Consider the following 50,584-nt stretch of genomic DNA (forward strand, 5'->3'; position numbering starts at 1 on the left):
AGAGACCCCATAGGGCCTGGATTCGGATAAAGCGGATGGTCTTGAAGTTGACTTGTCAAGAAAGCACCATGTGCTCGTTAAAACGTGGCGGGAATTTACATTCCCTATATTCACTCTAAACCGTCTTACGCTCCAAGATTCAGATCCGAAGATCAAAACCTTTCGCTAAGCGCGGTTCCTCGAATCACTTGGCCCGGCTGGGTTCCGTGATTCTCGTTACTCACTGTTCAGTTTTCAAAGAACAAACTCGTTAATCNGGTGTTACTCGGTCTTACTCGTGTGCCCCGCTCGCTTGTTTCGCTCGCAGCAGCAACTCTTATATATTAGCATGTCCGTTTTCGTTTTGCAAGTCTTTTTTTGAAATCTTTTTCCGGCTTCTTGCGAAGCGTTCGTCCGATCTCATTATGTACCTGCTCACTTTCGCGAACCGCACCGGCGCTCTCTCAAGGCGGTTCCTAGACTATAACATCCTCCCAAAAGCAAAACAACCCCCTTTTATCAAAAAAAACGCCGCCCGGATCGCCCTTTTTTCCGCCGCAAATTTCCTTACCACTAATAGACGCAAATCGGCTATCTCAAAAAAGTCTGGAATTCCACGCAAAAAAAAGCGGCCGTCGTCGATGGACGAACAGCCGCTTTATACAGGTTCCGTACTTTTCCCCTTTTGAACGTTTTCTCTCTGTTTTTTGTCTGTAAGTTTGGATTACTCGCCGCCGAGGAAGACGTAGCGCGCCAGGACGAGAACGGCCAACACCCACATCAACCAATGGATCTTCACTTTGCGAGCGGTGAACAAGCTGCTCAATCCGCCGAGAATGACGTAAGCGAGAATACCGATCGAGATGCCGTTGGCAATCCCGTTCGTGAAAGGCATGAAGATGATCGTCAGGAAAGCCGGGATTGCCTGCAGCATATCTTCCCAATCGATGCTGCGCACCTGGGCGATCATCAGCACGCCGACCATGATGAGCGCCGGAGCCGTTGCCGCCGAAGGCACGATCAGGGCGAGCGGAGCGATGAACATCGCCAGCAGGAACAGTACGCCTGTCGTAACCGAAGTCAGGCCCGTGCGTCCGCCTTCCGCGATGCCCGCCGTGCTCTCCACGTAGGAAGTGATGGTGCTCGTACCGAGAACCGCGCCGGTGCTGACACCGACCGCGTCGACCAGCATCGCTTTGCCGATCTTCTTCTCGCCTTCTTCCTTGTTCTTCATCAGGCCGGCGCGTTCCGCCGTACCGACGAGCGTGCCGAACGTATCAAACAGCTCGACGAAGGTGAAGACGAACACGATCTCGAACAACCCGAGCTGCAGCGCGCCCATAATGTCCAACTGGCCGACGGCCAGATCGCCGAACGAAGGAATCCAGGTGCCTGTGGACAGACCGCTCAGATCCGTCACGCCCATCGGAATGCCGATCAGCGTAATGAGCACGATGCCGATCAGCAGCGCCCCGCGAATGCGCATGACCATCAGGGCTCCGATAATGAAGATCCCGATCAGCGACAGCAGCGTGTCTTTTTGGTGCATGAAATCGCCGAGCGCCAACTGGAAGTTCGAGCCGAGGATCGTCACCGGAGCCTGAAGCTGCGCTACGTCCGTGATGCCCGTTACCGTGGCCGAAGCGGAGATGATGTTGCCCAGCTTCATCCCGATGATGGTGACGAACAAGCCGATACCGACCGTGATCGCCGCCTTGATCGAGGACGGCACCGCCACAATGAGCATTTGGCGCACCTTGGTCACGGTCAGGATGATGAAGATGAGACCGGAGATGAAGACCGCGCCGAGAGCCGCCTGCCACGTGATCGCTCCGTTGGAGCTGAGCACGACGGTCATGAAGTACGCGTTAAGCCCCATGCCCGGAGCCAGCGCCACCGGAATGTTCGCGAACAATCCCATCAGGATCGTCACGAGGCCCGCGCCTACCGCCGTTGCGAAGAATACGCCCGAAGCCGGGATGCCCGCGCCGTCGGGACCGAGGAACGAGAGGTTCACGACCAGGATGTAGGCCATCGTGATGAAAGTCGTCAGACCGGCGATGATTTCCGTTCTGAATGTGGTGCCGTGTTCTTTGAGTTTAAAGAACTTTTCCATGATACCAATTTTCCTCCTCGGGAATGTAAATGGGGGAACGACAAAAGAGTACCGGATACGACGCTGCCGCCTCCGGTACTCTTGGAACCGGGAGAACGCGCGGCTCGGCGGCGAGACGTGAACGTCTGAGCCGCAAAGGCGCTTCCTCCCGTTTCGTAGAGCGATCATTTACGGTGATCACGTAGAGACTCCCGGGCCCATTCCCGGAATTATACGAACGCTGTTGCTGTTGTCGATTACCTTATCCGCCGACGCCAAAGCATACGTTCCGGCTGGTCGGCTTCACAGGTTACATTCTAGGACAGGTCAATAAGCTTGTCAACCAAAAAACGAATGATTTTCGCAATATATTATTTCAATGTTCGTCAATTCCCATACACGTCCGCAAAAAGAAAAAAACGCCCCGCTTCTTCCCGCGCAAGCACACCCGGAGAAGGACTGCACCGCAGTCAGAAGCAAAACGTCGAATTTGAAAACCGGCTCTTTTATGAAAACGTTCGCTTTTTAGGACGTTTCCGGCAGCGGTGGAAGTTCGTCCCGCAGCTTCTTCGTCAGTCCGCCGCGCACCAATTCGTAGGAGTGACGGATCATTCCGCGCAGAAATTCGGGCTCCAGTCCTCCCTGTTCAAGCAGCACGCTGTTCCAGTGGGACTTGTTGGAGTAGTAGCCGGGCACGATCTGCGCATAGCGTTCGCGATACTCTTCGGCCAGCCGGAGATCGCATTTGAGCGTCAGAATCTGCCGGCCTTCGTTATCCGTTCCGCGCATCGCGAAGTATTTGCCGCCGATCCGATACAGCAGACTGCCCCATTCTTCTTTCAAAAAAGCTTCCGTCCCCGGCAGTTCCAGACACGTCTCGCGAATCCATTCGTCCGTCACTTCCACTTCGCTTCCTCCTTCAAAAAAGATTCCTTCATCCCTGCCGCGACTGCCGCGCGTTGTTCCTGTCGTCTTCGAGTATCCTCCACTCGTTACGCTTGCCTTCGACGTAACCGGTCTGCGCAAGCATACGGCTGACGGCTTCTCTCTGCGCGGCCCGAAGCATCGATACGCGAATCCGCGGCGGCCGGCATGCCGCGAGCAGCTTGGCGAAATCTCCGGCTTCCAGCGTCTTCACATCCAGCAAGGCCAGTTGGTCCAGGCCCGGCGCCGTCGATGCCCAGTCCAGACTCTCAAGCGCCACTTCGTAACATTCGATCGCGCTCAGGTGCGGCAGTTCCGACAGATCCGGCAGCGCCGCAAGCTTCGGCTGATTGCGCAGCTTCAGTTCCCGCAGCCGCGGCAGCGCGGCCAGCACGTCCAGGCGGTTCAAGCCGCGCACGCTCGTGAGCGACAGCCGTTCCAGCCGCTCCGCCGCGCGCAGGCCGTCCAGTTCTTCGGCGCCGCCGAAGCCGAGCGAGAGCTCCGCAAGCCCCGGATTGCCGCCGAGGAACGACAGGTCGCCAAGCGGCACGCCGTATACCGTTAGCTCGCGCAGCTTGCCGAGCCTATGCACCACGTCCAGATGTTTGCGCTGCCCGGCAAGGGACAGCCGCTCCAATCCCGCAAAGCGGCTCAGCACGGACAGATCGGGCTTTTTCGAGCGCGTCTTGCCGAGGGCAAGGCGTTCCAGCCCGCTTCGCACTTCGCCCAGCACGTCGAACGAGTCCAGCTCGAACACGTCGAGCGTGAGTTCGCGCAGCTTGGACAGCCCGCCGAGCGCGCCCAGGTTCTCTACCCGCGAGCAGCAGTCGACCGACAGCTTTTCCACGTCGGGCAGGCGCTTCAGCACGGACAAATCCGCCGGCCGAAGATGGAATCCGTATAGGCGCAGTTCCACATCGGGCCGCGCCGCGAACAGCCCATTGAGCGCGTCCAACATCTCCGCGTCCGGCACTTCCTGCTCGCTGTACTGCAGAATGCGCAGCGACGGTTCCTCCGCCAGCGCAGCGATATCGGCCGGCGTCCAATTAATGTTCCCCTGCAGGCGGCCGCCGAGACCGATCTCTTCCATTAGGACGAAGAATCCGCGGCGCGCTCGTGCTTGCGGATCTCGAATCGGTGGAACGACGTCTCGAAGCCGCCTTCCGTGCCCGGGCTTGCCGAATACAGGCCGACTTTCAACGCTGCTCCTTCCGGGCAGTCCAGATGGGCGATACGCAGCTGTTCCCATTCCCCGTCCGCTTCGCGCGCGTGGATCAGAAAATCTTCGCCTTCGCGCGTCACCTTGAACTGCAGCCGGCGTTCGAACAGGTCGGCGTCCGCGTTGCGCGTCGACCAGTCGGAGTAGCCGCCGCGCGTCACGACGGCACCCAGATGCGAAGGCGCGCCCGGAATATATTCCACCGACGTCTTGAGCCAGTTGTCGCGGTCGACTTCCACGAACAGACCGGATTGGTCGAACGTATAACGGGGGGCCATCGTCAGCTCGGTGACGGCGACGAAATCTCCTACGATCTCGTCGTACAGCACATGTCCGTTATAACGTTCGAAGCCGTAATGCGTTTTGAGCCAAAAATCGGTATCGGCGCGGGTATGCAGCTTGAGCACTCCCTCCGACGTCTCGAGGCGTTCCGGTTCGGTCATCGTTTTCAAACGGTCGATCTGGGCAGGTATGTATTCCATGTTGTTCTCCTCCTTTATTCAGATACGGATTTCTCCCTCATTTTAACGTAATGCACGGCCCGATGACAGCTCTTTCCATCTTTCCGCAAACGTTACACTTATTTTCCGTTGAAGTTTTTGGCAAAGCCGGACTATAATAACGCTTATTAAACCAATGAAATTAGTATGAATTAGAAAAGAGCTGCCGGAGAGGAGCGCGAACATGACTTTGAAGGAGATTGCGGAGCTTGCCGGAGTATCGACGTCGACCGTATCGCGCATCATCAATTCTTCCGATGACAGCTTCGCGCGCAAATCGGTTCGGGATCGGGTCTGGAAAATCATTCACGAAACCGGGTACGTGCCCAACCAGTCGGCGCGGGAGCTCAAACAGGGCCGACGCGAAGAGGCGGTCGCCCGATGTACGACGCTCGCCTGCATCCTCGGACGGACCCGGGACCTGGAAGACAATCCGTTTTTCGCGCAGACCGCCCGGGCGATCGAACAGCAGGCGCTGGAAAAAGGCTGTACCGTGTCGGCTTACCATTCCGTGTTCGATCTTCAGCAGGCGCCACAAGGCTTCAGCCCGAACATTCCCCGGGCGGACGGCGCCATCGTGCTCGGACGACTGGGGATGCCGACGCGTTCTCTCCTCGAACGGCATTATCGCAATCTCGTCTACGTCGGACGCAACGTGATCGACTCGCAATGGGACCAGGTCGTGTGCGACGGCTACGAAGCGGCCCGGACGGCGCTGCTGCACCTGATCGGGCTCGGGCACAAGCGCATCGCGTACATCGGCGACACCGAGGACGAGATTCGCTACCGCGCCTACACGGACACGCTTCTGGCGCACGGCCTCGAAGCCGATCCGGCGCTGACCGCCTCCGTCTCGCAGGACGGGCCGGGCGGATACGCGGGCGCGGACCTGCTGCTCCGCGCCGCAAGCCCGCTGCCGACCGCCGCGTTCTGCGCCACAGATATTACGGCGATCGCGGCGATCAAGCGGTTTGCCGAAGCCGGCATCCGGATTCCCGCGCAGCTCTCCGTAATCGGCATCGACGATATCGAAGTGGCCCAGTACGTCTCTCCCGTCCTGACGACGGTCAGCATTCCGAAGGTCGAGATGGGGCGGATGGCGGTTCGCACACTGCTCGACCGGATCAACCGGGAACATCGGCTGCCCATGCAAATCTTTCTTCCGCATAAGCTGCTGATTCGCGAAAGCACGGCTCCGCCGGAATCGACCGGCACGCACGCATCGACCATTTTGTTAAGGGGGAAACGATCATGAGAAAGCCATACCCGCACGGACTGCACGCGATGAAGAAAAAGGCTTTGCTGGGCTTGACGCTGCTGGTAGCGGTGTCCCCGCTCACAGCCTGCGGCTCGAACGGAGCGGCGACGGGTGCGGCGGCCGGCGCCGCGGCGGGTTCGGACCGACCGGCCTCGGTCGAGATCACAAACGTCTCCTACGACCCGACCCGCGAACTGTACGAAGCTTATAACAAGCTGTTCCAGAATCACTGGAAAGAAACGGAAGGCCAAGACGTCAGCGTCGTCCAGTCGCACGGCGGTTCCGGCAAGCAGGCGCGTTCGGTGCTGGAAGGCAACGAAGCCGACGTCGTGACGCTCGCGCTGGAACAGGACGTGGCCGAGCTGGAAAAAGGCGGGTTGATCGAGCCGGGCTGGGTCGACGAATTCGACAAACAAAGTTCGCCCTACACGTCCACCATCGTCTTCCTTGTCCGCAAAGGCAATCCGAAAGGGATCAAAGACTGGAACGATATCGTCAAAAGCGGCGTCGAGGTGATCACCCCGAACCCGAAAACGTCCGGCGGCGCGCGCTGGAACTTCCTGGCCGCCTGGGCTTATGCGCAGGCACAGGGCGGCGGCGACGAAGCGAAATCGACCGCATTCGTCAAAAGCCTCTACGACAACGTGACGGTGCTCGATACGGGCGCCCGCGGCGCCACGACGACGTTCGTCGAGAACAAGCAGGGCGACGTGCTGCTCGCCTGGGAGAACGAAGCGTTCCTGTCGATCAAGGAACATCCGGACGACTACGAGATCGTCACGCCGAGCATCAGCATCCTCGCGCAGCCTTCGGTTGCCGTCGTCGACGAGGTCGCGAAAAAGCGCGGCACCGAAGCGGTCGCGACCGAATATTTGCGGTATCTGTACTCCGACGAAGCGCAGAAGCTCGCCGGCGACAACTATTACCGCCCGTCGAATCCCGAGATCCTGTCGACATTCAAAGACATATTCGACCTCGATCTGAAGCTCGTGAACATCGACGACGAGTTCGGCGGCTGGCAGGCGGCGACCGAGAAGTTTTTCGCGGACGGCGCGATTTTCGACCAAATTTATCAAAAATAACGGCGCGGATGTCCGATGATCGGGCATCCTGTCGCTTGGCTCCCCGAGCGCGGGACGGTCAAGCGGTCGCGCCGCGGCCAAAGGGGCTACCGTCATGGGAAGTGTGAAGCTGTTCCGCCAAAAAAACAGGGTCATCCCCGGCTTCGGGCTGTCGATGGGCATCACGATCTCCATGCTCGGGCTGATCGTCATGATTCCGCTGCTCTCCATCTTCGTCGTCTTGTCGGGCGTCGGCCCCGCGGAACTGTGGCAGTCGATCCGCGATCCCCAGGCCGTCGCCGCCTATAAGGTGAGCCTGCTCTGCGCGCTGTCGGCCGCGCTGATCAACGCCGTGTTCGGCACGATCCTGGCGTGGATCCTCGTCCGCTACCGCTTTCCGGGCAGGCGGATTCTGGACGGCCTGATCGAGCTGCCGTTCGCCCTGCCGACCGCGGTGGCGGGCATCGCGCTGACGACGCTGTACGCGGACAGCGGCTGGATCGGCAGCCTGCTGCTGCCGCTGGGCATCAAGGTCGCGTATACGCCGATCGGCATTACGATCGCGCTGATCTTTATCGGCATCCCGTTCGTCGTGCGCTCGATCCAGCCGGTGCTGGAGAAGCTGGACGCTTCGTACGAAGAAGCGGCGGCGATCCTCGGCGCGAGCCCGGTTCGCATTTTCCGCAAAGTCGTGTTCCCGGAGATCCGCCCCGCGCTGCTGACCGGCTTCGGGCTTGCGTTCGCGCGGGGACTCGGCGAGTACGGCAGCGTCATCTTTATCGCCGGCAACATTCCGTACGAGACGCAGATCCTGCCGCTGATCGTTATGAGCAAGCTGGAACAGTTCAATTACGGGGCGGCCGCTTCGATCGCGCTCGTTATGATCGTCTTCTCTTTTCTGATCCTGTTCGCGATCAATCTCGTGCAGTCGAGGCTCGATTACGCGGCGAAAGGAGCGGAGTGACCGATGGAAAATTTGCTCACCGATCCCCGTCCCGACCGCGAAGCGCGGCCCAAGTCCGATCCGGTTCCGACGCGTCCGCCCGGCCGTGCGGCACGCTTGACCTTGATCACGCTCGGCGTGCTGTTCATTCTGGTCATGCTGATCCTGCCGCTCGTTACCGTATGCGTATATGCGCTCAAGCAGGGCTGGGACGTGTTCGCCAACGCCGTCACCGATCCGTACGCGATCAAGGCGCTTCAGCTCACGCTGCTGACTACCGTCGTCGCCGTGATCTGCAACACGATTTTCGGCGTCTTCGCTTCGTGGGCGATCAGCAAGTTCCATTTTCGCGGCAAGCAGTTCCTGACTACGCTGATCGATATTCCGTTCGCCATCTCGCCGGTCATCGCGGGCCTCGTGTTCATTCTCGTGTTCGGAAGGATCGGCTGGGCCTACGATTTCCTGCAGGCGCATGATCTCAAAGTCGTGTTCGCCGTGCCGGGCATCATTCTGGCGACGATTTTCGTCACGTTCCCGTTCGTCGCGCGCCAACTCATCCCGCTCATGCAGGCGCAGGGCACCGACGAAGAAGAAGCCGCGGCCCTGATGGGCGCCAAAGGCTGGACGATCTACCGCAAAGTGACGCTGCCGCATATCAAGTGGGCCCTGCTGTACGGGGTCATTCTCTGCACGGCGCGGGCGCTCGGGGAATTCGGCGCGGTGTCCGTCGTATCGGGGCATCTGCGCGGCAAGACGAACACGCTGCCGCTGCATATCGAGATTCTGTTCAACGAGTTCCAACTGACCGCGGCGTTTGCCGTCTCGGCCATTCTGGTCGTCGCGGCGGTGCTGATCCTGATTTTGCGCAATATCGTCGAATTCAAAGGCCGTAAGGAGGAACGCGACCATGTACGTTGAACTACGTGACGTAGACAAAAACTACCGGGGATTCAAAGCGCTGGACGGCGTCTCGTTCACGGTGGAAAAAGGACGGCTCGTCGGGCTGCTCGGCCCGTCCGGCAGCGGCAAAACGACCCTGCTGCGGACGCTTGCGGGACTGGTGCATCCGGATGCGGGAGACATTTTCATCGACGGCAGCCGGGTGAACGACGTGCCGGCCAGCCGGCGCGGCATCGGCTTCGTGTTCCAGAACTACGCGCTGTTTCGCTATATGACCGTGTTCGACAATATCGCGTTTGGCCTGACGGTCGAGAAGAAGGACAAACCGTTTATCCGGGAGCGGGTCAACGAGCTGATCGACCTGGTCGGACTGCACGGCCTGGAAAAGCGCTATCCGCACCAGCTGTCCGGCGGGCAGCGCCAGCGCGTGGCGTTCGCCCGGGCGCTCGCGCCCAATCCGCATCTGCTGCTGCTCGACGAACCGTTCGCGGCGATCGACGCCAAGATTCGCAAAGAGCTGCGCATCTGGCTGCGGGAGACGATCAACTCGCTTGGCATCACGAGCATGTTCGTGACCCACGACCAGGATGAAGCGGTCGAAGTGGCCGACGAGATCATCATCGTAAACAAAGGACGCATCGAGCAAAAAGGCACGCCGGCGCATATCTACAAACAGCCTGCTACGCCGTTTGCCGCCCGGTTCATCGGGGAATCGCTTGTGCTCGACCACTACGAGGCGCTGCACGGCTTCGAGCAGTACGCCGGCTACGACAAAGCGGTCATCCGGCCCGAACTGATCCGCATTACCAAGCACGGCAAACAGCAGCAGCTGCACGCGGCCGAAGACGGCATCGTCGAAGAAGTCTTTTTCCGGGGCAGCCTGATCGAAGTGCACGTCAACGTCAAAGGCATGCGGCTGGTCGGCTATCTCTCGCCCGAAGAAGACGAGCTGTCGCCCGGCGAACGGGTCAGCGTGCTCGTGTACCGGCTGTACGTGTACGACGAAGACCGGGTGCAGCTGGTGGAGAACCGGGCGCTCCAAAATGCCGACACCGTGTTTATTTAACGAGAAAAAGGACAGCCGCGCAAACGCGCAGCTGTCCTTTTTTGAAATCATTGTTCCGCCTGCTCCGCTTTTCTCACCAGCATAAAGTAAGCCAGAATCGCGGCAAGACTCGTGCCCATCAAAGTGAAACCGAGCGGAACGGCCGTGTCCTCGCCCGCAATGCCGACGATCGGCGCGACCAGCCCTCCGAGTACGAACGGAACAAGGCCGAGTAATGCCGCCGCGCTGCCCGCATTTTTGGACTGGCTCTCCATGGCGAGCGGGAAAGCGGCCGTGGACGTAATGCTGATCGAACATACGAAGAAAAACAAAGGAATAACCAAAGCAAACAGCGGTCCTTCCACAAGCGTCACCCCTGCCACGACGATACTGGACAGGAACGCCATCCATAAGCCGACTACGATCAGCTTCTGCTCCGGAACCCGGTGCGAGATCCGCCCGACGATTTGGGAACCGATCATCAAGCTGATTCCGTTGGAAGCAAACAATACGGAGAACATCGTCGGAGACACCCCGTAAATATTTTGATAGACGAACGGTGTGGCTGCCACGTAGGCGAACACCCCTCCCGTCAGGATGCCCTGCGCCAACATGTAGCCCACGAACTTCCGATCGCGCAGCATTACGCCGTAATTAAGCAGCTGGGATTTGAAATTCGGCGAGACGCGCCGTTCGGGCGGATGACTTTCCTTGAGACGAAACTGCGTCATCACGTACAGGAAAACGCCCAGAATCGACAAGGACACGAAGACGCCCGGCCATGTCGTAAAGTTGAGCACTCCGCTTCCGGCAATCGGAGCGACCAACGGTCCGAGGTTGCCTACAAGCAGCAGCAGAGAGAAAAATTTGGTCAGTTCATGACCGCTGTACAGATCGCGGGCAATCGCGCGCGATATGACGATTCCGGCGGAAGCCGCGAACCCTTGGGCAAACCGCAGCACGATCAACATGCCGATATTCGGAGAATACGCGCAGGCCAACGATATGATGACGTACGCGATAATGCCGATCAACAAAGGCCGGCGTCTGCCGTAAGCATCGCTCAAAGGCCCGACGACCAACTGTCCAATGCCGAGTCCGAGCAAACAAGCGGTCAAGCTGAATTGTACCAAGGAAGCGGTCGTACCAAAGTCTTTTGCGATTTCGGGAAACGCGGGCAAATACATGTCGATCGTAAACGGTCCCAACGTCGAAAATACACCCAGCAATAAAGCGAGCCCGATCACGCTCCATCGACTGCTGCTGTTCTTATTCATCATGTTCCGATTCTCCGTCCTTCTTCTTCCAGTCTGATTCCAGATTATACAGTACGCCGGTTACTAAGTGAACCTTATTTATTTTAAATTTCATGCTTTATTTTTTTCGAAAAAAATCCCCGCCAAGTAGGCCCTTGGCGGGGATTGCAAACCGAAACGTTATCCGTTCCCGTACTTCGTATGCCGGTTAACGCCTATTCCCACTCGATCGTGGAAGGCGGTTTGGACGTCACGTCGTACACGATGCGGTTGACGTTGTCCACTTCGTTGACGATGCGGACCGAAATTTTCTCCAGAATGTCCCACGGAATGCGCGCCCAGTCGGCGGTCATTCCGTCGATCGAAGTGACCGCGCGGATGCCGACGGTGTACGAATACGTGCGCGCGTCGCCCATGACGCCGACGCTCTTCATGTTCGGCAGCGCCGTGAAATACTGCCAGATCTCGCTTTCGAGACCCGCTTTGGCGATCTCTTCGCGCAGGATCAGGTCCGAATCGCGTACGATCGTCAGCTTCTCTTCCGTCACTTCGCCCAACACGCGGATCGCGAGACCCGGGCCCGGGAAAGGCTGGCGCCAGACGATCGCATGCGGCATGCCGAGCTCTTCGCCGACTTTGCGCACTTCGTCCTTGAACAGCGTGTTCAGCGGTTCGATCAGGCTGAACTTCATGTCCGCCGGCAGGCCGCCGACGTTATGGTGCGACTTGATCGTCTGCGCCGTCGCTGTTCCGCTCTCCACGATGTCCGTGTACAGCGTACCCTGCGCCAGGAAGTCGAAATCGCCGAGCTTGGCCGATTCTTCGTCGAAGCAGTAGATGAATTCGTTGCCGATAATTTTACGCTTCTGCTCTGGGTCTTCGACGCCTGCGAGCTTGCTCAGGAAACGTTCCTGCGCGTCGATCTTGACCACGTGGATATCGAACTTGCCGACGAACGTCTCCATGACGCTTTCCGCTTCGCCTTTGCGCAGCAGGCCGTGGTCGATAAACATGCACGTCAGCTGATCGCCGATCGCGCGGTGGATCAGCATCGCCACGACGGACGAATCGACGCCGCCGCTCAGCGCGCACAGCACTTTGCGGTCGCCGACTTTGTTGCGGATATCCTGAATCGCGTCTTCGATAAACGATTCCATCGTCCACTCGCCGCTGCATTTGCACACTTCGTACAGGAAGTTCTTGATCATCTCGTTGCCGTAGACGGAGTGGCGCACTTCCGGGTGGAACTGCACCGCGTGCAGGTTGCGCTCCTTGTGGCTCATCGCCGCGATCGGCGCCGATTCGGTGCCGGCTTCCAGCACGAAGCCTTCCGGCAGCGTCACGACATGGTCGCCGTGGCTCATCCAGACGGTCTGCTTGGCATCGAGGCCCTGGGTCAGGACGCTGTTATGCAAAAACTCGACGTCGGCTTTGCCGTATTCGCGCTTGCCCGCGCGTTCGACTTTGCCGCCGAGCTGCTGCGCCATGAGCTGCATGCCGTAGCAGATGCCGAAGATCGGCAGGCCGAGCTCGTAAATGGCCGGATCGACGTGAGGCGCTCCTTCTTCGTATACGCTGAGCGGCCCTCCGGAGAAGACGATCCCCGCCGGATTCAGTTCACGCAGGCGTTCAACCGGGGTATTGTACGGCATTAGCTCGCTGAATACGCCCAAATCACGAATTCTTCTGGCAATCAGTTGGTTATATTGTCCCCCAAAGTCCAATACGACAATGAGTTCGTTCGGTTTATTCATGTCACGCCTCCCTTAATTACTGTCGCTAATTATACCGATGCCCCTGAAATACCGCAAGAAAAAAAGGGCATCGCCCGGGCCGAATGTCCAACTTGGGAAGACAGGCGAAGCGAAGATGGATTTTCCGGGCCCATCTGGCGTAAAATCAAGGGAAACATCCGCCGCATTCATTGTCCAAAGGAGCCCGAAGACATATGGAAATATTCAAAATGGTCCAGCAGCTGTTCGAACATTACGGATACCTGGTCATGTTCCTGGGGTTGTTCCTGGAATTTATCGCCCTCCCGTTTCCCGGCGAAACGACGATGGCCTATGCCGGGTACTTGTCGTATACGGGAGCGCTGCGGTTCGACCTGCTGCTGCTCGTCGCTTTTCTCGGCACCACGATCGGCATGAGCATCACGTACGTAATCGGCAAAAAAGCCGGGCTGCCTGCCCTGCTGCGCTTCGGCGGCTGGTTTTTCAAAGAAAGCAAGCTGGTCAAAACGCAAAAGTTTTTCTCGAAATACGGTCCGGCGCTTATCTTTTTCGGTTATTTCATTCCCGGCGTGCGCCACTTTACGGGCTACTTTGCCGGCATCATGAATATTCCGTTCAAAAAGTTCGCCCTGTACGCTTACACCGGCGCGCTGTTCTGGACGCTGCTGTTTCTCGGCCTCGGCAAAATCTTCGGGCCGCAGTGGTCGGTCGCGTTCAAGCTGGCCGAACAGTATGTCGTCTGGATCGCGGCCGTCGCCGCCCTGCTGCTCGGCGTCTTCCTGATCTTCAAATACCGGGCGCTGGCCGCTTCGATCGCAGCCGCGCTGCCCCGGTACCTGTCGGGCAAGAAGCGGTCCGCCCGCTCCAAGCCCTCGCGGCCGCAGCCGGCTTCCGACGAGATCGCGCTTCTTCGCCGGCGCCTCAAGCGCGCCCATATCGTCAAGCTTGCGCCGGGACGCTTCCCGTCGAAGATCGTGCTGAAATCGCGCGTCAAGCCGTGAAGCCGGAACGCACCAAAAACCCCCCGGGCCCGCAGGCCCGGGGGGTTGTGTCATGCTGTGTCGGCGGCGCATAGAATCCGTGTTCGCCGCAGGCAGGCTGAGCTTAGATACCGGCTCGTGCCGTTCTGGGATCGGATTCCGGCGGTTCGGCCGAAGCGGATTCCGGCTCCGGCACTTCGATGCCCCGGATCTCCAAATCTTCGCGCAGATCCATGTAAAGACGCTTGGCTTGTTCGCAGGCTGCCGTGATGTCGTTATCTTTGACGGTTTTGTAGATCCCCCGAAGTTTTGCATTGTACGAATTGTGGTCCACTCTTACCCAAGACGGAATGATTTGCATAATCCACTTTCCTCTCCCCTGAAAATCATCAAGTACCCACCGCAGAACCGACCGACGGCCGGAACTGCCCAAGACACCCGTATCCGAAAGCACGAGACCCCTTGCCCCGCGATTCGGAATACGCCGGAAACTTGTTCGGTTCCCTGTTTGCGAACGGCTTTCCGCTTTTTGTATAAAATCGGTTCCCCCACCGTTCGACGCCTGTATGAATTCCCCCCTGTTCTGCGCCAAATCCCATTAGTCAATGAGACTTCATTTTCATTACCTCACATAAATCTAAACGTTTTCTCGTTTTTTCTCAAACAATTTTTGTCGTTTTTCACCAAATAGCCTTGAAACAAGGCGAATATCGTTAAACGGGTCAAATCTCGTCGATCGACCGCAGCACTTCGTCCACATGTCCTTCGACTTTGACTTTGCGCCACTCCCGAACGAGGCGTCCTTCTTCGTCGATCAGGAACGTCGAACGCACGATGCCTTCGTATTCTTTGCCGAAGTTTTTCTTGAGCTGCCACACGCCGAAGCGCTCGCTGACCGCGTGATCCGTATCTGCCAGCAGCGGGAAAGGCAGGTCGTATTTGGCGCCGAACTTCTCGTGCGATTGGACGTCGTCGGCGCTGATGCCGATCACGGCCGCATTTTTCGTCGCGAAAAAGCTCTCCGAATCGCGGAAATCGCAAGCCTGCTGCGTGCAGCCGGGCGTCATGTCTTTCGGGTAAAAGTAAATCACGAGTTTCTTGCCTTTGTAATCGCCGAGCTTGATTTCTTCGCCTCCGACGGCGGGCAGGCTGAACTCCGGTACCGGTTGTCCGACTTCTAACATAACTGAATCGCTCCTTTGGCGTTTGAAATTTGGGTTCGCAATCGTGCCGAGCTTCGCTCATTCCCATTTTAACAGCAAACTCCCTGCGCAAGAAAGGAACCGGAGTCCCCCCTCCGGCCGCTCCGATCGAGAAAATGTGGGCGGCCCGGACAAGCTAACGAATCCTGAGCACGCTATTCCCCCTGTTTTCCCGGTTTCCCCATTCTAACGAATCGTCAGCCCCTTATTCGTCCCGATTGGCCGTTTTGAAGCCTTTTCGGCCCTCATAGCGTGACGACGATTCGTTAATGTTCCAAAAAAGCCGAATACGAATCATTAGCGATACATCGATTCGTTACGCGCCAAAGAATCCCGACCCTCCTTTCGGAGAGCCGGGATTCCCGGAAGCCGCCGGAAGCCACCTCCCGGCCGCTCCCCGATCTGATTTTGACCTGCCCTTCGACGTCCAAGGCGCGTTCTCGCCCTCCGACGTCCCGTGCCCTTCGACGTCCAGGGCGCATTCTCGCCCTCCGACGTCCCTCTGCCCTTCGACGTCCAGGGCGCATTCTCGCCCGCCGACGTCCCTCTGCACTTGGACGTCCAGGGCGCGTTCTCGCCCTCCGACGTCGCAGCTCTTACACTTTCACGCTCTTATGCTTTCTGCCCTTAGGCTTGTACGATCTTTTCCCTTCCCCCTCCACCGCCAGGCAGGACGCAGCGGAGGGGGAAGGGGAGCCTGAAGAAGCGGAGCGTTCGCCTTTGAGGTTTGATTTCACCCCTATAAAATACAATCGAAGAAATCAAACCGAAACAGCGATCGTAAGGCCCCCTTCCCCCGGAGCGCCCCCTCCTGCCGAGCGCCTCCCGTCTACGATCCTGCCCCGCGATACTTCTTCACGCCGAGATTCCAGCTCGTCAGCCCGATCGTCAGGAAGATCGCCGCCATGACCGGCGTCAGCCACGCCATATGCGTCATCTCCGTCCGGCCGAGGAACAGCGAAGCCGGATAGATCCCGACGAACGCGAACGGCAAAATCCAGGTCAATAAGAACTGGATCGCGCGGTTATAGATCGTGACCGGATAGCGGCCGTAGTTCTGGATATTGTACAGCAGCGGAATAATGCCGGTCGGCGAGTCGGAATAGAACGACAGCGACGTCAGCGTGATATAGATGCCGGTGTAGATAAGCGTCGCGCTGAGCGCGAACAGCAGCAGCACCGGAATATGCCACCAGAGCAGTTCCAGACCGAGCTGTCCGCCGCTGATGACCATGATGACCAGGCCGATCACCGAACCGATCAGGCCCGGCGGGTCGATATTTTCCAGGAAAATCTGAAACAGGTTGTAGGCGGGACGGGTCAGGATACGGTCCATCTCGCCTTTGACGATGTAGCGGTCGCTGAAATTCCACAGGTTGACGAAGCAGCTGAACAGCCCGAACGGCACCATGAAGAATCCGTACACGAATACGACTTCCGCTTCGCTCCAGCCGCCCAGCGTATCGGTATGGCCGAAGACGACGAAGATAAAGACCAGGTTGCTCGCCTGAAGCAGCAGGTCCGAGATGACCTCGACCCAGAAGTCCGCGCGGTACGTCAGCCTTGTTTTCATATAATTTTTGAGATACTCGATAACCAATCCGATATAGTACATGCGCTTAGCCCCCCTGTACGAACAGCCGCTTGCGCGCCGCCCGCCACATGAAAAAGATCGGGATCAGCAGAGCGAAGAACCAGATCAGCTGGATGCCGAATACTTCGAGAATGCCCGTCCCTTTCGTGCGTCCCGTGAAGACCGAACCCGGCAGGTACGTGATCGCCTGAAAAGGCAGCCATTGCATGGTCGCGCTGAGCCACCCGGGGAACAGGCTGATCGGAATGACGAGGCCGGAGAACAGGTCGACGACGACCCGTTTCATGCGCATGATGCCTTCGTTATTTTCCACAAAAAACGCCATCAGCCCGGTCAGGATGTTCAGCTGCGAGTTGATCAGGAAGCTGAAGAACAGCATGACCAGGAAGCCGATCCACGCCAGCGGGTCCGTCGGCAGTCTCACCGGGAACAGCAGCAGCGCCAGCAGCATGCCGGGAATCATGAACAGCGTGAAGCGGAACAATCCTTCGCCGAAGCCCTGCATCATTTTGACGAACAAATAATTGTAGGGACGAATAAACTGGATGGCGATGGAACCGTCCCGGATATCGGTCGCGATCTCGCGGTCCAGATTGTTGAAGTAGAACGCGCGCGCCATCCATGATACGGCGATATACGTCGTCATCTGCGAAGCGGTAAAACCGCCGATCTCGCCTTTGTCCCCGTAGATAGCCTGCCAAGTGAAGTAGTAGACGCCGATGTTCAGCATGTAGATCAGGATGCCGGAATAATAATTGACGCGGTACGCCAGCATCGTCAGAAAACGGATGCGGATAAAATCGGTATAGACGCTAAGCATGGGAGTTGTGCCCGCCTTCCGCGACCGGGGCCGCCGGCGCGGTCGCCGAACCGGTCCGGTAAATCTGGCGCACAATCTCGTCGGTCGTCGTCTCGGTGATCTTGATGTCCGTGATCGCGATGTCCGCATGGCCGACGACGCGGGCCAGCACGTCGGACACGCTCATCTCGCCCGGCACCAGCACTTCGGCGTGCAGATCGTTGTCCGCGGTCCAGCTCACGCCGAGTTCCGACGTCAATCCCTGCAGCCTCGGCAGCGGACACGGCGCTCCGAACTGGAACGTGACGCGCGTCCCCTGTCCCCAGCGGGACTTCAGCGTATCAAGCCCGCCGTCGTAGATGATGCGGCCTTCGTCGAGCATGATGACCCGCGAGCAGAGCGCTTCGATATCCTGCAGATCGTGCGTCGTCAGCAGGATGGTCGTGCCGTGCTGCCGGTTCATGTCTTTGAGGAATTCGCGAATCTCCGTCTTGACGATAATGTCGAGACCGATCGTCGGCTCGTCCAGGAAGACGATCGACGGGTTGTGCAGCAGCGCGGCCACCAGCTCGCAGCGCATGCGCTGGCCGAGGCTCAGCTTGCGCACGGGGCGGCTGAGCAGCTCGCCCAGATCGAGGCGCTGGACGAGTTCGTCCAGCCGCTTTTTGTAATCGTTCTCGCCCACGCCGTACACTTTGCGCAGCAGGCCGAACGATTCGATGACGCCGATGTCCCACCAGAGCTGGCTGCGCTGGCCGAACACGACGCCGATATTGCGGACGAACTTCTCGCGCTCCTCGTGCGGCACGTAGCCGCCGACGTTGAGCTTGCCGGAAGTCGGGACGAGAATGCCGGTCAGCATCTTGATCGTCGTCGACTTGCCCGCTCCGTTCTCGCCGATATATCCGCAGATCTCGCCGGCGGGAATAGAGAAGGAGATGTCGTTGACCGCCGCGACTTCGTTGTATTGACGGGAAAATAAATCCTGCAGCGCGCCTTTGAGGCCGCCGCGGTTCTTCTGGACTTTGAACGTTTTGTTCAAGTGCTCGACTTCGATGGCGTTCATAGATGTTCCTCTCTTCGCATCCGGCTCGGGCCGGAGTGCCTGTATGCGTTCTTGATTCGGGTCTTGATTCCGATCGGGATGACAACGGTCATTCGGGTTGCGGCGGGTCGCTGCGGACGGTTACGCCCCCGCCGTTCGCCGGACCGCGCGGTGAATTGCCTGCCGCTCCGAAAAAAATTATAATGGAGGGATGCCGCAATGGCAAACGCCGAATCGATCTCTCCTATTTTGCAACAAGGAAAGGAAGAAAGCGAATGACAAAAAAAAGCAGGCTGACAATCGTCTGGGTGCTCGCCCTGGTCTTGGCTTCCGCCGCGGGTTACTCGATTTATTATTTTTCCAATCTGTACAATCAAGTGTCCAATCTGCAAAAAGTCGGAGAGTCCTCCCCGTTTCGCAATCTGCCCGCGACCGAGAAGACAGCCGCGCAGGAACCGCCCAAATGGGAAGGCCGCGAACCGGTCAACGTTCTGCTCATGGGCGTCGACGGCCGCGACTCGCTCGCCGGCGATATTCCCCGTTCGGACACGATGCTGGTCGCTTCGCTTGATCCGGTCCGCAAAACGATCCATATGTTCTCCATCATGCGTGACACGTACACCGATATTCCCGGGTTCGGCAAGCAGCGTATCAACACCGCTATTACGCACGGACCGAATACGGCGATGGAAGCGGTCGGCGGCCTGCTCGGCATTCCGATCCAGTATTACGTCTATACGGACTTTCAGGGCTTTATCGCGCTGGTCGATTCCGTGGGCGGGGTAGACTTCAATGTTGAAAAAGATATGAAGTACCTCAGCGCGGCCGACGGACCGGAATACGATATCGATCTCAAGGCAGGCCAGCAGCACCTCGACGGCCGAACCGCGCTCCAGTACGTGCGCTTCCGGCATGACCGGCTGTCCGATTTCAGCCGTACCGGCAGGCAGCGCGAGTTCCTCAAAGCGGTCGCGGACAAGTTGAAGTCGAACACTTCGATCATGAAGCTGCCCGACATTCTGGAGCAGGTCAATCCGTACATCGACACCAACCTGAGCGTCGGCGACATGTGGAAGCTCGCAAGCGTCGCCTACGACAGCCAAATCGGCGGCAGCGAACAGATTCCGCCGAATCCGCTGCTGCGCGAAGAGACGATCAAAGGCGCGGCCGTCCTCACCGTCAGCAGCCAGGAGAAGCTGGAAAGCTTCGTTCAGGATACGCTGAACGCTCCGGGAGAGCCGGCCGTACCCGCTCCTTCGGGCCGGAAGAACGAAGCGCTCGGCGAAGGCAGCGGGGAACCGCAGTAAGTCGCCGGGCCGGCGGAAGCCGCCCAACGACGCAGCACTGCCCAAGCTGTAACCAAATCGTCCCTGTACGCGGGATGCAAAATTCGTTACGCTTAAAGGGCGCCTTGACCCAAGGCGTCCTTTGACTTGATCCGGCATCGCTTTGCGCATGCCGCAGCCCCTATATCGAAAGGATCGTGTACCATGAATCGTCCAAATTCCGAAAGACTTTACGCCGAAGCGCTCGAACATATCGTCGGAGGCGTCAACAGCCCTTCCCGCTCGTTCAAAGCGGTCGGCGGAGGCGCACCCGTATTCATGCAGCAGGGCCAGGGCTCCCGTTTCCGGGACGTCGACGGCAACGAATATATCGACTACCTGGCCGCTTACGGGCCGATCATTACGGGCCACGCCCACCCGCACATCACCGAAGCGATCGTGCGCGCCGCGCAGAACGGCATCCTCTACGGCACGCCGACCGAGCTTGAGATCAAGCTCGCCAAGATGCTCAAAGACGCTATCCCGTCCATGGACAAAGTCCGCTTCGTCAACTCCGGCACGGAAGCGGTCATGTCGACGATCCGGGTCGCCCGCGCGTACACGAACCGCTCGAAGATCATCAAATTTGCCGGCTGTTATCACGGCCATTCGGATCTCGTTCTCGTGGCGGCCGGTTCCGGCCCGTCCACGCTCGGCATTCCGGACAGCGCCGGCGTGCCGGCCAGCATCGCCCAGGAAGTCATTACTGTGCCGTTCAACGACCTGCCAAGCCTCGAAGAAGCGCTCAACCGTTGGGAAGGACAGATCGCGGCCGTCATGGTCGAGCCGATCGTCGGCAACTTCGGCATGGTCATGCCGGCTCCGGGCTTCCTCGAAGGACTGTGCAAGCTGACGCACGACCACGGCGCGCTCGTCATCTACGACGAAGTCATCACGGCGTTCCGCTTCCATTACGGCTCCGCGCAGACGTTCGCGGAACTGGACAATCACGACGCCATCATGCCGGATCTCACGGCGCTCGGCAAAATTCTCGGCGGCGGGCTGCCGATCGGCGCCTACGGCGGCCGCAAGCACGTCATGGACCAGGTCGCCCCGCTCGGTCCGGCTTACCAGGCCGGTACGATGGCCGGCAACCCGGCGTCCGTCTCGGCCGGCATCGCCTGCCTGGAAGTGCTGCAGGGCGAAGGCGTCTACGAAGAGATGAACCGCCTGGCGATCCGCCTGACGGACGGCATCGCCGAATCGGCCCGGCGCCACGGCGTGCCGCTGACGATCAACCGCATTCGCGGTTCGTTCTCCACGCATTTCTGCGACCATCCGGTCACCAACTACGACCAGGCGCAGAATACCGACGGCGAAGCGTTCGCCGCTTTCTTCCGCGGCATGCTGGACCGCGGCATCTGCCTCGCTCCGTCCAAGTACGAAGCGTGGTTCCTGACGACCGCGCATACGGACGCGGATATCGACGCCACGCTTGCCGCGGCGGACGAGACGTTCAAAAGCATGCGCTGAAGCGGCTTGCCCGCTTTTCGCGCCCGTTCCTGGGCAAGACCCTCGCAATCACCTTCGTCTCCGTGCAATCCGCGGACCCGAAGGTGATTTTGGCATAGGCCCATTCCCATAGATGGGTTATGATAGTAAGAAAAGCGCACGCGAGAGGAGATCCCATGGACGACGATAAAGAGCAGCGCCGCAAAAATCTCAAAGTGATCCAATTCGACAAAAACGCGGAGGATCTCGTCGAGATCGAGAAACCGCCCGTGACTTTCGCCGACGTCGGCGGATTGGAAGAGGTCAAGAAGAAGATCCGCATGAACTTCATTCTCCCGCTCCAGCAGCCCGAGCTGTTCGCGGCCTACGGCCGGGAAGCGGGCGGTTCCCTGCTGCTGTACGGACCTCCCGGCTGCGGCAAAACGTTTCTGGCCCGCGCGATCGCGGGCGAGATCGACGCGAGCTTTTTGCATCTGGAACTTCAGGCGATCCTGTCCATGTACATCGGGGGCAGCGAACACAATCTGCATGCCATTTTCGAAAAAGCACGCGCCGAAGCGCCCTGCGTCCTATTTATCGACGAGTTGGACGCGCTCGGCGGCAGCCGCCACGGCATGCGCCAGCATCACGACCGCATGCTCGTCAACCAGCTGCTGGTCGAATTGGACGGACTCGCAAGCTTCAACGAGAACGTCTTTATCGTCGGCGCGACCAATACGCCGTGGTATCTCGACTCCGCCCTGCGGCGCCCGGGACGCTTCAACAATCTGCTGTTCGTCACGCCGCCGGAAGAAGAGGAACGCGACATGATTCTCAAGCTCAAGCTGCACGGCAAGCCGGCCGACGGAATCAACGTGCGCAAGCTGGCCGAGAGCACGCCCCTGTTCTCCGGCGCGGATCTCGATCAGCTCGTGCGGGACGCAACCGAACTTGCGCTGGAGCGCGCGATGGAGACGGGCGAGATCCAACCGCTCGCGGAGACCGATTTCCGCCGCGTCCTGAAGACCCGGCAGGCGTCCACGCTCGACTGGTTCGCCACCGCGCGCAACTATGCCACGTTCAGCGACACGAACGGCGAATACGCGCAGGTGCTGGAATTTATCAAAAGGCACAAAATCCGCTAAAATCCCGGAGGTGGCGCGATGAGCGAAGAGATCAACGGCCCGGTCCCGCCGGGCGTGCGCGCCGAACGGTTCCAGCGGCTGCTCGGCTGGGGCAAGCACAAGGAAGCGCTGGCCGAAGCCGGCGAATGGCTGCGCGAGGAGCCGGAGACGGCGGGACCGTACAACGCGCTGGCGCTCGCCTATATCAATACGGGCGAATTCGACCGGGCGCTGGAATGCACGAACCAGTCGCTGCGCATCGATCCCGACGACGATGACGGCTGGTTCTTCCGCGCGGTTATCCATTACGCGACCAACGAGTGGAAATTGATGCGGGAAGCGGCCGAAGAAGCGCTGCGCATCAATCCGTATCGGGCGCATCTGCATTATTTGCTGGCCAATATGCACAACAAGCAGGGCAAGTTCGAACAGGCCCGCGTGAGCATCGAACAGGCGCTCGCAATCGACGCGGAGAACGGGTTGTACCATGCGCTGCACAGCTACGTGCTCGCCAACTGCCTGCGCTTCGACGATTCGATCGAATCGGCCGAGACGGCGCTGCGCGAAGACGTCGAACGTGCCCAGACGTTTCTGTATCTGGGCTGGGCGGCGGATCGGCGGGGCGACGCAAAAGGCGCCAAGACCATGATGGAACAGGCGATCCGGCTCGATCCCGACGACGAACAGATCCGGACGGAATACATGCAGTCGCTGCAAAAAAACTTCTGGTTCTACCGGATCTTCACCCTGCCGGTGTTCTTCCGGCGCTTCAAGCCGTGGAAGCTGGTGCTGATCTGGATCATCGCGTCGATCGTGTTCCGGCCGCTGGTCATCCTGCTCGTCATTTTGTACATGCTCAGCTTCATGCTGAGCAAAGCTTTCGTGCACGTCCAGGTGTACGGCTGGCGGCGCGCGCCGAAAAGGCGGGAGAAATAATCTCCCGCCTTTTTTTACGTTTGCGGATGCCGCCGCTGCCGCAAAAATTCCCGCCGGCGTCCGTCCCGGTCAAGCAGCACGCGCCGGATCTCCGTGTCCGAGATCGGCTTGAACACGTAGTCCTGCATGCCGCTCGCGAGGCATTCTTCCGCGAAGCCCGGCCGCACGAAAGCGGTTACCGCCACGATATACGGCATCGATTGTTCCGGCAGCACCTGGCGGATCAGCCTTGCCGCCGTCATTCCGTCCATCTGCGGCATCTGCACGTCCATGAACACGAGATCGTAGCGCTTTTTGGCCGCGGCCGCAAAAGCTTCGATGCCGTTCTCGACGATATCCGCCCGGCAGCCGGACTTGAGCAGCAGCTCGCTCAGCAGCCGGCGGTTGACCGGGTGGTCCTCCGCGATCAGGATGCTCAGGTTCTCCGGCTGCTCCGCTTCTTCGGCAAAGCCCGTGCCGCGCTCCGCGCCGCCATATTCGTTCGCAGCCGCTCCGTCTGCGGCGAAAGGATCGGGAAGCGTTCGCTGGCCCGAGACGCTGCAGGGCAGCGTGAACCGGAAGACCGATCCGACATGCTCCCGGCTCTCGACCCGGATCGTTCCGCCCATCAATTCGACCAGCCGTTTGGAGATCGACAGGCCGAGGCCGGTACCTCCGTATTTGCGGTTCAGCCCGGGATGCAGCTGCGAAAACGACTGAAACAGACGGTTCTGCTTGCTTTCGGCAATGCCCACGCCGGTATCTTCCACCCGGAAATCAAGCACCGGTTCGCGTTCGTCGGCGCCTTCGGCCATCGCTACGGAGACCGTGACCGAGCCGCTGTCCGTGAATTTGACCGCGTTGCCGATCAGATTGGCCAGCACCTGCCGAAGCCGGTCGGGATCGACGACGATTTCTTCCGGAACGTTCGGAGCGGCTTCCCAGCGCAGCGAGATGCCTTTCTCTTCGGCCTGGGCCGCGAACAGCTCGGCGGCGCTTGCGATCAGAGGCGTCAGCAGCACGTTCTCGAATTCCAGGTTCAGCCCTCCGGCGTCGATCTTGCTGAAGTCCAGCACGTCGTTCAGAATACGCATCAACGACCGGCCGCTGTCCTGGATGATCTCCGCGTATTCGCGCTGTCCCGGCATCAGCTCGGTATCGAGCAGCAGGTCGGTCATTCCGAGCACGCCGTTCATCGGAGTCCGGATCTCGTGGCTCATCATCGCGAGGAACTCCGATTTGGCCGACGCGGTCTGCTCGGCCAATTCTTTCTGCCGCAGCACTTCCCGCTCGTTCGTCAGGTCCCGGAACACGACGACGGCGCCTTGAATGCGGCCTTTGTCCACGATCGGATTGACGTTGTATTCGATCAGACAGCTCGACCCGTCTTTTTTCCAGATCACGCCTTCCTGAACGAGTCTCGGCAGGCCGTCGCTCAGCGTGCGGCAGATCGGACATTCCTCCACCGTATAGGGAACGCCGTCCGTGCCGGAGTGCAGCAGCAGGCTGTGGTTATCGTGCCCGATAAACTCTTCCTGCCCGTACCCGAGCAGATTGAGCGCGGCCGGATTGGCAAACATCGTCCGGCCGTCGTTGCCGATTCCGAAAATGCCTTCGGACACCGAGTTCAGGATCAGCGTATATTCGTACCCGAGTTTTTCGATCTGCCGGGTATACTGTTTGCGCTCGGTAATGTCGCTGGCGATGCCGTAGATCCCCACCACTTCGCCGTCCACGACAATCGGAATATTGATAATATTCAGGTCGACTTTTTTGCCGCTTTCCCGCACGATGGACGCTTCGTAATTTTGCGGAATGCCGCGGCAGGCCGCTTCGAAATACCGGTTCGTCCGGTCGAGGTTCTCGTCTTCGATCGCGGTGCGGTACGACTGGCCGATCAGGTCTTCCGCATCGCAGCCGAGCAGGATGGCCATGCTCTCGTTGCAGGACGTGTAGATCCCTTCGAGGCTGAGCGAATAGACGCCCGAAGGGTTGTAATCAAACAGCGACTTGTACCGTTCTTCGCTCTCCTGAAGCTGCCGCTGCGCAAGCTTGCGTTCCGTGACGTCGCGCGATACGGCGATGATCTCGCGCGGTTCGCCCGTATGCTCGTCATACGTGAAGCTTGCCGCGCTCTCCAGCCAGACGTAGTCCCCGCTGCGGGTCCGCACCCGGAATTCGATCGTATTCGACGTACCTTCGGCTTTGACTTTGCCCAAATACGCGGTCACTTTGTCCCGATCTTCGGAATGGAAAATATCGAACGAACTTCGACCGACCAGTTCCTGCGACTTGTAGCCGAGAATATGCTCGGACGCCGGCGACAGATACAAAAAATTCGAATCCGCGCTCTGCCGGGTAAACAAGTCGAGCGAATGTTCGGAGATCAACTGGAATTCCAGCTGGTTCTGGCGAATTTGCCATTCCAGCCGGGTCTGCTCCGTAATGTCCTGGATGCTGCCGACCAGGTGCATATCGCCGATACATTTGCCCTGCGAACGCACCGTCCTGCGCTCCCCGCTGTCCGTCAGCAGGCTGTAGGTAATATCGTACGCCTCGCCGTCCCCGCAGCCGATCACCTGGTTTTTGACCTGCGTCCGGTCTTCGGTCACGATTCGCTTCAGCAGGTCCCGGGCTCCGCTCACCGACCCGCGGTCTTCGATGCCGAAGATGTCGTACATCAGATCCGAGAACTGCAGGTCGTCGTTTTTTAAATCCCAATCCCAAAAAACGATTCTGGCCAGCTCTTCGGCCTGCTTGTGCCGTTCCGACGCATCCGCCAGTTTGCGTTCGGAGAGCTTGGCGGAAGTGATGTCCCGGCATACGATGTAGACGCCGAGCCGTTCGGACTCGTGCTCCAGCGGGACGAAATCAAGCTGCGCCTCGATCGGTCCGTCTTCTTTGCGCCGCATCGTAAAATCGACGGAAGCCGTTTTGCCTTTGACCGCTTCCGCAAAGAGCGACCGAAGCTCCAGCAAAGAAGCCCCGGAATCGGTCCGGAGTTCGTCCGCGATCTCCTCCAACTCCCGGGCCGTGAATCCGGTCATATTCAAAATAGCCGGATTGGCGTAGACGATCTCCCCGCGGCCGTCCAACATCACAATTCCGTCAGGGTGGTTCATTAACAACGAATGGTACAAGCCGCCTGCCGACACCAGCTCTTTGAGTCTCTCTGTCCGATTCTGCTTCAAAACGCGATATCCCCTTAATCGAAAAATGATGAGTTTTGTCCGTATCCTGCTCGTTTGTTTGGTACTCATTACCCCGACCTGCCGCAAAAAAAACGGACTCTCCGCATTCGCCCCCGATCCGGCAGACGGAGACGCTTCGGCCCCCGACGATCTTTTTCGATAAAAAAATCCGAAAGCGGTTAAGGCCGCTTTCGGATCAGAATGCTTTTTTCCGGCGAATCGCTGTTACCGATTGACGAATACCGTGCGCAGGCGAGGCGTATACTGCACTTCGAACCCGAGACCGTCCGCCAGAACGGCAAGCGGCACATACGTTTTCGACTGTCCGTTCACCTTTTCGGTGAAGGCCGGAATCTGGATCGCGGTCTTCTGGCCGTTGACCGTGATCGTCTTCTGGCCGACCGGGATACCGACGCTGCGGCCGTCGAAATCGATGCTGGCGGTGGACGTTTTGTTGTTCCATTTCAGCTCGGCGCCCAATCCGTCGGTGATGTCGCGCAGCACGACGAACGTCGTACCATTCTTGAGAATCGGCTTAAAGGCCGTGTTCAGCTCGTTGCCGGCTACGACGACCGCGACGGTCGTCGCGGGAACAGCCTTGCCGAGCGTCCGGTATTCTTGCCAGATCTGCTCGGCAAACGCTTTGGCCAGCGTCTCGTAGCCGACCTGGTTCGGGTGAATATCCTGACGGGCGATATGCGTCAGCTGCATTTCGCGTCCGACGAACAGCGGAGCGACCGACACGGATTCCACGTGTCCGCCCGCCGCATTCTGGGCGGCCACGACCGTGTTCAGCGTCGTCGCGTAAGCGGCGGACGCTTGATTCAGCGTCGCGTACAGGTCTTTTGCGGCGACGGCCGGAAACGGTTGATACTGATCGGAGATAACGATCCGCGCGTTCGGATTGATCTCGCGCAGGTCGCTCAGCACCTGATCCAGATTGACGGCATACGTCTGAAGCAGCGCCGCGACCTGCGGCGTCAGTTCGGCCGCGGTCGGCAGCTTGCCGCTCGTCAGCAGGGGCAGCAGATCGTTGCCGCCGATCGTGATCGTGATGACGTCGGCTTCCGCCACGTCCGCGCGGGCGGCCTTCACGCCGGCCGCGAAGACCGCGGCGTTCGGGTCGCGCAGGCCGGGCTGGATGCCGTCGGCGGTCGTGTTCGAGTTGGCGCGCAGCGCTTCGACGTAACGTTCCAGACCGGCGGAATTGAGGCCGGAAATGCCGTAATTGTCGACTTCCGTCCGTCCGTGGAAGCGGGATTGCTCTTCCAGGCGCGGCACGAAGCCGTAGTATTCGGCAGCCGTCTTCTGCGGTTCGTATCCCGCTGTCAGCGAATCGCCGAACGATACGATTTTGTAAGGGTCTTCCGCCGCGAACGTGTGCGGGGCGCCTGCGAGCCCGAATGCCGGAAGTACGAGCGCCGTGCAGATCAGCGCTTTCCACCCTTTTTTGCTTAGGATATTCATGATTGTTCCCTTCCGGTCTATGGCGACCGCTCGAATTTGATGTTATAAGGCTCTAAGATGTATGAGGCAAACCCAGCTTCAGTCGGCGCTGCCGTCCGGCTCCTTCGGAGCGTGGGGCTGCGCTTTTTGCATATAGTCGTCGTAACGGTCGTCGATCTCTTCGGCCATCTGGCGGTACAGACGGGTCTCTTCCACGATCGGGTCCAGCTGCGTCTGCGTCCGGATCTCGTAGCGCGGCGAGATCAGCTCACGCTCTTTGCGTTCGCGGTCGTCGTCCTTCATCTCGCCCGCTGTCAACAGCTCGCTGAGTTCTTCTTCCAGTCGTTCCTGTCCGGGTCTTCGCCCTGCCGCATCGCTCATGCTTATTCCTCCTCTAATGAATTCGACCGATAGTGCCAAGCCGGTGTCAAGCCGTTCCCTTTGCCAAAAAACAACCGTTCGGACAGGTCCCGGCCTAGACGCCGGTAGCGTCCGCTTCTTTCAATACGGTCAGCAGCTCGGCATGCAGATCGCCGTTCGTCGCGACGATATTGCGCACGCCGAGATGGTAGGCATGCCCGAGCGTGTCGCTCACTTTGCCGCCGGACTCGGCGACGAGCAGCGCGCCCGCCGCGATATCCCAGGCGTTGAGACCGGCTTCCCAGTATCCGCTCAGGCGGCCGGCCGCTACGTGGGCGAGATGCAGAGCGGCGGAACCGCCCGCACGCAGACTGCGCACGCGCGGCGCCAGCGCCCCGATACCGCGCAGATTGATCGGAAGCTTGACGACCGGATCGGCCGGAAAGCCTACGGCAATCAGCCCTTGAGCGAGGCGTTCTTCCCCGGATACGCCCATGCGCGCGCCGTGTACGTAGGCGCCTTTGCCTTTTTCGGCGACGAACATCTCGTCGCGCGACGGATCGTAGATGACGCCGATGATGACTTCGCCTTTATGCGCCAAAGCGATCGACACGGAGTAGAACGGAAATCCGTGCACGAAGTTGGTCGTTCCGTCGATCGGGTCGATGATCCAGAGATATTCTTCGCCTTCCGTTTCGGCGAGCGCGCGGATCGAAGCTTCTTCGCCCGGCTCCACGCTTTCTTCGCCGAGAATCGCATGATCCGGAAAATGGGTCAGGATGAGGCGGCGAATCATCTGTTCGGCGCCTTTGTCGATCTCCGTGACCAGATCCTGTGCCGACGTCTTCGTGGACAGCTGTCCGTGCGTGCCGACCCTGCTTTTGATCCATTCGCCTGCTTTGGCCGCCGCGTTGATAGCGACGGCGGTATAACTTTTGCCGGTTAGGACATAAGGGACTTTCTCGTTCGATTCCACAGGATTACCGCCTTTCTGGGGGATTTGGAAAAGAAAAAAATCAAGAGATTAATACATTAAAAGATTAAGAGATTAAGAGATTAAGAGATTAAGAGATTAAAAGATTAAGAGATTAAGAGATTAAGAGATTAAAAACTTAAAAGATTAAGAGAATCGCTTAGCGCGGGACCGCAAATCGCCTTGCCCGGAGGGGTCGGCGATTTTTGGTCCTAACCCATTACATGATATCCGCCGTCAACGTAGATCACTTCTCCCGTAATCCCGCGGGACAGGCCGCTCAACAAAAACATCGCGGTGTCGCCGACTTCGGCGGTCTCGGTCGTGCGCCGAAGAGGAGCTTTTTCTTCGACGATTTTTAGGATCGAATTGAAATCGCTGATCCCTTTGGCCGCCAGGGTACGGATCGGACCGGCGGAGATGGCGTTCACGCGAATGCCGGTCGGGCCGAGGTCGGCCGCCAAATAGCGGACGGACGCTTCGAGGGCGGCTTTGGCGACGCCCATCACGTTGTAGTTGCGCATCACGCGCTCGGCGCCCATATAAGTCAGGGTCACGATGCCGCCGCCTTCGGTCATCAGCGGATGCAGCTTCTGCGCGGCAGCAACCAGCGAATAAGAGCTGATGTCATGGGCCAAAGCGAATCCGTCGCGCGACGTATCAACAAATTGTCCCGACAAGTCTTCCGCTTTGGCAAACGCAATGCAGTGCGCGATGCCGTGCAGCACCCCGAACTCTTCGCGCAGGCGGCCGGCCAGCGCTTCGATCTCGCCGTCGTCCGCCACGTTGCAGGGCAGCACGACGGAATTCGGCAGCGTGTCGGCCAACTTGCGAACCCGGCCTTCGACGCGCTCGCTCTCGTACGTAAAAGCCAGTCTCGCCCCTTGGGCGGACAAGCTTTGCGCGATGCCCCAAGCGATGCTGCGATCGTTTGCCACGCCCATGACCAACATATTTTTACCCGCGAGCAGTTCTCCCATAACTTCGTCCTCCCCGGTTGTCCGTTCGTTATTCCTTGTCGCCGAAAAACATCTCGTGTGCCAGAGCCGTCAATACGCGCGATTCTTCGTCCGTTAGCTTGCGCACCAGATCCAGCTCGACCTGCGTAATTTCCTTGTCCTGAAAATTGATTTCCGCGATGGACGCCGTGACGAGCACGATCGCGACCGCCCGGTTATCCGGGGTGTACGCAATCACTTTTTGCCCTGTCGGAAATACGCGAAACCCGTCTTTGCGCATCTTGCCCCGTCCGTATTCGAGCAGTTCGTAAAGTTCCTGCTCGCTTTTGAATTTGCATACCGAATTGAATTCCGTTTCGAATCCCATGGATAAGCGCTCCTTTCGATTGGGTGATCTGCGGGTGGGTGGGATGAGAGTGAGTGAGATCAGTGAATGAGATCAGTAAGTGAAATTAGTGAGTGAGATTAGTGAAAGAGTTGCGTGAACGGATTGAGTGAATGAGTTGTTTGGTGGGACTGGGGAATGCTTTTGGGAAAAGACTTATTAAGGATTAAAGACTATTAAAGATTAAAGACTTATTAAGGGATCTTTGAAAAGAGTGTTTTGAAAAGATTTTAAAGAGTTAAGAGATTCTCTCAAGAACTCTTCCTATATAGAAAGAGTTCTTGAAGAGATTTAGGGAATCGCTTAGCGCGGGAACTGCGAATCGCTTGGCCCGGAGGGGTCCGCGATTCTCGTTTCTATCGGCCGTACTGAAGGTTGGTACGGGCTTCATGGCGTTCCAAAGCCAGCCCGATCAGGCGATCCAGAAGCGCTTGATAAGACATGCCGGTCTCGCGCCACAGAAGAGGATACATGCTAAAAGGCGTGAAGCCGGGCATAGTGTTCACTTCGTTGATCAGAATCTTGTTGTCGGAGCGGCGGACGAAGAAGTCCGCGCGGCAGAGGCCGCTGCCTTCGACGGCTTTGAACGCGCGCACGGCAAGTTCGCGCAGCGAATCGGCCAGATCGGCATCGACGGGAGCCGGGATCATCATCTCGGATTTGCCGTCGATATATTTGGCGTTGTAATCGTAGTAATCGCCGGAAGATACGATCTCGCCCGGCACGGAAGCTTGCGGTTCGTCGTTGCCGAGCACGCCGACTTCCAGTTCGCGTCCGTCGATGAACGATTCGATCAGCACTTTGCGGTCGTACCGCAGCGCCAGATCGACCGCGTCGATCAGCGCTTCCTGGTCGCCCGCTTTGGAGATGCCGACGCTCGAGCCGAGGTTGGCCGGCTTGACGAAGCACGGATAGCCGAGCTTGGATTCCGCTTCCTGCAGCAGATCGTGCCGGCTAACCTGCCAGTCGCGTTCGCCGAAAGCGATATAAGCGCCCTGTTCCAGTCCGGCGGCCGCGAACAGCTTTTTCATGACGTCCTTGTCCATGCCCGCCGAAGACGAGAGCACGCCCGCGCCGACGTACGGCAGTCCGGCCATTTCGAACAAGCCCTGTACCGTTCCGTCTTCGCCGAACGTGCCGTGCAGCAGCGGGAACATCACGTCGATGCCGCTTTCCCGGCCGCTCAGCGAAGCGAACATGGCGCCCGCCGCTTCGGCCGTTCCGCCCGCGGCGGATTCCAATTTCATGTCGTCCACGGCTTTCATCGGCGCGTCCAGCGTTCCGCCCATGCGCCATTCGCCGCGCGGTGTAATATAAAAAGGAACGATGTCGTATTTCGTATAATCGAATGCGTTCATTACCGCAAAACCGGTCTGCAAAGACACCTCGTGCTCGCCCGATTTTCCGCCGTATACCAGTCCTACCGTTACTTTGTTTGCTGTCATGTCTAAGCCCCCGTCAATTCGTTGAAATCTCTCTTCCCAGTATAGAGGATAGGCCGCCCGCCTGCAAAGAAAACCCGCATACCGCAAGCACGTCAAATTCGGAATTCCGCGGTCGTTTGAAGGCAAAAAGGACTTTACGCGCCGGATTGTAAACGTTATAATTAAAACAGAGATTTTTGAAATTTGGTTTCACTGAATGAAACTTTTGCTGAAATAGTCCTGCTTTTTCACGAACGGATGCGCTTGCACGACCGATTTGGGCGCTCCGTCCATCCCTGAATTCACGGACGGCTCCGGAATTTTTCCGGATGCCGCGCCGCTTCACCCCATTTCCCGAGGAGGTACACTCATGGCTTTGTCCGATCAATTCTCCGCCGCACGCACGCTCGAATCCGGCGGCAAGTCTTACCGTTATTACAGCCTGAAGGCACTCGAAGAACAAGGTCACGCGGGCATCTCCAAGCTCCCGTTTTCGATCCGCGTTCTGCTTGAAGCGGCCGTCCGCCAATTCGACGGACGCGCGATTACCGAAGAACACGTCAACCAAATCGCACGCTGGGCCGAAGAACGCGATGCCAACAAGGAAATCCCGTTCATCCCGGCCCGGATCGTCCTGCAGGACTTCACCGGCGTACCGGTTGTCGTCGATCTCGCAGCGATGCGCGATACGGTCAAACTGAGCGGCGGAGATCCGAAGCAGATCAATCCGCTCGTACCGGTTGACCTCGTTATCGACCACTCCGTCATGGTTGACGCGTTCGGCACGTCCGACGCGCTCGATTTCAATATCAACCTGGAATTCGAACGCAACGAAGAACGTTACCGTTTCCTGCGCTGGGCGCAAACGGCATTCGATAACTTCCGCGCCGTTCCGCCGTCCACGGGCATCGTGCACCAGGTCAACCTGGAGTACCTCGCTTCCGTCGCGGCAACGAAGGTGATCGACGGCGAGACTTACGTCTTCCCGGATTCCCTCGTCGGCACGGATTCCCACACGACAATGATCAACGGTCTGGGCGTTGTGGGCTGGGGCGTCGGCGGTATCGAAGCCGAAGCCGGCATGCTCGGCCAACCGCTGTACTTCGTCACGCCTGACGTCGTCGGCTTCAAACTGACGGGCAGCCTGTCCGAAGGCGCGACCGCGACCGACCTGGCGCTGACCGTTACCGAAATTTTGCGCAAAAAAGGCGTAGTCGGCAAATTCGTCGAGTTCTTCGGTCCCGGCCTGAGCAATATCGGCCTGGCCGACCGCGCGACGGTTGCCAACATGGCACCGGAATACGGCGCGACCGTCGGCTTCTTCCCGGTCGATGCCGAGACGCTGACTTACCTGCGCAACACCGGACGCGAAGACGAGCAGATCGAACTGGTCGAGAACTACTACCGCGCCCAAGGCATGTTCCGTACGGACGATATGGCCGATCCGGAATTCAGCGACATCGTCGAACTGGACCTCGGTTCCGTCGTGCCGAGCCTTGCCGGACCTAAGCGTCCGCAGGACCGTATCGAGCTGACGAACATGAAGGGCAACTTCGAAGATATCGTTCGCACGCCGGTCGACAAAGGCGGCTACGGACTCAGCGACGAGAAGATCGCCGAGAAAGTCACGGTCAACCACAAGAACGGCAAGACGAGCGAAATGGGCGCCGGTGCCGTCGTTATCGCGGCGATCACGAGCTGTACCAACACTTCGAACCCTAGCGTTATGCTGGGTGCGGGCCTTCTGGCCAAAAAAGCCGTCGAACGCGGCCTGACGCGCCCGGAATACGTGAAGACCAGCTTGACGCCGGGCTCCCTGATCGTAACGGACTACCTGTTCAAGGCAGGCCTGCTCGATCCGCTCGAGAAACTGGGCTTCTACGTGGCCGGTTACGGCTGCGCGACCTGCATCGGCAACTCCGGCCCGCTGCCGGACGAAGTCGCTCAAGTCGTTGCCGATAACGATCTGACCGTTGCGGGCGTCCTGTCCGGCAACCGGAACTTCGAAGGCCGCGTCCACGCGCAGGTCAAAATGAACTATCTGGCTTCCCCGCCGCTCGTCGTCGCTTACGCGCTGGCCGGCACGGTGAACATCGATATGGCGACCGAGCCGCTTGGCTACGACCAACAAGGCGAACCGGTCTTCCTGCGCGACATCTGGCCGACTTCCCAGGAGATCCGCGATGCGGTCGCCATGGCGATCACGCCGGAAATGTTCCGCCTGAAGTACGCGAACGTCTTTACCGCCAACGAACGCTGGAACGCGATCGAAGTGCCGGAAGGCGAACTGTACGAGTGGGATTCCAACTCGACGTATATCCAGAACCCTCCGTTCTTCCGCTACTTGAACGACGGAATGAAGGATATTGCCGATATCAAGCAATCCCGCGTACTGGCCCTGCTGGGCGATTCGGTCACGACCGACCATATCTCGCCTGCGGGCAATATCGCGCCGAAGAGTCCGGCCGGCCTGTACCTGGCCGAGCACGGCGTCGAACGCAAAGACTTCAACTCCTACGGCTCGCGCCGCGGTAACCACGAAGTCATGATGCGCGGCACGTTCGCCAACATCCGGATTCGCAACATGGTGGCTCCGGGCACCGAAGGCGGCGTAACGAAGTACCTGCCGACCGACGAAGTGATGTCGATCTACGACGCTTCGATGAAATATCAAGACGAAGGCCAGAACCTGATCGTGCTCGCCGGCAAAGAGTACGGCACGGGCAGCTCCCGCGACTGGGCGGCCAAAGGCACGATGCTGCTGGGCGTCAAAGCCGTCATCGCGGAAAGTTTCGAACGGATTCACCGCAGCAACCTCGTCGGCATGGGCGTACTTCCGCTCCAGTTTGAAGAAGGCAGCACGTGGAAATCCCTCGGCCTCGACGGCCGCGAGACGTTCGACATCTCCGGCTTGAGCAACGACGTGAAACCGGGCCAGAAATTGACGGTATCCGTCACGCGCGAAGACGGAACGACGTTCGACTTCAACGCGATCGCTCGTCTGGACAGCATGGTCGACGTGGATTACTACTATAACGGAGGCATCCTGCAAACGGTCCTTCGCCAGATGATGAAAGTCGCAAACGGCGAAAAACCTTTGAAAATGCAAGAATAACCCGGAAACAGCATTCGATTTCATGAATTCTGTTTCTCGGAGACCCGGAAACAGCATTCGATTTTATGAATACTGTTTCTCGGGAATCCGGAATCGGAATACGACGGTGTGCATTCCAATTCCCGGGCAGCCGAAACGGTAACGGTAATCCCGTAAACTTCCCAAGCAAAAAGCTCCACTCGCGAGTTGGCGAGTGGAGCTTTTTTTATGCAATCCGATGGCCCGATGACCTTTGGGTGCTTTGCTTTTGATTCCGTCACGCCCTGTCACCTTCCATCCCTATCCTCAGGAGGTTTCCTATGGAAAAACAAACGCTCGCCATCCGTCCGCTCGTCGCAAACGAACTTCCGCCGATAGACCTGCTGCTGCTCGCCGATCCTTCGCTTCCGATCGTGGAAGATTACCTGCGCCGAGGCACCTGCCTCGTCGGCACCGTTCAAGAGAAAACGGTCGGCGCTTTTGTCCTGCTGCCGACCCGGCCGGAAACGGTCGAGCTCGCGAACGTGGCGGTCGACGAACGGCTGCACGGTCAGGGCCTCGGCCGGCAGCTCGTGCTGCACGCGATCCGAATCGCCCGGCAGGCGCGCTACAAAACGATCGAGATCGGAACCGGCAATTCCAGTATCGGCCAGCTCGCGCTGTATCAGAAATGCGGCTTTCGCATCGTCGGCGTCGACCCGGACTTTTTCATCCGCCATTACGAGAAAGAGATTTACGAGAATGGCCTATTATGCCGTGACATGATCCGCTTATCGATGAATCTGTAAGGCCACGTCATCCAGCCATGACATGATCCGCTTATCGCTGAATCTGTAAGCAAATCCCGCCTTCTTCAGTGCAGAGGCGGGATTTCTTTTTCCATCACATAATCGTCCATAATGAATCCGCTGCCGATATCGGCCGCTTGTTCGCGCACGGTGCGGAAGCCTTTTTTGGCATAGACCGCGATGCTGGAGGCGTTGTCCCGGTTGACCGTCAGCCAGATCGCGGTCAGCCCCCGTTCGCGGCACAGGCGCTCCAAATACTCGTCGGCCCGGCTGGCATACCCGCGGCCGCGGTAAGGCTTGGCGATGTAGAATTTGCTGAGGAACAGCTTCCCGTCCGCTTCCCGCACCGCCATATAGCCGACGTCGGCGTCTTCGCCGCGAATCAGGTAATACACGTAGCCGCCGCGTTCTATCTGCTCCGTGATCGCGGGAACCGACTGGAACTTCTCAAGCATGTAATCGATCTGCTCCCGGGTGATCAGCGACACGTAATGTTCGCGCCAGATCTCCGCCGCCAGCTTGGCCGCTGCCGCAATCTCTGCTTCCTGCTCGATTCGGGTAAACGTAACTTCCTTATTCATGCCGTATGCTCTCCTTATCTCTTGTTCTGAAGGACCGCCGACCGTCAGCGAATCATCAAGCCCATCTGGCGCGCACGTTCCATCAGCAGCGGCGCGTACCCTTCCAGCTTCTCCGCCGGCAGGCGCGCAAGCGGCCCGGAGACGGACAGCGCGGCGGCCAGATTGCCTTTGAGGTCGAAGATCGGAGCGGCGACCGACGTCGCGCCCTGCTCCCGTTCTTCGACGCTGATCGCGTACCCGGCGGCGCGGATACTTTTGAGTTGATCGCGGAACGCCGAGCGTCCGACCGAATCCGGCCAGATCGGGTCGCTCAAAATATATTCCTGCTCCCGTTCGCTCGCGAAAGCGACCAGGATCTTGCTCGACGCGCCGACGTACAGCGGCAGCCGGGCTCCGACCGGCGCGACGCGGCGAATCGCCTGGTTGCTCTGCACGGCCTGGATGCGCAGCCGTTCGCGGCCGTCCCGCACGTAGAGACTCACCGTCTCTTCCAGCTCGTCGCGCAGCTTCTCCATCGTCGGCAGCAGCAGCAGTGCCGGATCGTCGGTATTCGACAGATGCGCGGACAGCTCCCAGATCTTGATGCCGAGCCGGTATTTCTCGGTGGAAGCGTCGCGGCTGACGAAGCCTTTGTCCTCAAGCGTGGTCATCAGGCGGTGCACGGTGCTTTTGTGCAGGCCCGCTTCTCCGGCGATCTCTGTCAGGCTGAGACTCCCGCTGCGGGTAAAACACATCAATATATCGAGCGCACGCTCCACGGCGCGAACCGTTAATTTGCCGTCTTCCATACAGGTCTACCTTCTCTCTGCGCATTTCGATCGGAAATTTGGGTTTCAATCCGGCACCGGCACGTTTGATACTAAAGATACGGCTGGACCGGCTTTTGTTTATTTATAAATATATCATATTTTTGTTTCATTGGATGAAACAAAAATAATTTTTATGAAACCGTATTTCCCCGAAAAGCTTTCTTTGCCCTGCATTCCATGCATACCTTCGACGTCCGCGCGAGACGGACATCCCAAAAGGATTGCACAGAATGCCGCCCCGATCCGATAAAAGGATTAGGTTTGACTTCCGCTTCGCCGACGCATACGATAAATACACAGAACCGCTCCCAATTTTCTACACAATTCGAGTCGGCAGAGCAAGCAGGACCAAAATCTTACACAAGGAGAGACCGCGATGAATCCCGCTTCCGGAAGCGTCGCTCCGTCGCCGCGCCACAACGCCGCGCAGGCGGACGACCACGTCAAGGAAATCTCGCCGGGCCCTCGCCGGTTGCGTAACATAGCAGTGGCTCTATTTTTATCGATTCTTTTCTTTCTGATCTTTTGTTTTGTCGCGCTGCACGCCTATATCGCCTGGGTCTTGTCCAACCCGACCGTCGCTCCGCTTTATTCCAACCCCAAGCAGGCGGCCGGCATGGCCTACGAAGATATTACGTTTCCCGCAGTCGACGGAAGCCGCATCATGCAGGGCTGGTACATCCCGGCCGAAGGTACGGATTCGAAGAAAACGATCGTGCTCAGCCACGGCTATGGAGCCAATCGCGAAGAGACCTGGGTTCCGATGTATGATCTGGCGCATTACGCGCACCGCCTGAATTTTAACGTCATCATGTTCGATTACGGCTTTGCTTCGCAGGGCAGCAAAGAAGTCGCGACCGGCGGCAAAAAAGAAACCCAGCAGCTGCTCGGAGCCGTCCAGTACGCCAAGCAAAAAGGCGCCGAACAGGTCGTCGTCTGGGGCTTCTCGATGGGCGGAGGCACCGCGCTGCAGGCCGCCCTGATCAGCGACGATATCGACGCCATGATTCTGGACAGCGCCTTCCTGCTGCAGCCGGACACGCTCTACCACAATATTCGGCAGAATATCGCGCTTCCGCGCCATCCGTCGCTCGAAATCTTGCAGTTCCTGTTCCCGATCCTCAACGGAACGAGCCTCAACCAGATTCCGTACCAGAAAGTCGAACAGGAAGATTACCCGATCCCGATCTTCTTTATCCACGGCACGGAAGACACGAAAGCGCCGTACGAGATCGCCGAGCAGCTCGCCGCGAACCAGACCAATCCGAATTCGCGCTCCTGGATCGTCAAAGACTCGCATCACGAACTGATCTTCCGCGAACATCCGCGCGAGTATCTGCGCCGCGTGTCCAACTTCCTCGGCGATATCCGCCTTGCGGAACAGGACGAGATCGAAAAAGGCGAGATCGGCGGCTCTTAGAATCGCAAGCTTTGTCAGTCGACCCGCAGGCACTGCGCTGCAAGGCAGCGCCGCATACAACCAAAANNNNACAACCGGTCCAGCTCGTCCATCGGCAGCTCCGGCGCTTGTTCGAGAATCGTCGCTCCGGCGCGTTCGATCATCCAGTCTTCGAGCGAAGAAATGTAGGCTTCCGCCGACGGGACGCCCGCAAGCTCGTCCAGGCTGCCCATCGAACCTTCCCGCACTTCCGGGTACGCGTCTCCCGGCGCCAGCGTGCCGGACGCCTCGTCGTAGAATTCGCGGGCCAGGCGCCGGCGGTCTTCGCCGCTGCCGTCCACGATCACGAACGCGCTCAGAATGTACGCTTTCGTCTGCCTGCGCTGCGCGATGCCGCAGAACTTGCGCCCGTTCACGCTGACGTCGTAATCGCCCGGGCAGAACGCTCCGGCGATCTCGCCGGCTCTGGACTCGTTCGTCCACGGCGAAGCCGCTCCCGAGATCAGCGAGACCATGTGCCCGAAGTCTTCGTGCAGCGCAATCTTGCGATCGGGGTTCGGCAGGATGATCGACACGTTGACGACGCCTTCGTCGAGCGGCACCGCCGCTCCGCCCGATATCCGGACGGCGACCGAACAGCCTTCGCCTCTCAGCTTCTCCATCGCCTGCGGGGCGCGGGGCAGCCGGCGGTCGCGCATGCCGATCGTCAGCGCGTACGGATGCCGCCAGATGTGCATGATCGGCGCTTCGCCTTCGCCGACCCGGCGGCACATCATCTCTTCCCAGGCGATCTGATACATGATGTCTTCCGGCATGTTCTCAAGCGGCGGAGCCCAGATACGTATGCCTTCGGGCCAGATCGAATCGCCTCTGGGCGACGTTCCTTCCGCCGCTTCCGTTGTTCCCTGTATCGCCGAATCGCCGCCGTGCGCCGATTCCCGTTCGTGTTCCGGCCGTTCCGTTTGCATCCGCGATCGCTCCCCTGCCCGATTTTTAGAAACCGTTTAACCGCCTTCGACGAATCTTAAGCTTTTGGCCATTTCGGTCAACAGCGGCAGCGCTTTGGCCGGATCGAGATAGGTGAACGAGACGACATACGTCTGTCCGTCATGCTCCACCTGGAAAAAGTCCGCGACGCGGCCGTCGTTGATCGAGCCTTTGTACTCTTTATACCCCATCAGCTCTTCCGTGCGATCGCGCATCAGCGAAGCGTCGATCAACGAATTTTGCGTCACGGTCATAAAGATCTGCTGGCTTTGGAAGCCCCAGGCCGTATCGTTGCCCATCTTGAATGCTGTCGCGCCTTCCGGCAGGTAGACGCCCACCGGCAGCTTGGGATGACGCTCGAATGTGCCCGCCGCCGTCTGGCCGTCCCAATTTAACTGTACCTGCTCGTTCGGATCGTACGCCTTGAAGTCGAACAGCTGCTCCGTGCCTTCGAGCGGCGCCGACTCCTGATGCCCGACCCAGGCCGGCTTGCCGCATGCGGTCAGGACGAGCAGCAGCATGAGCGCCAGGCCGATTGCCGTTTTTCTCATTTCTTCCCACTCCTTTCGTCGTGCACCGGAAATCCATTTTCTCTTCCCGGGCTGAAAAAAGAACCCCCCGGCTCAGGGCCGGGCAGGTTCCTCTTGCTTGCGCGCATCCGGGGCAGCTTCGTCAGCCGCTTGCGAACGCGCACCATAGCCTTTAATTCTTGATCAGCGTGAGACATTCGGCACGCTGGGCCGCGTCGTTGCGAAGAACGCCGCGAACGGCAGTCGTGACCGTCTGGCTGCCCGGCTTCTTGACGCCGCGCGCACACATGCACAAATGTTCGCCTTCCACGACGACCATCACGCCTTTGGGTTGAAGCACCTCGACCAACAGGTCGGCGATCTGCGTCGTGATGCGCTCCTGCACCTGCAGGCGGCGCGTGACCGCTTCGGCCAGACGGGCAAACTTGCTCAGCCCGGCGATCCGGCCGTTCGGGATGTATCCGATATGGATTTTGCCGAAGAACGGAGCCATATGGTGCTCGCATTGGCTGTAATAAACGATGTCTTTGACGATCACCAGCTCTTCGTGGTGCTCGTCAAACGTGACGCCCAGCGCTTCGCGCGGATCGACGTCGTACCCGGCAAAAATCTCTTCGTACATCCGGGTCACGCGCGCCGGAGTATCCAGCAGCCCTTCCCGCTGCGGGTCCTCGCCGATCAGTTCCAGAATTTTGGCGATATGGTGCTCGATCTGTTCCCGGTTGTCGCCAACCTTCTTGTTCGTGTAATCGTTCACGCCGGCCATGCTTCGCTCCTCCTTGCCTGATGCAGGGATCGGGTTCGAATCGACGAACCTGTCAGACGATCCTTGCATGCGCCGGAACCTGCATACGGGTTCCGGCTCTTGCGTTTATTTTCTCCGCTTGTTGCCCGGAGGAAACGCGTTGCCTTTCGGCGCTTTGCCGCCGGGCATTCCGCCAGGCATTCCGCCCGGCATGCTGCCGCCGTTTTTCTTCATCATCTGCTGCGCCTGCTGCATCTGTTTGCCGTTCAGATTGTATCCCATCTGCTTGGCCATTTTTTGCAGCATTTGCGGGTCGTTCTGCATGCTGGTAAGCTGGCGGCGCAAGTAGTACACGCCGATAAAGAATCCGCCGACCAAACCGACGATCAATGTGACGATCGGTATCACGTAATTCCACCACATCGTTGATGTCACCCCACGTTTTTATGCGACTTATGTGCCCTCGGGCGCACGAGTTAAGTTTATCACGAGGCGGCATTTGCCGCAATTTATAATTGCCGCCGGCAGCTCGGCTTTCGCTGCCGGACCGCATGCCGGACCGCGTATGAGGTCCCTTATCGGTCCCGGGTATCCGGGCCGACGCCCGGGATGCCCGGCCCGGCTTCCGCCGCCGCTTCGGGCCGCGGCGCCCGCGAAGGGTCGCCCTTCGCCGGGCGCGGCCTGCGGCCTTCGCGCGCTTCGCTCAGCGCGAGGCCGATCCGCCGGAGCACTTCCTCCTCCGGCTCCAGCGCCTGCGCGGCCAGCAGCGCCTCTTCCGCGGCGCTGCCGCCGATCCGGCCGATCGCCCAGGCGGCCGTGCCGCGCAGAACCGGACGCGGATCTTCGCGCAGCACTTCGGCGAGCTTGGGCATCGCCGCCTCGTCCTTGAAGTTCCCGAGCGCGATTACGGCGTTGCGCTGGATCGGTCCCCGGCCGCGCCACGCCGCCGCCGTCTCGCCGAACTGCTCCTTGAACTGCCGGTTGCTCAGGTCGAGCAGAGGCAGCAGCAGCGGCTTGGCTTTCTCGGGGTCCGGCTGCAGCTGCGCGTGATGCGGCCAGTGCTTGCCTTTGTTCTTGGGGCAGACGATCTGGCAGGTGTCGCAGCCGTACAGCCGGTTGCCGATCTTCATCATGAACTCTTCGCTGAGCAGTCCCTTCGTCTGCGTCAGAAACGACACGCAGCGCTGGGCGTTCAGCTCGCCGGGTCCGACAAGCGCCCCGGTCGGGCAGGCGTCGATGCAGCGCGTGCAGTCGCCGCAGTCTTCCTGCACTTCTTCGTCCGCGGAGAACGGAATGTTCGTGATCAGCTCGCCGAGATAGATCCAGGAGCCGTACTTGGGCGAGATGATCATGCAGTTTTTGCCCTGAAAACCGATGCCGGCCCGGTGCGCCACCGCGCGGTCCGACAGCACGCCGGTATCGACCATGCTGACGACGTTGGCCCATGGCACTTTTTCCTTGATAAAAGCGACCAGCCGGTCCATCGCTTCGCGCAGCACGTGATGATAATCGCGGCCCCAGGCCGAGCGCGCCATCATGCCCCGGGTGCGGCCCGGTTCCGATTTGGGCGCGTTCTCGAGCTTCGACGGATACGCGACGGCGATCGCGATCAGCGACTGGGGGTCTTCGTGGCTGAGCGCCGGATAGGTACGCTTGTCGAGATCGGGCTCTTCGAAGCCGGATTCGTAGCCTTTGGCCCGGTGCACTTCGAGCCGCGTTCGCAGCGACATAAAAGGTTCGGCCGAAGCAAATCCGATATCGTCGATGCCAAGCGAAGGCGCGGCCGCGATAATCTCGCGCTTCAGGGTTTCCCATGAAGCGCCGTTCGCCGCGGCCGCGCCGAGCGTTGCCCGTTCGTCCATGCCGATGCCTCCTTTTCGTTGGGGATTGTTTTATTCGCAAAAAAAGACGCTTGATCCGGATCGCGCGAGCTTGCCGGAAGCGTTCTTCGGTTGATGTGCCAAAAGTGCGTGTCAGGCGTACATGCCAAGATTGCATGAAGAGAAACGCCGTATCGGCGCTTCTTCCATTTTACCTCTATTCGAAGCGCAAATCTATTCAACCCGCAAATTCTGTTCAACTCGCGAATCGGGCGGCAAAATAAAAAGCATCCCCGCACTCTCCAGCGTCCGCAGCGGCAGGCAAGCCGTGCGGACGCCCGAGGAAACGGGCATGCTTATCAAGTTCAAGCGGTTCCTTTCCGGGGAACCGGCGTGTTTGTCTGGTGTCCGGCTGACGCGACGCCTACCCGATACTCCCCGTATCCGGATGACGCGCGCTTAGGCGCCGAGGTTTACACGGCCAGAATGCTAAGCTTCTGGAACGCGTTCAAGATGCGGTTCGCTCCGTAGCCCATCGCTTCGTACAGCGGGAATGCAGGCGAGTTGTGCTCGTCTCCCGACACGAAGATGCTGCTGACTTTACGCTGCTGGAAACGGCCTTCAAGCTTGGCGACCATCGCTTTGCCGATCCCCTGGCGACGATAATCCGGATGCACGGCGATCCGATAATAACAGCCCATTTCACGTTCGATCGTGCCGATCAGCACACCGACGAGCTCGTCGCCGTCTTCCGCGACAAGGATCAGTTCCGAATCCCACGACAGCTGCCGGGAAAAAGGACCGATCGTCTTTTCATAACATTCTTCGGATAAAGCCACCTGCAAAAGTTCCGTTACACGGCTAGAATCACTTAACTGAAAAGAGCGAACGTTCATGCTTGAATCCCCTTCTTCTATAGAAAATGGCAGCATATGCGAAAAAGTAGACCTTGCATCCTATTTTCGCAAACGCTTACTTGAATCAGATTTTTACAGAAAAAAAGAAGTGCGTTTACAAAAAAGGCGGAAAAAATGCGTGGTTTCCAGCGGGTTTACTTGACTCACACGATTATTAAACCATAACTGACACGAAAAAACATTACTTTTCTTTTGGAAGCGCTATATTTCGAGTTTTTTGCTTCTTTCTCGACACTTTCTTTGCGCAGAACCTGAACGACCTCCGATTTATAATAAATCAAGCGCTTTTTACACCGTTATGACGTTTTTAACAATTCATGCTCCGCCTTGTGTATCCCGGTAAAAAGTCACGGAGAAAAAATGACCTATTGATTTAAAGAAAGCGTTCCTGTTTAATAAAGAGGTATTGACGTTCCTATGTACAGCGTGTGAAATCTCATCATTTTAACGCGGGACACGTCTTAAAATCCCACTTAAGCAGGAGGTAATCTTATCATGGCTTTTGAATTGCCAGCATTGCCGTACTCGAACGACGCGCTTGAGCCTCATATCGACGCACAGACGATGGAAATCCACCACGATCGCCATCACAACACATACGTAACAAACCTGAACGCCGCTCTGGAGAGCGCTCCCGAGCTGCAAAGCAAGAGCCTGGAAGAGCTGATCGGCGACCTCGACAGCGTACCGGAAAGCATCCGCACAGCCGTTCGCAACAACGGCGGCGGCCACCACAACCACAGCCTGTTCTGGACCGTTATCGGCCCGAACGGCGGCGGCGCTCCATCCGGCGCACTGGCCGAAGCGATCGACAGCGATCTCGGCGGTTTTGATAAATTCAAGGAAGACTTCGCCAAAGCGGCTACAACCCGTTTCGGCAGCGGTTGGGCCTGGCTGGTCGTAGGCAAAGACGGCAAACTGGCCGTAACGAGCACGCCGAACCAGGACAGCCCGCTGTTCGAAGGTCTGACGCCGATTCTCGGCCTGGACGTTTGGGAGCATGCTTACTACCTGAAATTCCAGAACAAACGTCCGGATTACATCTCCACGTTCTGGAACGTTGTGAACTGGGACGAAGTATCCAAGCGTTTCGAAGCTGCAAAATAAATTCGAATCGCCGCGGCGCCGCAGTCTCCGGACTGCCGCAGCCGCAAGCAAAACGCCGATCCTCCGGGATCGGCGTTTTTTGCTGCTTTTTATGAAGGCTCATCTCTGAATGCCTATCGCTCCGGGATCGCGCCAGTGGGATCGGTTTCTCTTCCCCTAGCTCTGCTTGGCTTCGCCGAAATAGCGGTTCAGGATGTTCAGGAACAGGTTCGGGAACGCGATCTCCCGCATGTCTGCCTCCGCGATCCAGCGCCATTCGACTTCGGCACCGGTGCCGGCTTCGTCCGCTTCAAGCGCTTCCGCCGCCGCTTCGGGCACGGCGACTTCGTACGGCACGCCGCTCTCCGCCGCCAGCTGCGCCAGCACTTCCGGCTGTTCGCGGGCCGTGAGCACCCGCATCGTCCAGTGGATATGGCTGAACGTATGCTCCGCCGTCATGTACGGCGACATCGGCGACCACGACAGGCCGAGGTCTTCCAGCAGTTCTTCGAGCTGTCCGACTTCAAGGCCGAGGTCCTGCGCTTCCGGCGCGCTGTCCGCCGCGATATGCGGCAGTTCCCACATGCCGGCGAGCAGGCCCGTGCGCGGCCGGCGGCGCACCAGGACGCGTCCTTCGCGTTCGCCGGCGCCTTCCAGCAGCACGGCGAGCCGCTGCTCCGGCCGCGGCTTCTTGGCTTTCGTCTTGACCGGCAGATCGCGTTCCATGCCTTCGATCCGGCCCCGGCAGTGTTCCATGACGGGGCAGATCAGGCAGTGCGGAGACTTGGGCGTACAGATCAGCGCGCCCAGCTCCATCAGCGCCTGATTGAAGTCCGATGCGCGGCCTTCCGGAATGAGGCCCGGAATGATCTTCTCCATGCCGATTCGCGTCTTAGGCTTGGCGATATCGTCCTCGATCAGGAAATAGCGCGACAGCACGCGCATGACGTTGCCGTCGACCGCCGGCTCCGGCCGGTTGAAGGCGATGCTCAGAATGGCGCCGGCCGTGTACGGGCCGACTCCCTTGAGCGCGAAGACGTGTTCGCGCTCCGAAGGCATCTGCCCGTCGTGCAGCTCCACGATCTGCTGCGCCGCCGCCTGAAGATTGCGGGCGCGGGAGTAATAGCCCAGCCCTTCCCACATCTTCACCACGTCTTCCTGCGGAGCTTCCGCAAGTTCCCGAATCGTCGGGAACCGTTCGATAAACCGGTGGAAATACGGGATCACCGTATCCACCCGGGTCTGCTGGAGCATAATCTCCGACACCCAGATGAAATACGGGTCCCGGTGTCTGCGCCACGGCAGGTCGCGCTTGCTGCGATCGTACCAGATCAGCAGCTCGCGGCTGAAATACGCTTTGCTCTCGTCCGTATCGATCGCGTCGATCCGTTCCCAGGCCGTCCGCTCCCGTCCGATCGCTTCATCCGTCTCGTTCGCTTCTTTTCCGTGCGCTTTTATTGGGTCTGTCATCATGTCGTCCTCTCCACTACGGCGAAAGCCGAAGCCATCGCCGGCTGATGCGTAATGCTCAAATGTATGGCGTATCCGTTCCCGCCCGGCAGACCGAGCCGGCTCCAGGCCGCGTCCGACAGCCGCACGCCGGGCTTGCCCAGCGCGCCGGGAACGATCTCGATGTCTTCGAATCCGACGATCCGGCCGATGCCGCACCCGAGCGCCTTGACGATCGCTTCCTTGGCCGCGAAGCGTCCCGACACGAACTCAGCCAGCTTCGGTCCGCGCGCCCGCGCGATCTCGAGTTCGGCCGGCGTCAGCACCCTGTGCAAAAAGCGTTCGCGCTGCGCCCCGTCCAGCAGGCGGATCACGCGGCCGATCTCCAATATGTCGTGACCGATTCCGTGAATCATTCCGGCATTCCTCCACTGTCGCCTGTCTTCGGCTGCGCGCGGCGGCTTGCCGCGGCTTCGCCCTATATTGTAGCAGGAGCGGCAGGCGAACTCCAGTTCCGTTCCGTATTTTGCGTCCGCACGCAAAAAGGCCCGCGTTAAGCGGGCCTTCGCTTGGCTGCCGGTCCCGAAATCAGATGCCCGGAATCGGATTGCGCTTATGCGCCGTTCTTTTGTAGAAGTTCTCCAGCAGCGACTGGACGTTCGGCGACACTTCCTTGCCTTCCAGGTAATCGCTGTTCTCGTCGTACGTGATGCCGAGTTCCGTCTCGTCGGTCTGTCCGACCCACAGTCCGGCCGTCGGCGCTTTGGTCACGATCTCGGCCGGCACGCCGAGCGCGCTCGCCACCTGGCGGACCTGGCGCTTGTTCAGCGTGGACAGCGGCGTCACGTCGACCGCTCCGTCGCCCCACTTCGTGTAGAAGCCGGTAATCGCTTCGGAAGCGTGGTCCGTGCCGACGACGAGCAGGTTCATCTCGAACGACAGCGCGTACTGCACGACCATGCGCGTTCTCGCTTTGATGTTGCCTTTGCCTTTGTCCGTCATTTTGCGCGGATTGTTGATATCCAGCTTCTCGAAGCTTCGCTCGACGGTCGAAGACACATGGTCGACGGCATCTTCGATGTTCGTCTCGACCGTATGGGTCAGGCCGAACGCTTTGGCCGTCGCGTAGCTGTGCTCGATATCGGACTGCTCGCCGTAAGGCTGGAACACGCCAAGCGTGATGTATTCCTTGCCCGTCTCTTCGCTCAGTTCGTCCGTCGCCCGCTTGCACAGGCCGGTGGCCACGGCGCTGTCCACGCCGCCGCTGATCGCGATCAGCAGGCCGTTCGTTCCGGAACCGAGCACGTACTGCTTGAGAAAGTCTACCCGTTTGCGGATCTCCGCTTCCGGGTCAATCGCGGGCTGCACGCCCAATTCGGCAATGATCTGCTGCTGCAAACTCATGATACACTCGCTCCTTCGAAGGTCCGGAAGCGGCCGCTCCCGGACGAATTGGATGATACCTCTCTTCATCATTATACCCGCAAGAGCCTGACATCGAACTTACGCGGCCTTTTTTTGCCCGATCCAGTCTTGAAGCGCGCTTCTGCACATGCAAAAAGCCCCGGCCGGACACGGGGTCCGCCGGAGCTTGGAGAGCCAAAATTCGCGCTTATGAATCAGCCGCAGAATTCGTCGAACTTCTGGGTCAGTTCTTCGGCGATTTCGACCGCGGAACGGTCTTCGATGCCGTGGCGCTCGATAAAGTGCACCAGTTCGCCGTCCTTGAACAGCGCGATCGAAGGCGAGGAAGGCGGGAACGGCGCGAAATATTCGCGGGCCTGAGCCGTCGCTTCCTTGTCCTGACCGGCAAACACGGTAAACAGGTTGGTCGGAACTTTCTCGTGCTGAAGCGCCTGGGCTACGCCCGGGCGGCATTGTCCGGCGGCGCAGCCGCAGACGGAATTGATCACGACAAGGCTCGTACCCGAAGCGTTCGGAAGGTTCGCTTCCACTTCTTCCGGCGTGCGCAGTTCCTGAATGCCGAGGGAAGTCAGTTCATCGCGCATCGGTTGAATCATGTCGCGCATATATTGATCGAAAGACATAGCCATATTCGATTCACTCCTTCAAATTGTTGATGTGCTTCCATTATACCGTTCCTCCTAACGAAAGGAAAGCCGTTTCCCGTAAGGATTCCCGTTCTTCGCCCGAAACCGGTCCGGCCGTTTTCACGCTTTGCCGACAGGCTCGGCCTGCCGCGCCCGCGCGAATTCGACCCGAACCTCCGTGCCTACGCCGACCGTCGATTGAATCGACAGCTGCCCGCCGTGCCGCTCCGCGATGCCCGAGCAGAGGGCGAGGCCGAGACCGGTGCCCGTCTTTTTCGTCGTAAAAAACGGCTGGCGGATCTGCAGAAGCGTCTCTTCCGGGATGCCCGGTCCGTTGTCCGTCACCCTCAGCACGATCGACTCTTCCGTCTGCTCCGCGAAGATGACGAGCTCTCCTTTTTCGTCCATCGCTTCCAGCGCGTTGCGGGCCAGGTTCAGCACCAGCTGCTTGATCTCGCCGGCGTGCATCGGCATCGGCTCGCCGTCCTTGCCGTCTTCGAGCCGGATCAGCTGGCCGCGCAGATTCGCGTCCGCCTGCAGCAGCGGCCACAAATCTTCCAGCACCGAGCGCAGGCTGCGGTTCTCCTTCTCCCCCGACGACGTGCGGGCCAGCGACAGGAAATCGTCGATGATGCCGCCGGCGCGGTCGAGTTCTTCCAGCACGATTTTGTAATAATGTTCGTATTCTTCCGGCGTTTTGCGCTGCAAAATTTGCAGGTATCCGCGCACGACGGCCATCGGATTGCGTACTTCGTGCGTCACGCCCGCCGCCATCTGCCCGATCAGGCTGAGCCGGTTCATGTTCTCAAGCTCCGTGCGCATGCGTTCGATTTCCGTCACTTCGTAGATGCTGCACACCGCGCCGCCCACGTCCCCGCCCCGCGTATGGGTCGGCGACAAATAGAGTCGGAACTTCCGGGCGCCGAAGACGAGCGTCCGCTCGACGCTCTGATTTTCGCGAAACGTCAGGTCCAGCGCCTTCAGAAAAATCGGATCGGCTTCCATGCCGAGCGCGCCCATCAGGTCGGAGAAGCTGCGCCCGATCAGCATCTGCCGGTTGAAGGAAGGGACGCGCTGCACGATCGCGCCGTACGCCTTATCGTTGATTTCGCTAATCAGGCCCGCGCGGTCAAGCGCAAGCGCGTAGCCCGGCAGCGTCCCCATGAACGCCTGCAGCTTCGTCTCTTCGTCCAGCATGCGTTCGCGCATCGCGATCGCCTGCGCGCTCATCGAGTAGCGATCCTGCACGTCCCGGCGGGAGTAGAGCAGCAGCAGTGCGGCGGCGAACGCGGCCATAAGCTCGATCGACACCATCGGAAAAGCTCCCCAGAAAGTGCCGCCGCCGAGCGTCTCTTCCCGTACATGGAACGCGGCATGCGGCACGTAAGCGACAAGCAGCCACGACGCGATCAACAGGCGGCGGGCAGACCGGCGCATATCGAGCAGCCGCGTGCGGCCGAGCGCGAGCAGCAGCAGCGCCAGCGCTTCAAGCAGGACGTAAGGCATCTCTCCGGCCGTGGAGAAGGCATACCCGACCAGCGCATACAGCGCGATAAGCGGGAAGCGGCCTCTCGGCACGCCGTACAAAATGCCCATGCCGGTCGGCAGCAGGGACAGATGCCCGTCAATGCGCGGACTTCCGGCGTCGAGCATCCAGCACAGCAGCAGCGAAGCCGCGCTCGCGAACGTAAAAGCGAGACCGACGGAATCGCCGCCGCTGCGGCGCAGCAGCCGCAGGGCACGTGTGCGAACGAACGTTTCGAATGAAGGAACGAGCAGAACCGGGAGCGAAGCGAACAAGACTTGAATGATCAGTACTTTGAAAAGTTCCACCGAACCGTACCTCCTTTTTGGAATGCGCAGCGCGTTTGAAGGACATCGGACCGAAAGACCCGGATTTTTCCATTTTCAAGAAGAAGACATATGCTTTGATTAAAACATACTCATTCTTCCTGTTCAATGGATCTGGGTCGCCTGAGCAAATTTCGTGTCGATTCGGCACGTTCCGTCGGCCTTTTATGTTATCCTATAGGAAATCAATTCATGGAAAAGGAAGATGCAAGTTGGATTATGAAGTAATCGTCGTCGGCGGAGGATCGGCGGGACTGATGGCCGCAGCTGCGGCCGGAGAACGCGGTGCCCGCGTGCTGCTGCTCGACAAAGGAGACAAACTCGGACGCAAGCTCGGCATCTCGGGCGGAGGACGCTGCAATGTCACGAACAACAAGGAATACGACGAACTGATCAAGTGGATTCCCGGCA

45 protein-coding genes, 1 pseudogene and 1 riboswitch (1 of these 47 cut by a window edge) are annotated in these 50,584 nt (G+C 59.0%); of the genes and pseudogenes, 15 read left to right on the forward strand and 31 right to left on the reverse strand.

Translation table 11 applies throughout. From position 1 onward, the window contains the following. Positions 1-703: 703 nt before the first annotated feature. From FTE24_RS00010 to FTE24_RS00025, 4 genes are all read right to left on the reverse strand, one after another. Positions 704-2,095 (reverse strand): NCS2 family permease, encoded by a 1,392-nt coding sequence (locus FTE24_RS00010; RefSeq protein ID WP_150234859.1) that lies wholly within the window; start codon positions 2,093-2,095, stop codon positions 704-706. A 135-nt stretch (positions 2,096-2,230) separates the two neighbouring features. Continuing rightward, positions 2,231-2,332: riboswitch (purine riboswitch) on the reverse strand. 267 nt (positions 2,333-2,599) lie between these two features. Continuing rightward, entirely contained in the window at positions 2,600-2,980 is a 381-nt protein-coding gene (locus tag FTE24_RS00015) for an MmcQ/YjbR family DNA-binding protein (protein ID WP_150234857.1), read from the reverse strand. Between the two features lie 28 nt (positions 2,981-3,008). After that, positions 3,009-4,088 (reverse strand): leucine-rich repeat domain-containing protein, encoded by a 1,080-nt coding sequence (locus FTE24_RS00020; protein ID WP_150234855.1) that lies wholly within the window; start codon positions 4,086-4,088, stop codon positions 3,009-3,011. Continuing rightward, complete coding sequence (locus tag FTE24_RS00025) at positions 4,088-4,699, reverse strand: DUF1349 domain-containing protein (RefSeq protein ID WP_150234853.1); 612 nt, start codon at positions 4,697-4,699, stop codon at positions 4,088-4,090. Before FTE24_RS00025 ends, FTE24_RS00020 begins: the two co-directional genes overlap by 1 nt. Before the next feature lie 202 nt (positions 4,700-4,901). Between FTE24_RS00025 and FTE24_RS00030 the strand changes: the two genes are divergently transcribed. From FTE24_RS00030 to FTE24_RS00050, 5 genes are all read left to right on the forward strand, one after another. Continuing rightward, the gene (locus FTE24_RS00030; RefSeq protein WP_150234851.1) at positions 4,902-5,972 is read left to right on the forward strand and encodes a LacI family DNA-binding transcriptional regulator; all 1,071 of its coding nucleotides are present in this window, start codon (positions 4,902-4,904) and stop codon (positions 5,970-5,972) included. After that, entirely contained in the window at positions 5,969-7,057 is a 1,089-nt protein-coding gene (locus tag FTE24_RS00035; protein WP_237401563.1) for a sulfate ABC transporter substrate-binding protein, read from the forward strand. Before FTE24_RS00030 ends, FTE24_RS00035 begins: the two co-directional genes overlap by 4 nt. Before the next feature lie 94 nt (positions 7,058-7,151). After that, positions 7,152-8,000, forward strand: coding sequence for a sulfate ABC transporter permease subunit CysT (gene cysT, locus FTE24_RS00040; protein ID WP_141448424.1), 849 nt, complete (start codon positions 7,152-7,154; stop codon positions 7,998-8,000). 3 nt (positions 8,001-8,003) lie between these two features. Further along, positions 8,004-8,897, forward strand: a complete 894-nt coding sequence (cysW, locus tag FTE24_RS00045; RefSeq protein WP_141448423.1) for a sulfate ABC transporter permease subunit CysW — start codon at positions 8,004-8,006, stop codon at positions 8,895-8,897. Next, positions 8,887-9,945, forward strand: coding sequence for an ABC transporter ATP-binding protein (locus tag FTE24_RS00050; protein ID WP_150234849.1), 1,059 nt, complete (start codon positions 8,887-8,889; stop codon positions 9,943-9,945). The genes cysW and FTE24_RS00050 overlap by 11 nt, the downstream gene beginning before the upstream one ends. Before the next feature lie 47 nt (positions 9,946-9,992). Here FTE24_RS00050 and FTE24_RS00055 read toward each other — a convergent pair whose 3' ends face one another. Together FTE24_RS00055 and guaA are read right to left on the reverse strand one after the other, a co-directional pair. Further along, the gene (locus FTE24_RS00055; RefSeq protein WP_150234886.1) at positions 9,993-11,201 is read right to left on the reverse strand and encodes a multidrug effflux MFS transporter; all 1,209 of its coding nucleotides are present in this window, start codon (positions 11,199-11,201) and stop codon (positions 9,993-9,995) included. A gap of 194 nt (positions 11,202-11,395) precedes the next feature. Further along, on the reverse strand, positions 11,396-12,934 hold the full coding sequence (gene guaA, locus FTE24_RS00060; protein ID WP_141448421.1) for a glutamine-hydrolyzing GMP synthase: 1,539 nt from the start codon (positions 12,932-12,934) through the stop codon (positions 11,396-11,398). 194 nt (positions 12,935-13,128) lie between these two features. Between guaA and FTE24_RS00065 the strand changes: the two genes are divergently transcribed. Next, positions 13,129-13,914 (forward strand): DedA family protein, encoded by a 786-nt coding sequence (locus FTE24_RS00065; RefSeq protein WP_150234847.1) that lies wholly within the window; start codon positions 13,129-13,131, stop codon positions 13,912-13,914. Positions 13,915-14,017: 103 nt separating this feature from the next. On the opposite strand, the gene FTE24_RS00070 is transcribed toward FTE24_RS00065, so the two are convergent. The 5 genes from FTE24_RS00070 to FTE24_RS00090 all read right to left on the reverse strand — a co-directional run bounded on the left by FTE24_RS00070 (position 14,018) and on the right by FTE24_RS00090 (position 18,554). Continuing rightward, complete coding sequence (locus tag FTE24_RS00070; RefSeq protein ID WP_150234845.1) at positions 14,018-14,254, reverse strand: hypothetical protein; 237 nt, start codon at positions 14,252-14,254, stop codon at positions 14,018-14,020. Positions 14,255-14,615: 361 nt separating this feature from the next. After that, positions 14,616-15,077, reverse strand: coding sequence for a thioredoxin-dependent thiol peroxidase (bcp, locus tag FTE24_RS00075; protein WP_150234844.1), 462 nt, complete (start codon positions 15,075-15,077; stop codon positions 14,616-14,618). A gap of 847 nt (positions 15,078-15,924) precedes the next feature. Next, complete coding sequence (locus FTE24_RS00080) at positions 15,925-16,710, reverse strand: ABC transporter permease (RefSeq protein WP_150234842.1); 786 nt, start codon at positions 16,708-16,710, stop codon at positions 15,925-15,927. Positions 16,711-16,714: 4 nt separating this feature from the next. Beyond that, positions 16,715-17,509 (reverse strand): ABC transporter permease, encoded by a 795-nt coding sequence (locus tag FTE24_RS00085; protein ID WP_141448416.1) that lies wholly within the window; start codon positions 17,507-17,509, stop codon positions 16,715-16,717. Then, on the reverse strand, positions 17,502-18,554 hold the full coding sequence (locus FTE24_RS00090; RefSeq protein ID WP_150234840.1) for an ABC transporter ATP-binding protein: 1,053 nt from the start codon (positions 18,552-18,554) through the stop codon (positions 17,502-17,504). Before FTE24_RS00090 ends, FTE24_RS00085 begins: the two co-directional genes overlap by 8 nt. A gap of 254 nt (positions 18,555-18,808) precedes the next feature. Between FTE24_RS00090 and FTE24_RS00095 the strand changes: the two genes are divergently transcribed. The 4 genes from FTE24_RS00095 (at position 18,809) to FTE24_RS00110 (ending at position 23,349) form a co-directional block, all read left to right on the forward strand. After that, complete coding sequence (locus FTE24_RS00095) at positions 18,809-19,840, forward strand: LCP family protein (RefSeq protein ID WP_150234838.1); 1,032 nt, start codon at positions 18,809-18,811, stop codon at positions 19,838-19,840. Between the two features lie 183 nt (positions 19,841-20,023). After that, positions 20,024-21,331 carry a glutamate-1-semialdehyde 2,1-aminomutase gene (locus FTE24_RS00100; RefSeq protein ID WP_150234836.1) on the forward strand — a complete coding sequence of 436 codons (1,308 nt, stop codon included), beginning with the start codon at positions 20,024-20,026 and terminating at the stop codon, positions 21,329-21,331. Positions 21,332-21,486: 155 nt separating this feature from the next. Then, positions 21,487-22,434 carry an ATP-binding protein gene (locus FTE24_RS00105; protein ID WP_150234834.1) on the forward strand — a complete coding sequence of 316 codons (948 nt, stop codon included), beginning with the start codon at positions 21,487-21,489 and terminating at the stop codon, positions 22,432-22,434. 18 nt (positions 22,435-22,452) lie between these two features. Further along, complete coding sequence (locus FTE24_RS00110) at positions 22,453-23,349, forward strand: tetratricopeptide repeat protein (protein WP_150234832.1); 897 nt, start codon at positions 22,453-22,455, stop codon at positions 23,347-23,349. A gap of 14 nt (positions 23,350-23,363) precedes the next feature. On the opposite strand, the gene FTE24_RS00115 is transcribed toward FTE24_RS00110, so the two are convergent. The 7 genes from FTE24_RS00115 to FTE24_RS00145 form a co-directional block, all read right to left on the reverse strand. Beyond that, complete coding sequence (locus tag FTE24_RS00115) at positions 23,364-26,519, reverse strand: PAS domain S-box protein (protein WP_150234830.1); 3,156 nt, start codon at positions 26,517-26,519, stop codon at positions 23,364-23,366. Positions 26,520-26,744: 225 nt separating this feature from the next. Next, positions 26,745-27,986, reverse strand: coding sequence for a stalk domain-containing protein (locus FTE24_RS00120; RefSeq protein WP_150234828.1), 1,242 nt, complete (start codon positions 27,984-27,986; stop codon positions 26,745-26,747). Between the two features lie 78 nt (positions 27,987-28,064). Continuing rightward, positions 28,065-28,346, reverse strand: coding sequence for a hypothetical protein (locus tag FTE24_RS00125; RefSeq protein ID WP_150234827.1), 282 nt, complete (start codon positions 28,344-28,346; stop codon positions 28,065-28,067). Positions 28,347-28,440: 94 nt separating this feature from the next. After that, positions 28,441-29,301 carry an inositol monophosphatase family protein gene (locus FTE24_RS00130; RefSeq protein WP_141448407.1) on the reverse strand — a complete coding sequence of 287 codons (861 nt, stop codon included), beginning with the start codon at positions 29,299-29,301 and terminating at the stop codon, positions 28,441-28,443. A gap of 209 nt (positions 29,302-29,510) precedes the next feature. Then, the gene (gene fabI, locus FTE24_RS00135) at positions 29,511-30,278 is read right to left on the reverse strand and encodes an enoyl-ACP reductase FabI (RefSeq protein ID WP_150234824.1); all 768 of its coding nucleotides are present in this window, start codon (positions 30,276-30,278) and stop codon (positions 29,511-29,513) included. 28 nt (positions 30,279-30,306) lie between these two features. Beyond that, positions 30,307-30,624 carry a hypothetical protein gene (locus FTE24_RS00140; protein WP_141448405.1) on the reverse strand — a complete coding sequence of 106 codons (318 nt, stop codon included), beginning with the start codon at positions 30,622-30,624 and terminating at the stop codon, positions 30,307-30,309. Positions 30,625-30,998: 374 nt separating this feature from the next. After that, on the reverse strand, positions 30,999-32,087 hold the full coding sequence (locus FTE24_RS00145) for a D-alanine--D-alanine ligase (protein ID WP_150234822.1): 1,089 nt from the start codon (positions 32,085-32,087) through the stop codon (positions 30,999-31,001). 349 nt (positions 32,088-32,436) lie between these two features. Here FTE24_RS00145 and acnA point away from each other — a divergent pair, with 349 nt between their 5' ends. Then, entirely contained in the window at positions 32,437-35,181 is a 2,745-nt protein-coding gene (acnA, locus tag FTE24_RS00150) for an aconitate hydratase AcnA (protein ID WP_141448403.1), read from the forward strand. A gap of 299 nt (positions 35,182-35,480) precedes the next feature. After that, a complete protein-coding gene (locus tag FTE24_RS00155; RefSeq protein WP_150234820.1) occupies positions 35,481-35,948 on the forward strand; it encodes a GNAT family N-acetyltransferase in 468 nt (155 codons plus the stop codon). A 65-nt stretch (positions 35,949-36,013) separates the two neighbouring features. Here FTE24_RS00155 and FTE24_RS00160 read toward each other — a convergent pair whose 3' ends face one another. Then, the gene (locus FTE24_RS00160) at positions 36,014-36,529 is read right to left on the reverse strand and encodes a GNAT family N-acetyltransferase (protein ID WP_150234818.1); all 516 of its coding nucleotides are present in this window, start codon (positions 36,527-36,529) and stop codon (positions 36,014-36,016) included. Positions 36,530-36,573: 44 nt separating this feature from the next. Next, positions 36,574-37,317, reverse strand: a complete 744-nt coding sequence (locus FTE24_RS00165) for an IclR family transcriptional regulator (protein WP_150234816.1) — start codon at positions 37,315-37,317, stop codon at positions 36,574-36,576. 397 nt (positions 37,318-37,714) lie between these two features. Between FTE24_RS00165 and FTE24_RS00170 the strand changes: the two genes are divergently transcribed. After that, a complete protein-coding gene (locus FTE24_RS00170) occupies positions 37,715-38,758 on the forward strand; it encodes an alpha/beta hydrolase (RefSeq protein ID WP_150234815.1) in 1,044 nt (347 codons plus the stop codon). 14 nt (positions 38,759-38,772) lie between these two features. Here the strand turns inward: FTE24_RS00170 and FTE24_RS00175 are convergent, their stop codons facing one another. The 6 genes and pseudogenes from FTE24_RS00175 to FTE24_RS00200 all read right to left on the reverse strand — a co-directional run bounded on the left by FTE24_RS00175 (position 38,773) and on the right by FTE24_RS00200 (position 43,715). Continuing rightward, the gene (locus FTE24_RS00175; RefSeq protein WP_237401564.1) at positions 38,773-39,705 is read right to left on the reverse strand and encodes a lipoate--protein ligase family protein; all 933 of its coding nucleotides are present in this window, start codon (positions 39,703-39,705) and stop codon (positions 38,773-38,775) included. Between the two features lie 36 nt (positions 39,706-39,741). Next, complete coding sequence (locus FTE24_RS00180) at positions 39,742-40,275, reverse strand: hypothetical protein (protein ID WP_150234813.1); 534 nt, start codon at positions 40,273-40,275, stop codon at positions 39,742-39,744. 151 nt (positions 40,276-40,426) lie between these two features. Then, the gene (folE, locus tag FTE24_RS00185; protein WP_141448397.1) at positions 40,427-41,020 is read right to left on the reverse strand and encodes a GTP cyclohydrolase I FolE; all 594 of its coding nucleotides are present in this window, start codon (positions 41,018-41,020) and stop codon (positions 40,427-40,429) included. A 105-nt stretch (positions 41,021-41,125) separates the two neighbouring features. After that, complete coding sequence (locus tag FTE24_RS00190) at positions 41,126-41,422, reverse strand: YneF family protein (protein ID WP_141448396.1); 297 nt, start codon at positions 41,420-41,422, stop codon at positions 41,126-41,128. Between the two features lie 266 nt (positions 41,423-41,688). Next, positions 41,689-42,861, reverse strand: a pseudogene (queG, locus tag FTE24_RS00195) (tRNA epoxyqueuosine(34) reductase QueG); the annotation flags it as partial. Positions 42,862-43,292: 431 nt separating this feature from the next. Then, positions 43,293-43,715 carry a GNAT family N-acetyltransferase gene (locus tag FTE24_RS00200; protein WP_141448395.1) on the reverse strand — a complete coding sequence of 141 codons (423 nt, stop codon included), beginning with the start codon at positions 43,713-43,715 and terminating at the stop codon, positions 43,293-43,295. Between the two features lie 516 nt (positions 43,716-44,231). On the opposite strand from FTE24_RS00200, the gene FTE24_RS00205 reads away from it, so the two are divergent. Then, a complete protein-coding gene (locus tag FTE24_RS00205; RefSeq protein ID WP_141448394.1) occupies positions 44,232-44,843 on the forward strand; it encodes a superoxide dismutase in 612 nt (203 codons plus the stop codon). Between the two features lie 156 nt (positions 44,844-44,999). Here the strand turns inward: FTE24_RS00205 and mutY are convergent, their stop codons facing one another. The 5 genes from mutY to FTE24_RS23535 all read right to left on the reverse strand — a co-directional run bounded on the left by mutY (position 45,000) and on the right by FTE24_RS23535 (position 50,155). Further along, on the reverse strand, positions 45,000-46,199 hold the full coding sequence (gene mutY / locus FTE24_RS00210) for an A/G-specific adenine glycosylase (protein WP_415663201.1): 1,200 nt from the start codon (positions 46,197-46,199) through the stop codon (positions 45,000-45,002). A gap of 92 nt (positions 46,200-46,291) precedes the next feature. Continuing rightward, positions 46,292-46,687: a holo-ACP synthase gene (gene acpS / locus FTE24_RS00215; RefSeq protein ID WP_141448392.1), complete on the reverse strand. Its 396-nt coding sequence runs from the start codon at positions 46,685-46,687 to the stop codon at positions 46,292-46,294. Between the two features lie 172 nt (positions 46,688-46,859). Further along, a complete protein-coding gene (gene nadE, locus FTE24_RS00220) occupies positions 46,860-47,675 on the reverse strand; it encodes an ammonia-dependent NAD(+) synthetase (protein ID WP_141448391.1) in 816 nt (271 codons plus the stop codon). A gap of 215 nt (positions 47,676-47,890) precedes the next feature. After that, a complete protein-coding gene (locus tag FTE24_RS00225; protein WP_141448390.1) occupies positions 47,891-48,325 on the reverse strand; it encodes a BrxA/BrxB family bacilliredoxin in 435 nt (144 codons plus the stop codon). 117 nt (positions 48,326-48,442) lie between these two features. After that, positions 48,443-50,155: an ATP-binding protein gene (locus FTE24_RS23535; RefSeq protein ID WP_150234805.1), complete on the reverse strand. Its 1,713-nt coding sequence runs from the start codon at positions 50,153-50,155 to the stop codon at positions 48,443-48,445. Positions 50,156-50,385: 230 nt separating this feature from the next. On the opposite strand from FTE24_RS23535, the gene FTE24_RS00235 reads away from it, so the two are divergent. Beyond that, positions 50,386-50,584, forward strand: partial view of an NAD(P)/FAD-dependent oxidoreductase gene (locus FTE24_RS00235; protein ID WP_160441605.1) — the beginning only. Its footprint extends 953 nt past the window's final position; only the first 199 of its 1,152 coding nucleotides appear in the window; its start codon is at positions 50,386-50,388; its stop codon lies off the right edge, out of view.

The organism is Saccharibacillus sp. WB 17, from assembly GCF_008634075.2.
Lineage (GTDB): Bacteria > Bacillota > Bacilli > Paenibacillales > Paenibacillaceae > Saccharibacillus > Saccharibacillus brassicae.

What these genes read in the sequence shown, in the direction of transcription:
- FTE24_RS00145 (WP_150234822.1), bottom strand. Translation starts at nt 32,087, where the DNA reads ATGACAGCAAACAAAGTAACGGTAGGACTGGTATACGGCGGAAAATCG.
- FTE24_RS00010 (WP_150234859.1), bottom strand. Translation starts at nt 2,095, where the DNA reads ATGGAAAAGTTCTTTAAACTCAAAGAACACGGCACCACATTCAGAACG.
- fabI (WP_150234824.1), bottom strand. Translation starts at nt 30,278, where the DNA reads ATGGGAGAACTGCTCGCGGGTAAAAATATGTTGGTCATGGGCGTGGCA.
- cysW (WP_141448423.1), top strand. Translation starts at nt 8,004, where the DNA reads ATGGAAAATTTGCTCACCGATCCCCGTCCCGACCGCGAAGCGCGGCCC.
- FTE24_RS00190 (WP_141448396.1), bottom strand. Translation starts at nt 41,422, where the DNA reads ATGTGGTGGAATTACGTGATACCGATCGTCACATTGATCGTCGGTTTG.
- FTE24_RS00055 (WP_150234886.1), bottom strand. Translation starts at nt 11,201, where the DNA reads ATGAATAAGAACAGCAGCAGTCGATGGAGCGTGATCGGGCTCGCTTTA.
- FTE24_RS00160 (WP_150234818.1), bottom strand. Translation starts at nt 36,529, where the DNA reads ATGAATAAGGAAGTTACGTTTACCCGAATCGAGCAGGAAGCAGAGATT.
- FTE24_RS00105 (WP_150234834.1), top strand. Translation starts at nt 21,487, where the DNA reads ATGGACGACGATAAAGAGCAGCGCCGCAAAAATCTCAAAGTGATCCAA.
- FTE24_RS00110 (WP_150234832.1), top strand. Translation starts at nt 22,453, where the DNA reads ATGAGCGAAGAGATCAACGGCCCGGTCCCGCCGGGCGTGCGCGCCGAA.
- FTE24_RS00120 (WP_150234828.1), bottom strand. Translation starts at nt 27,986, where the DNA reads ATGAATATCCTAAGCAAAAAAGGGTGGAAAGCGCTGATCTGCACGGCG.
- bcp (WP_150234844.1), bottom strand. Translation starts at nt 15,077, where the DNA reads ATGTTAGAAGTCGGACAACCGGTACCGGAGTTCAGCCTGCCCGCCGTC.
- acnA (WP_141448403.1), top strand. Translation starts at nt 32,437, where the DNA reads ATGGCTTTGTCCGATCAATTCTCCGCCGCACGCACGCTCGAATCCGGC.
- FTE24_RS00090 (WP_150234840.1), bottom strand. Translation starts at nt 18,554, where the DNA reads ATGAACGCCATCGAAGTCGAGCACTTGAACAAAACGTTCAAAGTCCAG.
- FTE24_RS00100 (WP_150234836.1), top strand. Translation starts at nt 20,024, where the DNA reads ATGAATCGTCCAAATTCCGAAAGACTTTACGCCGAAGCGCTCGAACAT.
- FTE24_RS00095 (WP_150234838.1), top strand. Translation starts at nt 18,809, where the DNA reads ATGACAAAAAAAAGCAGGCTGACAATCGTCTGGGTGCTCGCCCTGGTC.
- FTE24_RS00180 (WP_150234813.1), bottom strand. Translation starts at nt 40,275, where the DNA reads ATGAGAAAAACGGCAATCGGCCTGGCGCTCATGCTGCTGCTCGTCCTG.
- FTE24_RS00020 (WP_150234855.1), bottom strand. Translation starts at nt 4,088, where the DNA reads ATGGAAGAGATCGGTCTCGGCGGCCGCCTGCAGGGGAACATTAATTGG.
- FTE24_RS00125 (WP_150234827.1), bottom strand. Translation starts at nt 28,346, where the DNA reads ATGAGCGATGCGGCAGGGCGAAGACCCGGACAGGAACGACTGGAAGAA.
- FTE24_RS00155 (WP_150234820.1), top strand. Translation starts at nt 35,481, where the DNA reads ATGGAAAAACAAACGCTCGCCATCCGTCCGCTCGTCGCAAACGAACTT.
- FTE24_RS00035 (WP_237401563.1), top strand. Translation starts at nt 5,969, where the DNA reads ATGAGAAAGCCATACCCGCACGGACTGCACGCGATGAAGAAAAAGGCT.
- FTE24_RS00030 (WP_150234851.1), top strand. Translation starts at nt 4,902, where the DNA reads ATGACTTTGAAGGAGATTGCGGAGCTTGCCGGAGTATCGACGTCGACC.
- FTE24_RS00080 (WP_150234842.1), bottom strand. Translation starts at nt 16,710, where the DNA reads ATGTACTATATCGGATTGGTTATCGAGTATCTCAAAAATTATATGAAA.
- acpS (WP_141448392.1), bottom strand. Translation starts at nt 46,687, where the DNA reads ATGATTCACGGAATCGGTCACGACATATTGGAGATCGGCCGCGTGATC.
- FTE24_RS00225 (WP_141448390.1), bottom strand. Translation starts at nt 48,325, where the DNA reads ATGGCTATGTCTTTCGATCAATATATGCGCGACATGATTCAACCGATG.
- FTE24_RS00205 (WP_141448394.1), top strand. Translation starts at nt 44,232, where the DNA reads ATGGCTTTTGAATTGCCAGCATTGCCGTACTCGAACGACGCGCTTGAG.
- guaA (WP_141448421.1), bottom strand. Translation starts at nt 12,934, where the DNA reads ATGAATAAACCGAACGAACTCATTGTCGTATTGGACTTTGGGGGACAA.
- FTE24_RS00065 (WP_150234847.1), top strand. Translation starts at nt 13,129, where the DNA reads ATGGAAATATTCAAAATGGTCCAGCAGCTGTTCGAACATTACGGATAC.
- FTE24_RS00050 (WP_150234849.1), top strand. Translation starts at nt 8,887, where the DNA reads ATGTACGTTGAACTACGTGACGTAGACAAAAACTACCGGGGATTCAAA.
- cysT (WP_141448424.1), top strand. Translation starts at nt 7,152, where the DNA reads ATGGGAAGTGTGAAGCTGTTCCGCCAAAAAAACAGGGTCATCCCCGGC.
- nadE (WP_141448391.1), bottom strand. Translation starts at nt 47,675, where the DNA reads ATGAGTTTGCAGCAGCAGATCATTGCCGAATTGGGCGTGCAGCCCGCG.
- FTE24_RS00165 (WP_150234816.1), bottom strand. Translation starts at nt 37,317, where the DNA reads ATGGAAGACGGCAAATTAACGGTTCGCGCCGTGGAGCGTGCGCTCGAT.
- FTE24_RS00070 (WP_150234845.1), bottom strand. Translation starts at nt 14,254, where the DNA reads ATGCAAATCATTCCGTCTTGGGTAAGAGTGGACCACAATTCGTACAAT.
- FTE24_RS00140 (WP_141448405.1), bottom strand. Translation starts at nt 30,624, where the DNA reads ATGGGATTCGAAACGGAATTCAATTCGGTATGCAAATTCAAAAGCGAG.
- FTE24_RS00025 (WP_150234853.1), bottom strand. Translation starts at nt 4,699, where the DNA reads ATGGAATACATACCTGCCCAGATCGACCGTTTGAAAACGATGACCGAA.
- folE (WP_141448397.1), bottom strand. Translation starts at nt 41,020, where the DNA reads ATGGCCGGCGTGAACGATTACACGAACAAGAAGGTTGGCGACAACCGG.
- FTE24_RS00200 (WP_141448395.1), bottom strand. Translation starts at nt 43,715, where the DNA reads ATGAACGTTCGCTCTTTTCAGTTAAGTGATTCTAGCCGTGTAACGGAA.
- FTE24_RS00085 (WP_141448416.1), bottom strand. Translation starts at nt 17,509, where the DNA reads ATGCTTAGCGTCTATACCGATTTTATCCGCATCCGTTTTCTGACGATG.
- FTE24_RS00170 (WP_150234815.1), top strand. Translation starts at nt 37,715, where the DNA reads ATGAATCCCGCTTCCGGAAGCGTCGCTCCGTCGCCGCGCCACAACGCC.